Origin of the sequence: Nonomuraea sp. KM90, from assembly GCF_052246675.1 — a bacterium.
Classification (GTDB): domain Bacteria; phylum Actinomycetota; class Actinomycetes; order Streptosporangiales; family Streptosporangiaceae; genus Nonomuraea.
Window position 1 is genome coordinate 110,440 of record NZ_JBQQCB010000015.1, and the last position, 54,027, is coordinate 164,466.

Here is a 54,027-nt window from a genome sequence, read left to right on the forward strand (position 1 = left end):
ACTGAAGAGGATTCCAGGCGACTCGCCGAGCTCGGCTACAAGCAGGAGCTGGCCCGCACCTGGAGCGGTTTCTCGAACTTCGCCATCTCCTTCTCGATCATCTCCATCCTCGCCGGCTGCTTCACCACCTTCGGACAAGCCTGGAACAACGGCGGCCCCATCGCCATCTCCTGGGGCTGGCCGCTGATCTCCCTGTTCATCCTGATCATCGGTTTCTGCATGTCGGAGCTGGTGTCGGCGTATCCGACGGCGGGCGGCATCTACTGGTGGGCCGCCAAGCTGGGCAAGCCGATCCACGGCTGGTTCACCGGCTGGCTCAACCTGATCGGCCTCATCGCCGTCACCGCGTCCGTCGACTACGGCTGCGCGACCTTCCTCAACATCACCCTCAACCGGCTGACCGGCGGCGCGTGGGAGGCCACTCTCCCGCAGGCGTTCCTGCTGTTCGTGATCATCCTGGCGCTGCACGCCCTGATCAACATCTACAGCCACAAGCTGATCTCGCTGCTGCAGAACATCTCGGTCTGGTGGCACGTGGCCGGCGCCGCGATCGTGGTCGCCATCCTGATCTTCGCCCCGGAGAACCACCAGTCCGCGAGCTTCGTCTTCTTCGGCACCAACAACAACTCCGGCTTCGGCGACGGCTCGGACGGGCTGCCCTTCTGGCTGTACGTGCTGCCGCTCGGCTTCCTGCTCACCCAGTACACGATCACCGGCTTCGACGCCTGTGCCCACGTGTCGGAGGAGACGCAGGGCGCGGCGAAGAGCGCGGCGCGCGGCCTGTGGCAGTCGATCTTCTACTCGGCCATCGGCGGATGGATCCTGCTGCTGGCCTTCCTGTTCGCCGCCACGAACGTGGACGAGATCAACAAACAGGGCGGATTCGTCGGCGCCATCTTCGAGACCGCGCTTTCGTCCCCGCTGGCCACGGCGATCTTCGCGATCTCCACGATCGGCCAGTTCTTCTGCGGGATGAGCTGCGTGACGTCGATGTCGCGGATGACGTACGCGTTCTCGCGCGACGGGGCGGTGCCCGGCTGGCGGCTCTGGTCCAGGGTGGACCGCAACCGCACCCCGGTGAACGCGATCATCGCCGGCTGCGTCGCGGCCGCGCTGATCACCCTGCCCGCGCTCTACGCCCCTCCCGGCCTGACCACGCCGGTCGCGTTCTACGCCGTCGTGTCGATCGCGGTCATCGGGCTCTACCTGGCGTTCCTCATCCCGATCTGGCTCCGGCTGCGCATGGGCGACGCGTTCCAGCCCGGCCCGTGGACGCTCGGGAAGAAGTACAAGGCCCTGTGCTGGATCGCCTGCGTCGAGATCGTGATCGTGTCGATCTACTTCATCATGCCGTTCTCGCCGGCCGGCGTGCCGGGCAACGCGGACTTCGCCTGGACGTCGGTCAACTACGCGCCCATCGCGGTGGGTGTGGTGCTGATCGGGATCGCCCTGTGGTGGGCCCTGTCGGCCCGGCACTGGTTCACGGGTCCCCGCCGCACGATCGACGAGGTCCCCGCCAAGTAGGAGCCGTCAAGTGGAAAGCCGTGGGTACGGCCCGGGCGGGCCGTACCCACGAGCAGGTCAGGCCGGAACGCCCCAGCTGAGCCGGTCCGTCGGCCACGTGCGCTGCGGCTGGCGCTTGAGCAGGCTCTCCTCAGGCGTGCCCACGGCGCAGCGGGTGCCGTGCGGGGGCACCTTCAGCGAGATGAGGTACTCGTCGATGATGTCCGTCTGGCACTTGTCCTTGCCGTAGATGCGGTGCCCCCAGCCCTCGTACGTGAGCAGCACCGCCTTGGAGCCGAGCTGGCGGGCCGCGTTGGCCGACCAGATCCACGGCGTGGCGGGGTCGTGCAGCGAGTTCCCGAGCAGCAGCGGGGCGTCGCCGGTGTACTTCAGCGAGTGCGGGGGGTTGGTGGTCGGGTAGTTCATGCAGATCGGCAGGTCGTCGATCGGGTACGGGTGGTACCGCGTGTCGGGCGCGAGCCGGTTGGAGACGTGCATGAGCGCGGCGTACTCCGTGTAGTTGCGCAACCGGAGGTTGTAGTCCTGGCAGAGGATCGCGGTCGGCAGGTACGCGACGTCCCCCTCCACCGGGCCACGACCGGGCAGCGGCGGCACCCAGTCCGGCGGCTCCCCGCCGGCCAGCCAGTTGATCGTCTGGCTCAGCGTGTGCCAGTCGGGCCCCTCGTTGCCCAGCGCGGCGTTGTAGATGACCTGCAGCTCGGTCATCTTCTGGCCCGTGCTCGGGTAGGTCAGCTCACCGCGCCGGGCCTTGTCCAGCAGGTCCTTCCAGATCGCGCGGATGTCGCGGCCGTGCAGGACACAGCTCGGGTCCTGGTCGCACCAGCCGACGAACTGGTCGAACGCGTCCTCGACGGCGAGCGCCTCCGTGGCGAGGAAGCCCTCGACACCGAGGCTGTGGTCCATGTTGCTGTCGAGCGCGAGTGCCCGGACGCGGCGCGGGAACAGCTCGGCGTACATCTGCCCGATCAGGGTGCCGTACGAGATCCCGTAGAACGTGAGCTTCTCCTCGCCGAGGGCGGCGCGGAGGGCGTCCATGTCACGTGCGACGTCGACGGAGTCGACGTGGTCGTACAGGGCACCGGTACGGGCCCGGCAGTCCGCGTGCAGCTTCTTCGTGAAGGCGTTCCAGGCGTCGAAGTCGGCCTGGCTCTTCATGACGGTGTGCGGCATCTGGTTGTAGACGGACGCCGAGCAGATCACCGGATTGCTGCGACCGACACCCCGGGGGTCGAAGCCGACGATGTCGAAGCGCCGCTGGAGCTCCTCGGTGTAGGAGCCGGGGGCGCCGTAGACGGCCTCCACCCCGGACCCGCCCGGCCCCCCGGGGTTGATCACCAGAGATCCGACCCGCGCCGCGGGGTCGGTGGCCTTGCGCCGGGCCACGGCGATGTCGACCTTCGGCCCGTCCGGCTTGGACCAGTCGATCGGGACGGTCAGCTTGCCGCACTCGGCGCTGGGCTCCTCCTCACAGGGCGCCCAGGCGATGCTCTCCGTGCTCTCCGTGCTCTCCGTGGTCGTGCCGGTGGCCGCATTGGCCGCCGAAATCGGTAACGCTGTCGCCAGCGCCAGGAGAGCGGCGGCGAGCATGGAAACTCTTCTTCGCACAATGCTCCAATCTTCAGTCGATCCCCCCGTCGGGGCGTGTGACCAAAGCGGATCATTGCGTATTTCGGCGGATGGGCAGGAAGGAATGACAATATTTCCTCCCTGAGGATGACCTCGGCCGTCAGGTCGCCTCGAACGCCTCCGCGGCGGCGGCCCGCACGTCGTCCATGGTGACAGCGCCCATGGTGGCGGCGTCGGTGGCGGCGTCCTGCGTGGCGGCGGTGGCGCCCAGCTCGCGCTTGAGCGAGGTCATGTCCACGTCCGGCATCCCGCAGGCGACGGCCCAGTCCCACGGCGTCAGGTCGCCGTCGACGTTGAGCGCGAACCCGTGGCTGGTGACGCCCCGGCTCTGCCGCATCCCGATCGAGACGATCTTGCGCCCGGTCTCGGCCGTCCAGACGCCGGTCAGCAACTCGGACCCCGGCGGCGTGTCGCGGCGCTCGGCCGGCAGGCCCAGCTTGCCCAGCGCCGCCACCAGCCGCAGCTCCACCTCGCGCACGTAGTCGACGATGCCCTCGCCCTCGTCGAGCTTGACGATGAGGTAGCCGACGAGCTGGCCGGGCCCGTGGTAGGTGAGCTGGCCGCCGCGACCGGTCTCGACGACGGGGATGCCGCGGCCCGGGTCGGGCAGGTGGGAGACCGGGGTGCGGCGCCCGATCGTGTAGACGGACGGGTGGCTCAGCAGCCAGAGCGTGTCCGGCCGCTCGTCCCGTTGGCGCTGCCCGACCATGTCGGTCATGCGCTCCATCGCCTTGTCGTAGTCGACGAGCTCATCCTGGATGAGCGTCAGCGGCCTAGCCCTCATGCCTTGAGGATATGCCGGGTCCCGGACCCGGGAGCACGGCCCCGGACCCTCGGTGGCCTCAGTAGGTGGAGACCTCGATGAGGTTGCCGTCGGGGTCGCGGAAGTAGACCGACGTGATCGTGCCCTGCGCCCCCGTACGCGGGACCGGGCCCTCCTCGACCGGTACGCCGCAGGTCTCGAGGTGCCGCACGACCTCCTCGATCGGGACGGCGCTGATCAGGCAGAGATCGGCGGATCCGGGCGTGGGACGGGCCGCCTTCGGGTCGATCTCCGCGCCCGCCCGATGCAGGTTGATCTTCTGGACGCCGAAGCGCAGGGCGTGGCGGCCGCCCTCGAACACCACCGGCTCCATGCCGAGGACCCGGCTGTAGAAGGCCATGGTGCCGTCGATGTCGGTCACGGTGAGGACCAGGTGGTCGAGATGGTCGATCCGAATCACCCGCCCAATCTACGAGCCCGGGGCGACGGCCGCGCCGGAAGTCGGGGCGGGAGGAGTGAACCGACAGGCGGGCGAATGGCGTCCAAGGCGGTGTGAGACCCACGGCTGGGTGCCGGCCCCGTCCGGCCTCGACGGCGCCGCTGACTCGCTGGTGCCCGGCAGCCCGGTCAGCGCGCTGATCTGCGCATATCCGGGAAACACCCGGTCGGGCGGGCTGGCCGGATCGCGGACCCTGACCGGCCAGGCCAGGGCGATGGCCCATGACCTGGGCTACCTTCCGGTCGGCACCGAGGGCGCCGAGATCGCGTGCACGCTGATGGCCGGACCGGCGACGAACTACCTCGTCCGGTTCGCCTACCCCGACGGCCGGGGGTTGTGGCTGGGCAGCGCCGAGGAGGTGAACTCCTGCGTGACGACCACGAACGGCACGGCACTCAGCCACGTGTACGTCGGCGACAGCCTCACCGCCGCCTACCGTACGGGGACGTGGCGCCTCGACCAGCCCGAGCGGCCCTGCCCGGGCTCGCTCGGCCGGCGCGGGCAGGACGCGCGGATGGTGCCCGAAGGACCGGTCAAGGTCGTGGCGTGCCGGATCCGCCGCCGGGCCGAGCCGGAACGCCTGCCACCCGCTCCGCGGGGTGGGCGGCGGCCGGTTCGAGGTGCTCTTCGGCTATGCGGACGGCCCCCCGGCCTCCGTCCGCGTCACCACCGCCTGCCGGCCCTCCGCGAACAACGGGCTGCTCGAAGGCCATCTGGACGACACCGTCCGCGACCGGGTGGTACAGCTCGCGCCACCATGACAATGGCGCGCCCGCGGAAATCCGCGAACACGCCATCATTCACCGCCGGAGCTTTCTACGCCCTGCCCCATTTACGTTCGGAGCAGCGGTCCAGACCCCGGTAGGCGACGCAGACCTTGATTCCGATGTAGGTCTTCTCCGGCGGGTCGAAGGTGTGGAACCAGCGCGTCCCGCACGACTTGTTCCAGTAGTGCCGCACCTTGCCGTATCCGTAGACGTGCAGGACCACGGCCCGCCGGTCGTTGCAGCTCTTGTCCCAGAGCTGGAAACGGTCCCCGTTGTGGTGGAAGGCGCCATAAGCGCCCCCGACCTCCGCGCTGACGTTCTTTCCGGCCGACTCGGCGGCCCAGGCGGGCCCGGCCGCGGCCGTCAGCGGCATCGCGCTCGCCGCCAGTACGGCCAGGCTCATCGTCATTCTTCTGGCGATTCTCCTGGACATTTCCTCTCCTGTCCCCGTTTGCTGGTACAGAAGAGCTTTGTCCAATGAGGCCGGAACGTCATTGATGACCCGTGCACATGGGTTTGCGACCGGTGCACGGACCATTCCCCCCAGCGATTATGCGGCCGTCCGGTAGCCCTTCGGCTCTTCCGGGATGAGGATCCACATCACGACGTAGACCACCCAGAGCGGCCCCGGAATGAGCGACAGCAGCAACCAGAGGATCCGTACGAGGGTGGGCGGCAGCCCCATCTTGTCGGCGAGACCGCCGCAGACGCCGGCCAGGATCCTGTGCTCTCGTGAGCGGTACATGCTGTTCCTCCGTGTGGTTTTTCGACCTGTCTGGAGAACGGATGGCCGGCTCCAGGGACTCCCGTCAGGAACCCTGAGAAAACCCTGTAAGGGTCAGCCACTCATGTGCCATGCCCAGATGTCGGCTGGTCAGTCCATGCCTGGGGTCCACATGGATGAGCAGGAAATCGTCGAGCCCCTGATGCACCCTGAGGTATTCCTCGTCCTCCGCCCACACCTGGTCGTCGAACCAGACGAACGGCCGCCGCCCCGCGTACTCCGCCACGTGCCGCGTCTTGAACATCTCCCCGTGCTCGCTCGGCGTGTCCGGGCTCATGGAGATCACGGGAAGCGAGGGCAGGCCGATCCTGGGCGCGATCCAGTCGTTGGCGTGGTGCTCCCAGGTGGTGGCCCAGACCAGCTCTGAGCCGGTGGTCAGGGCCAGGTCGAGCAGCCGGCGGCCGTGCCGGGGGTTCAGGTGCACGGTGTAGACGTCGGTGCCGACCGTGCACCTGTACCGCCGGAAGTCCGGGGTCGGCCGGCCCATCGGGTTGAGCACGCCGTCCACGTCGAGCAGGAGCAGGGGTTTCACCTGACGGCTCCGACGCCCCGATACTCCTGCGGGCTGATGCCCCGTACCCGCTTGAAGGCCGCGCTGAGCGCGAACGGGCTGCCGTAGCCGACCTTCCTGGCCACGGAACCGATCGTGGCGTCGGGCTCGCGCAGCAGGTCGGCGGCCAGCGCCAGCCGCCAGTCGGTGAGGAAGGCCATCGGCGGCTCGCCCACCAGCTCGGTGAAGCGCCTGGCCAGCGAGGCCCTGGACACGCCCACCTCGGCGGCCAGCGTGGCGACCGTCCACGGGTGGGCGGGGTTGTTGTGCAGCATGCGCATGGCCTTGCCCACCACGGGGTCGCTCATCGCGCGATACCAGGCGGGCGCCTCGTGCGTGGCGAAGTGCGCCCGCAGCACCGCGATGAGCAGCAGGTCCAGCAGCCGGTCGAGGACCGCCTCCTGGCCCGGCTCATCCTTGACGATCTCCGCGCCGAGCAGCGAGATGATCGGGTCGCCCGGCTGCACGATCAGCTGGGGCAGCGCTTCGAGCAGCCGCCTGCTGACCTCGCCCTCCAGGTTGTAGGTGCCGGTGAGCAGCACGGTGCCGCCCTCCGGGTCATTGCCCCAGGTCCGCACGCCCAGGTCCATGGCCTGGTAGAGGGACACGCCGTCGAGCGTGGTGCAGTGCTGGCCGGGGTGGATGACGATCTGCGGCTCGGTGCGGGGGTCGTCGGCCACGGTGTACGGCTCCGGCCCCCGCGCGATCGCCACCTGGCCCGGCTCCAGGTGCACGGGCTCGCCCCCGTCGAACGTGATCCACGACTCGCCCCGGACCTGCGCCATCACCGACAGCGGGGCCTCGTCCTGGATGCGCAACGACCAGGGCGGATCCAGGATCGAGCGGAGCAGGAAGGCGCCGCGCGCTCTCGGGCCGTCGAGTAGCGCCGCGAGCTGGTCCATGGGCTAGACGATCGCATATGGGATTGCGCTTCTCAACCATGGAGAGTCTTATCGGTATGGGGACTTACTAGATGCATGACGATTTTGGTGCTCGGCGGCACCGGTAAGACCGGCCGCCGCATAGCTGACCGGCTCACCGCGCTCGACCTGCCCGTACGGATCGGGTCCCGCTCCGGCACGCCGGCCTTCGAGTGGCAGGACCGCTCCACCTGGCCCGCCGCTCTCGACGGCGTCACGAGCGTCTACCTGTCCTACTACCCCGACCTCGCCTTCCCCGGCGCGTACGACGACGTCAAGGCATTCACGGAGCTCGCCGTGCGCACCGGCACGCGGCGGCTGGTCCTGCTGTCCGGGCGGGGCGAGCCGGAGGCGCAGGCCAGCGAGCGGACCGTCCAGGAGTCGGGCGCCGAGTGGACGGTGCTGCGCTGCAGCTGGTTCATGCAGAACTTCAGCGAGGACTTCCTGCTCGGCGCGGTCCTCGACGGCGTCATCGCGCTGCCCGCCACGGACGTCCCCGAGCCGTTCCTGGACGTCGAGGACATCGTCGACATCGCCGTGGCGGCGCTCGCCCAGGAGGGGCACGCGGGCCGGGTGTACGAGCTGACGGGGCCACGGCTGCTGACGTTCGCGCAGGTGGCCGCCGAGCTGTCCGCGGCCACCGGCAGGGAGATCACGTTCGTCCCCGTCACGACCGACGAGTACATCGCCTCGGCGGTGTCGCACGGGGTCACGCCCGAAGAGGCGGCGGGCCTGAGCCATCTGTTCACCGAGATTTTGGACGGCCGCAACGCGAGCATCACCGACGGCGTGCACCAGGCGCTCGGCCGCCCGGCCCGCGACTTCGCCGACTTCGCCCGGGCCAACGCCCAGGTCTGGAAGCGCTAGCCCCTGGCCCCGCGAGAACACCTGCGGGGCCGCCGATTCCGCTAACCTCACCCTCGTCACTCCCGCGTGCTCGAAAGGTGTAGTCGTGATCGGCTGGCTTGAAGCGGTGGTTCTGGGGTTGATCCAGGGGCTCACGGAGTTCCTGCCGATCTCCTCCAGCGCCCACATCCGTGTGGTCTCCGCTTTCGCCGGCTGGCAGGACCCGGGGGCGGCGTTCACGGCGGTCATCCAGCTCGGCACGGAGACCGCCGTGCTGATCTATTTCCGCCAGGAGATCTGGGAGATCGTCTCCACCTGGACGCGCTCCCTGTTCAACAAGGAGCTGCGCGGTCACTGGGCAGCGCGCATGGGCTGGTTCATCATCGTCGGCACGCTGCCCATCGGCATCCTCGGCCTGACGCTGAAGGACCAGATCGAGACGAGCTTCCGCGACCTGCGCCTGGTGGGCACCACGCTGATCGTCTTCGCCCTCATCCTGTGGTTCGCCGACCGCACCGCCCGCAACAAGCTCACGCTGGAGAAGCACCTCAGCTTCACCCACGCCGTCATCTACGGCTTCGCGCAGTCGCTGGCCCTGATCCCGGGCGTCTCCCGCTCCGGCGGCACCGTGACCGCCGGTCTGCTGCTCGACTACCGCCGCGAGGACGCCGCGAAATACTCCTTCCTGCTGGCCATCCCGGCCGTGCTGGCCTCCGGCCTGTTCGAGCTGAAGGACATCGGCGAGGGCCCGGCCCCCGAGTGGGGGCCGACGATCCTCGCCACCGTCATCTCGTTCATCGTCGGCTACGCGGCGGTGGCCTGGTTCCTGCGCTACATCAGCACCCACCGCTTCACCATCTTCGTGATCTACCGGATCATCCTCGGCTTCTTCGTGATCCTCGCCGTCACCGCAGGCTGGATTCCGGCGCAGGGCTGACGCGCGCCGCCGCCGGATAGTACGCCGCCCACGCCTCGTCGCCCATGCGCAGGATCTTCAGCCCGGTCCAGCCCAGCCCGGCGACGGGGACGACCCAGAACGGCACGGTCAGCGGCCCATACGGCACCAGGAACCCGCCGAGATATCCGGCGGCCACCACCAGCGGCACCCACCACCCGACGAACCCGGCCCGCCACACCGCCACGCACAGCAGCGGCAGGCCGATGAACCCGAAGAACATCCACGGCATCTGGAACCCGAACACCACTCCGGGCAGGTTGAGCATCTCGTCGAGGATGCGCTGCGTCTCCTCCGGCGAGTAGTGCTGCCCCAGCCACCACTCCACGGGATCGCTGAGCAGCAGGCCGGACAGCTGCAGATAGCCGAGCACCGTGAGCACCCCGCTCACGTGGCCCAGCCGCGTGGCCTCGCGCCTGGTCAGATGCACCAGGCCGAGCACGGCCACGGCCATGAGCATCCAGCTCCAGTGGTAGAGGACGGACTGGGTCTGGGCGAGCGCGGGGTTCGCGCCGTAGCTGACCGACTCCCGGTCGTCGCCCCAGGTGCCGGGATCGACGACGACGGCGACGGCCTGGAGCAGCGGGGCCACGATCAGCAGGACGCCTGCCGTGACGCGGCGAAAGGTCACCTGGTCCTTGAACATGCCGCCGACCGTAGGCTCGCCCGCCCCGGGACGTCGTCCGCCTGTGGGGCGACCGGCCATCCCCTGGAAGGCGGAGAAGATCAGAGCGAACGGGGATAGCGGCTGCACAGCGCGAAGACGACGGCGAAGAGTGTCCAGGCGGTGACGTACGCGACCGGGTGGGCCCAGGTGTCGCCCATGAGGTCGGCCAGCGCCTGGCGGCCCTCGAAATAGATCGCCAGCCCCGCCACCGCCCCCGGGACGGCGCCCCACCACCGCTGCCACCACACCTCGTACGCGACGACCTCGAACACCACGAGCGCGACCGGCCCGAGCAGCAGGAACTTCAGCCCGGGCGGGTGGGACAGGAGCGCGGCCAGCACCATGACGGCCACCGCCGAGCCGCCTGTCAGCAGGACGACGGCGGCGAAGGGCGCGGGCTCGTTGCGCGGATCCTCGACGGGCGAGGAGTCGGGAACGCCGGGTGCGGGATCGTCGCGCGGTTCACGGTCATCTGGCACAACCGGCATTGTGGCCGACAGCACCGCGCGACGAACCCCTACCAAAGGAGGTCACACAGCTACCGGAGTACGTGGCGCCACGGGGCGGCCCGGGTCGGCGACACAAGCCCACCTGGTCGCGCCCGACGTCCGGCGCTACCTGGCCGGCACGCTCACCTTGGCGGAGATCGCCACCCCCCGGTAGGTGACCAGCGTGAACAGCAGCGCGACCAGGGCCAGCCCCGTGGCCAGCACGACCACGCCGATCCGGCCGTAGGTCTCCAGCGCCGCCCCGCCGGCCAGCCCCGCCACGAACAGCCCGAAGTACTGCGCCGACGACAGCAGCCCCAGCCCGATCGGCACGCTGCCCGGCACCGCGGTGACGGTCCTGAACTGCTGGGCCGGCGCGACCATCCAGCCGACCGCGCCCCACAGGAACCCCCACGCCATCGCGACGGGCAGCGCCACGTTGGCGACGGGGATGAGCGCCAGGAACACCACGGACGCGCTCAGGCCGAACAGGATCATCCGGCGCGGCCCGTACGCGTCGGTGAGCCGCCCGCCGAGCATGTTCCCCACGATGCCGCCCAGCCCCCACGCCCACAACAGCGCGGGCAGCGGCAGGTCGAACATCGACCCGATGTACGTGTACGCGCTGAACCCCGCCGCGAACATCAGCAACTGCGTGACCATCACCGCCAGCACCCGCCGGTCCCGCAACGGCTCGAACCGCTCCCGCAACCGCCCCGACGCCGGGATGTGCACCTCGGGCACCAGGGCCGCGACCCCGACGAGCCCGAGCACCCCGAGCCCGGCGACCATCCACAACGTGGCCCGCCAGCCCGCGGCCTCCCCCAGCCACGTGCCGAGCGGCACCCCGATGGCCGATGACACGCTCAATCCGCCCATCACCAGCGCCAGCGCGCGCCCGCGCCGCTCGGGAGCGGTCAGCGCGTTCGCCACGGCCGACGACGTGGGCGTGAACATCGCCGCCCCCGCCGCCGCGATCACCCGGGTCAGCATGACCAGCGGGTACGTCGGGGCCAGCGCGGTCAGCGTGTTCCCCGCCACGAACACGCTGAGGGCCACCAGCAACAGGGTCCTGCGCGACATGCGTACGGTCAGGGCGGCCAGCAAAGGCGACAGCACCGCGTACGCCAGCGCGAACACGGTCATGAGCTGCCCCGCGGCGGACCGGGAAACCCCCAGGTCCGCGGAGATGGGCGGCAGCAGCCCGGCCGTCACGAACATGCCCGTACCGATCGCGAAATTACCGGCGGCCATCGGATAGAGCCGTGAACTCATGAACCCTCCAGCAAAAAGTTGGACGCACATCAAACTGTCTTATAGTTGGATTGTTGTCAAACAATGGGACGGAGGTAGGCTTCAGCCATGCGCCTGCTACCTCATCCAGCCACGGAGAACATCGAGCTCACAGAGGTCCTGCGGGCGCTCTCGGATCCCGTACGCCTGGAGATCGCCGTCCGCCTCGACGCCGCCGGGGAGATGACGTGCACGGTGGCCGGGGACGATCTCGGCGTGCACAAGTCGACCGCCTCGCACCACTACCGCACGCTGCGCGAGTCCGGCGTGGTCCTAACCAAGCAGGAGGGCCGGCTGAAATACATGAGCCTGCGCCGCGACGACCTGGAGGCCCGCTTCCCCGGGCTGCTCGACACGGTCCTGTCCGCCGCCCGCAGGGTTCCCGTCGCGGCCCATGCGGGTCGCTGACGCGGCCGCGGGGCTGCCCATCCGGCACGTCCTGCCCGAGCTGCTGGCCACGCTCGACCGGCACGGCAGCGCGGTGCTGACCGCCCCGCCCGGCACCGGCAAGACCACCGTGGTCCCGCTCGCCCTGGCCGAGACGGGCCTGCGCGTCCTGGTGGCCGAGCCGCGCCGGCTGGCCGTCCGCGCGGCGGCCCGCCGCATGGGCGTCAGCCACACGATCAGGGGCGAGCGGCACGTGGGCGCGAACCCCATGGTCGAGGTGGTCACCACCGGCGTGCTGCTGCAACGCCTGCAGCGGGACCAGGAGCTGGCCGGGGTGGACGCGGTCATGCTCGACGAGTGCCACGAGCGCCACCTCGACGCCGACACGGCGCTGGCCTTCCTCCTCGACGTACGCGACACGCTCCGCCCCGACCTGCGCCTGCTGGCCACCTCCGCCACCGCCGACGCCGCGCCGTGGGCCGAGCTCATCGGCGGGCCCGTCGTCGCGGCCACCGGCGACGCCCACCCCATCGAGACGATCTGGGCCCCGCCGTCCCGCCCGGTCGCCCCGCCGCACGGCCTGCGCGTCGATCCCGCGTTCCTGTCCCACGTGGCCTCGGTCGTCCGCCGGGCGCTGGCCGAACGGGACGGCGACGTGCTGTGCTTCCTGCCCGGCGTGGGCGAGATCGCCAGGGTGGCCGGGATGCTGGCCGGTGAGGTGGAGCAGCTCCTCCAGGTGCACGGCCAGGCCCCGCCGCACGTCCAGGACGCCGTGCTGTCGCCCGGGACGGGCCGCCGGGTGGTGCTGGCCACGTCGGTCGCCGAGTCGAGCCTGACCGTGCCCGGCGTGCGGGTGGTGGTGGACTCGGGGCTGGCCCGCGAACCGCGTACCGACCACGCCCGCGGCCTCGGCTCCCTCACCACGGTCCGGGTCTCGAAGGCGTCCGCCACCCAGCGCGCGGGGCGGGCCGGCCGCGAGGCGCCCGGGACGGTCTACCGCTGCTGGTCTGCGGCCGACCACGCGCGCCTCGCCGAGCACGCCCGGCCGGAGATCGCGCTCGCGGACCTGACGGGGTTCGCCCTCCAGGCCGCCTGCTGGGGCGCTCCCGGCACCACGGGCCTGTCCCTGCTCGACCCGCCCCCGCCCGCCGCCCTGTCCGCCGCGACCCGCACCCTGACGGCCCTCGGCGCCCTCACCCCCGCTCCCTCCCGTACGCCCCTCCCCGCCGCCCCCGCCCCGCCCGACGGCGGGCCCGGGATCGACGGCCCCGGGGAGCCGGAGAGCGCGGCCGGACCCGTCCAGGTGACGGACAGGGGCCGCCGGATGGTGCTGGCCGGGGTGCACCCGCGCCTGGCCAGAGCCCTGCTCGACCTCGGCCCGGACGCCGCCGAGGTGGTGGCCCTGCTGTCGGAGCAGCTGCCCCGCGACGCGCCCGACGACCTGGTGGAGGTCTGGCGGCTGGCCCGCCGCGGCGGCACCGGTTTCGCGTCCCGCTGGCGCCAGGAGACCAGCCGCCTGCGCCGCGCCCTGCCCCGTTCCCGGCACAGCGGTGGCGGGAACGGTGACGCGGTGGCCGGGATGGCCGTGGCGCTGGCGTTTCCGGAGCGGGTGGCGCGCCGGCGCGGCGGCGGCTACCTCATGGCGTCCGGCACCCAGGCCCAGCCGGCCGAGGGCTCCAGGCTCCAGACCGCCGAATGGCTGGCCATCGCGATCGCCGACCGCCCCACCGGCTCGGCCTCCGCCCGGATCAGGCAGGCCGTCGTCATCGACGAGGCCACCGCCAGGCTCGCGGTCGGCACCACGGTCGAGGACGAGGTCAGCTGGCGCGTCCCGCCGGGCGGGCGCCGCGGCGACGTGTCCGCCCGCAGGGTCGAACGCCTGGGCGCGATCGAGCTGTCCGCCACCCCGCTCAAGGACGCCGACGTGCGCGAGGCCATCCTGTACGGCCTGCGCACCGAGGACGTGCTCACCTGGACCGGGCAGGCCAGGAACCTGCGCGACCGCCTGGCGTTCTGCCACCGCGCGATCGGCGCCCCCTGGCCCCCGATGGACGCCCTCGCCGACCTGGCCGACCAGTGGCTGGAGCCCGAGCTGTCCAGGGCCCGCCGCCGCGCCGACCTGGAACGCATCGACGTCGCGGGCGCGCTGAAGCGCCTGATCCCGTGGAGCGAGCGCCTGGACCAGGTCGCCCCGGAGCGCATCGAGGTCCCGACCGGCTCCAACATCCGCGTGGACTACTCGGGCGAGCAGCCGGTGCTGGCGGTGAAGCTGCAGGAGCTGTTCGGCCTGCAGGAGACGCCGCGGATCGCGGGCGTGCCGGTGCTCGTCCACCTGCTCTCCCCCGCGGGCCGCCCGCTGGCGGTCACGGCGGACCTGGCCTCGTTCTGGCGTGACGGCTACCGCCACGTACGAGCGGAGATGCGCGGCCGCTACCCCAAGCACCCCTGGCCGGAGGACCCGCTGACCGCGCCGCCCACCCGCCGGACGAAGGGACGCTCATGACGGGCCGGGGCGCCGGCTTCACCATGGTCGGCGCCCCTCCGCGTCTGAGTCAGACCCTGAGGCTCACGGCACGAGGCCGTCCAGCGTCGGGTTCTCGACGACGGGATAGCGCTCGCTCCCGACACCCACGTCCTTGAACCCGCTGGAGGTGGCGACGCAGACGACGGGCCCGTCGAAGTCGCGCCGCAGCCTGCGGTGCCCGGCCAGCCCGGCCGCCCCCGACAGCTCCTGCCACATCCCCTGCCGGGCCAGGTCGTGCTGCGCCCGCCGCATCTCCTCGTCGGTCACGAGCACCGCCTCGCCGCCGCTGTCGCGCACGGCCGCCACGCCCCGGTGCCCGCCGACCGGCCCCGCCAGGCTGTAGGCCTCGGTGGGCCCCAGCTCGACGATCGCGGCGGGCGCCCCGGTGGCCAGCGCCTTGGCATGGGGCCCGCCGGCGGCCGACTCGCAGGAGAACATCCGCGGCGCCTTCTCCGCCAGCCCGAGCAGCCGCAGCTCCACGAACCCCTTCCAGATGCCGTACAGCAGCTCGGCGTATCCGGTGGGCACGAAGACCGCCGCGGGTACCTCCCCGAGCTGCAGGAACAGCTCGTACGCGATCGTCTTGTAGCCCTCGGGCCCGAACGGGTGCCCGGTGTGCGTCACGGTCTGGTTGCTGACCGGGTGGTAGCCGAGCCGGTCGACGACCTCCCGCAGCAGCGGCCAGCGCGCCTCGACGGGGACGGACACGACCTTGGCCCCGTACGCCCGCGCGAACGCCTGCACGGCCGGCGGCGACTCCGCCGAGGCCAGCACGATCGCGGGCAGCCCGGCCCGGGCCGCGTAGGCGGCGGCGGAGGCCCCGTGGTTGCCGGAGGAGGCCACGACCACGCCCGGCGCGCCGCACGCGACGGCGGCGCTGACCGTGACGCGGTTGAGCCGGTCCTTGTGCGACCACGTCGGGTTGCGCGACTCGTCCTTGATGTAGACGTCACCGAGCCGAACCAGCGGCGTGCCGCCCTCGCCCAGCGTGGGCGCCTCCAGCGGCGGCAGCAGCGGCGCCCACCGCGCGAGGTCGGGGCCCGGCTCCTGGCCGAACAGGCCCCGATCCACCTTCGCGTAGTCGTAGACGACCTCCAGCGGATAGGCCAGCTCGGCGGTGCTGGTCTTGGGGCAGCCCCGCGTCAGTGGCGGGAACAGCGGGAACTCGGCCGAGGGGTCGCCCAGCGAGCGCTGGCGGAGGGCAAGCGAAGGTTGGTTCACGTGGATCGACCCTATCGAGCCTCGCAACCTAGAGTGAAAAGCTGCACACTCTAGTCATGTTGTGGGCAGGCAGGTCCGCCATCGAGATCGCGAGGGCCGTCCGGCACGGGGATGTCAAGGCCGCCACCGTCGTCGAGGAGCACCTTCACGCCATCTCGGAGCGGGATTCCAGAGTAGGGGCGTTCCGGCTGGTCAGGGAGCAGGCCGTGGACGAGGCGCGGCTGCTGCAGAAGCGGCGCGACCTGACCGACCTGCCGCTGGCCGGCGTGCCGGTGGCGGTCAAGGACAATCTCGAGGTGGCCGGGGAGGCCACGCGCGGCGGGTCAGCCGCCACCTCCGACGCGCCGGCGCCCGAGGACCACGCGACCGTGGCCCGCCTGCGGGCGGCCGGCGCCGTGGTCGTCGGACTGACGAACCTGCCGGAGCTGGGGCTCGTGGCGTTCGGCGACAGCGCGTACGGCATCGTGCGCAACCCCTGGAACCCCTCCCGCACGGCCGGCGGCTCGTCGGCGGGCAGCGCGGCGGCCGTGGCGGCGGGCATGGTGCCGCTCGCGCTCGGCAACGACGGCATGGGCTCGCTGCGCATCCCGGCGGCCTGCTGCGGCGTGCTGGCCATCAAGCCGGGCACCGGCCTGGTGCCGCCGCCGGCGAACGACTGGGAGCGGCTCACCGAGAACGGCCCGCTGGCCACGACCGTCCCGGACCTGGCGCTCGCGCTGTCCGTGCTGGCCGCGGACCCGTCGCTGGCGGAGGCGTGGCGCGGCGGCCGTCGGGTCGAGCCCCCGCCGCGCATGCTGCGCTCGGTCTGGGCGGACGACGACGAGGTGTGGGAGCCGCAACCGCCGCCGGCCAGCCCTGAGCCGTTCGACCTGCGGGTGGCCTACGCTCCCCAGCCGCTGCCGCCCGGCCTGCCGATGGACAAGGAGTTCCGGGCCGCGGTGCGCGGGGCGGCCGAGACGCTGCGGCTGGCCGGCCACACGGTGGTCGAGCACGAGCGCAGGCTGCCGGCCTGGCTCGGCCCGGCCACGATCGCGACCTGGCTGGTCAGGGCCGCCGAGGCCGCCGAGGGCCTGGAACGCGGGCGGCTGGAGCGCCGCACGCGGGGGCTCGCCCGCGCGGGCCGGGTGCTCGGCGCGCTCAAGCTGGACGGCGTACGCGGGCGGGAGCGCTGGAGCGGCTACGGCGCCGACCAGTGGTTCGGCGACGCGGACGCGCTGATCACGCCCGCCCTGGCCGCCATCCCGCCGAAGGCCGAGCGCTGGGGCGAGCGCGGCTTCCTGCGCAACGCGGGGAGCAACGTCCGGTACGCCCCCGCCACCGGCGCCTGGAACATGTGCGGCTGGCCCGCCATCACCGTCCCCCTCGCCACTCATTCCAGCGCGCTGCCCATCGGCGTGCAGCTCATCGCCCCGCCCGGCGGCGAGCCCCACCTGCTGGGCCTGGCCGCCCAGCTCCAGGCGGCCCACCCGCCGCTCCGACCGCCCGGCTTCTCGTTCTGATCCATAACAATCGCTTCTGACGATCAGAAGATCTATCTCTTGGACTTATAGGTTTCGCCTCGGCACCCTGGAAAGGAGACGTAAAGAGGGATTAATCATGCGATCTGTGCTGCACCGGAACGACTCCGGATACGACGCCGAACGAACCGGCTTCCACCTCCTCTCCTCCCACCGGCCCGACCTGATCGTCCCCGCCGCCACCCCCGAAGAGGTACGGCAGGCGGTGGCCCGCGCCGCGGCCGAGAGCCTGCCCGTCGCCGTCCAGGCCACCGGGCACGGCGTGCCCCTCCCCGCCTCCGGCGGCCTGCTCATCACCACCGGCCGGATGAACGCCGTCACCGTCGACCCGGCCACCGCCACCGCGCGGATCGAGGCCGGCGTGCGCTGGGACCAGGTCATCGCGGAGGCGGCCCGCCACGGCCTGGCCCCGCTGTCCGGCTCGTCCCCGGTCGTGGGCGCGGTCTCCTACACGCTGGGCGGTGGCCTCGGCCTGCTGGCCAGGCGCTACGGCTACGCCGCCGACCAGGTGCGGGCCGTGGACGTCGTCACGGCCGACGCCGAGCACCACCACGTCACCCCCGACAGCGACCCCGACCTGTTCTGGGCGCTGGTGGGCGGCCGGGGCAACTTCGGCGTGGCGACCGCGCTGGAGATCGGCCTGGTGCCGGTCGAGCGGTTGTACGGGGGCGCGCTCTATTTCGGGACCGACCTGGTCGAGACCGCCCTGCACACCTGGCGGGACTGGACCGGGTCGCTGCCGGACGAGATGACCTCGTCGATCGCCGTCATCCCCTTCCCCGACGTCGAGCAGGTGCCGGCGCCCTTCCGCGGCCGGACCGTGGCCCACGTCCGCATCGCGTACACCGGGGACGTAGCGGAGGGCGAGGAACTCGTCCGTCCCCTGCGGGCGATCGGCCCCCGGCTGGTGGATACGGTGGGCGAGCTGCCGTACACCGCGTCGGCCGCCATCCACAACGACCCCACCGAACCGGCCGGCTACTTCGCCACGCACTCCCTGCTGCGCGAGCTCCCGCCGGAGTCCCTGGACGCGCTGCTCGGCGTGCGCGGCGTGATCGAGGTGCGCCACCTCGGCGGCGCGCTGGCCAAGCCCCAGGGCGCGCCCAACTCGGTGGGCCACCGGGACGCGGCCTACTTCGCCGCCGTCCTGTCCCCCGGCCTCGCCCCCGGCACGGACCCGCGGGCCCTGCGCCCGGTCCACGAGGCCATCAGGGAGGCGCTGTCACCGTGGGCGACGGGCGGCCGGGTGCTGAACTTCCTGTACGGCGAGAACGCCGGCCCCGACGAGGTGCGCAGGGCGTACGAGCCGGCCGACTACGAGCGCCTGACCGAGCTGAAGTCCCGCTGGGACCCGGCGAACCTGTTCCGCCTGAACCACAACATCCCCCCGGCCTGAGCGGGCCGGAGGGACGCTGTGGTCAGATGCTGGTCAGATGTTGATCAGATGCCGACCGGGTGCCAGACGGTCTTCGTCTCCAGGAACCGCGTCATGCGGCCGATCCCCGGATCGGCCGCCCAGTCCTCCTGGACGGGCCGCAGGACCCGCTTGAGGTTCTCCGCCGCCGCCTGCTCGCAGCGCACCGCCAGGTCGGCGTCGGCGACCCCGGTCAGGTCGAGCCCGTTGACGTCCATGTGCGCCGCCAGCCACGGGGCCAGCTCGGCCTGCTGCCCGGTGAGGATGTTGACGACCCCGCCGGGCAGGTCGGAGGTGGCCAGGACCTCGGCCAGGGTGATCGAGGCGAGCGGCGAGGGCTCGGAGGCGACCACCACGCAGGTGTTGCCGGTCACGATCACCGGCGCGACCACCGAGACCAGCCCGAGCAGCGGGTCGGCGGGCGCCACGACGGCCACCACGCCGGTCGGCTCGGGCGAGGACAGGTTGAAGTAGGGCCCGGCCACCGGGTTCGCCGCCCCGTGCACCGAGGCGATCTTGTCGGACCACCCCGCGTACCAGACCAGCCGGTCCACGGCCGCGTCCACCTGCTCCAGCGAGGCCCGCTTGCCGCCGCCCACCTCCTCGGCGAGCTGCGCGCGCCGCCCCTCCAGCATCTCGGCGACGCGGTAGAGGATCTGCCCCCTGTTGTACGGGGTCGCGCCCGACCAGCCCGGGAACGCCTTGCGCGCGGCCACCACGGCGTCGCGGGCGTCCTTGCGCGAGGCCCGCGAGGCGTTGGCGAGGAAGTCTCCCTTGGCCGAGGTCACGGGGTAGGACCTTCCACTCTCAGAGCGCGGGAACGCCCCTCCGATGTACAGCTTGTAGGTCTTTCTGACGGACAACCTACTCATCGCCCCGACCCCTCCACGTGGACTCATGCGACATCTGGACCGGCGCGAAGACCTGCCCGCACCGGCTCACGCCGCAGCGGTGGGCGTACCAGCCGGTGCGTACGGGCCGGCCGGCCCGGGCGAAGGCGTGCCCCCTGGTGGCCTGGGCCCGCCGTTTCCCGCGACCGGCGCGGCGGTGGTCACACATCAAGGTAGGCCTCCAGCCCGTGGCGCCCGCCCTCGCGGCCGAAGCCCGACTCCTTGTAGCCGCCGAAGGGCGAGGCCGGGTCGAACTTGTTGAACGTGTTGGCCCAGACCACGCCGGCCCGCAGCCGGTCGGCCATCCACAGGATGCGCGAGCCCTTCTCGGTCCACACCCCCGCCGACAGCCCGTACGGCGTGTTGTTGGCCTTCTCCACCGCCTCGGCCGGCGTGCGGAAGCTCAGCACCGACAGCACCGGCCCGAAGATCTCCTCGCGGGCGATGCTGTGCGACTGCGCCACCCCGGTGAACAGCGTCGGCGGGAACCAGAAGCCCTTGCCGGGCAGCTCGCAGGCGGGCGACCAGCGCTCGGCCCCCTCCGACTCGCCGAGCTCGCTGAGCCGGCGGATCTTGGCGAGCTGCTCGGCCGAGTTGATCGCGCCGATGTCGGTGTTCTTGTCCAGCGGGTCGCCCAGCCGCAGCGTGCCCAGCCGGCGCTTGAGCGCGGCCAGCAGCTCCTCCTGGACCGACTCCTGCACCAGCAGCCGCGACCCGGCGCAGCACACGTGGCCCTGGTTGAAGAAGATCCCGTTGACGATCCCCTCCACGGCCTGGTCGATGGCGGCGTCCTCGAACACGATGTTCGCGGCCTTGCCGCCCAGCTCCAGGGTGAGCTTCTTGCCGGTGCCCGCGACGGTCCTGGCGATGATCCGGCCGACCTCGGTGGAGCCGGTGAAGGCCACCTTGTTCACGTCGGGGTGCGCCACCACGGCCGCGCCGGTCTCGCCCGCGCCGGTGACGATGTTCACCACGCCGGGCGGCAGGTCGGCCTGGCGGCAGATGTCGGCGAACAGCAGCGCGGTCAGCGGCGTCGTCTCGGCCGGCTTGAGCACCACCGTGTTGCCGCAGGCCAGCGCCGGCGCGATCTTCCAGGCCAGCATCAGCAGCGGGAAGTTCCACGGGATCACCTGCCCGGCGACGCCGAGCGGCTTCGTGCCGAACCCCCCGTATTCCAGCTTGTCGGCCCAGCCCGCGTAGTAGAAGAAGTGGGCCGCCACGAGCGGCAGGTCCATGTCGCGGGACTCGCGGATCGGCTTGCCGTTGTCGAGCGTCTCCAGGACGGCCAGCTCCCTGGCCCGCTCCTGGATGATCCGCGCGATGCGGAAGAGGTATTTCGCGCGCTCGGCGCCCGGCAGCGCGCTCCAGACGCCGAACGCCTTGCGCGCGGCCTGGACGGCGCGGTCCACGTCGTCGGAGGAGGCCGTGGCCACCTCGGCCAGCGTCTCCTCGGTGGCGGGATTGACGGTCTTGAAGGAGGGGCCGGAGCCGTCGACGAACTCACCGTTGATGAACAGCCCGTAGGAGGACTTCAGGTCAACGACGTCGCGCGACTCGGGGGCCGGTGCATATTCGAACATCGTCTAGTCCAGGGTGAAGTAGTCGGGACCCGCGTAGCGGCCGGTGGCCAGCTTCTGGCGCTGCATCAGCAGGTCGTTCAGCAGCGAGGAGGCGCCCAGCCGGAACCAGTCGGGGGTGAGCCAGTCGTCGCCGACCGTCTCGTTGACCAGCACCAGGTTCTTGATGGCGTCTTTGGTGGTGCGGATGCCGCCCGCCGGCTTCACGCCGACCTGGCGGCCGGTCGCGTCGCGGAAGTCGCGCACCGCCTCCAGCATGATCAGGGTCACCGGCGGCGTCGCGGCCGGGGCCACCTTGCCGGTGGAGGTCTTGATGAAGTCGCCGCCGGCCAGCATCGCCAGCCAGGACGCCCGGCGCACGTTGTCGTAGGTGGCCAGCTCGCCGGTCTCCAGGATCACCTTCAGGTGGGCCGGCCCGCAGGCCGCCTTCACCGCGACGATCTGCTCGTAGACCTTCATGTACTGCCCGGACAGGAACGCGCCGCGGTCGATCACCATGTCGATCTCGTCGGCGCCCGCCGCCACCGCCAGCGCGGTGTCGCTCACCTTGACCTCCAGCGAGGTGCGCCCGCTGGGGAACGCGGTGGCCACCGAGGCCACCTTGACGCCCGTACCCTTCAGCGCCTCTACGGCCACCGCCACCAGGTCGGGATAGACGCAGACGGCCGCCACCGAGGGCGCGTCGCCGCCGGGCCGCACGGCCTTGGCGCACATCGCGCGCACCTTGCCGGCCGTGTCGGCCCCTTCCAGGGTCGTCAGGTCCACCATGGAGATCGCCAGGTCGATGGCCTGCGCCTTGGCCGTGGTCTTGATCGAACGGGTGCCGAGCATCGCCGCCCGCTGGTCCGCGCCGACCCGGTCAACCCCGGGCAGGCCGTGCAGGAATGCTCGCAGCGCCGCGTCGGACGAGGCGACGTCCGCGAGCGAGGTAGTCACAGTTGACACCTAGACAGCATCGCCGACCAGGGCCTCTACCTCCAAACCGGACCACCTTAGGGCGCTCCTAGGGCATTGGAGCCCAGGTCCTAGGTATGCCGTAGGCGTTCGGGCCCGTGAAAGGCCCCGGAGATAAGGCATCCACCCGATGCGCCGGGCCGGGCCTTAGCCCGAGTCTTAAAGGTGTCAGGAAGAAGCACGAAATCGCAGGAGAAAAAGATGCATCCCGAGATCGAATACGAGCTCATGAAGAACCAGGCGAGCGAACTGCGCAAGGCCGCCGCCGAGCACCGCCGCGTACGGGAGGCCCAGAAGGGGAACAAGGCCGAGCGCCGCTCCTTCTTCGGCAAGCGCCGTTCCTCATGACCGCCCCAAGAGAGCCCGGCCACAATCTCCTTCGTGGCCGGGCCTCAATACCCCCATAAATCCGTCGTAAGCATCGGATGTGGCATGACATGCTGGATGACATGCGGGGACGATCTGTCAGTCCCGTCTTCGTCGGGCGGGAAGAGGAGCTGGCGGCTCTCTCTGAAAGTTTCGACGAGGCCCGAAAAGGCACGGTGACGGCCGTCCTGCTCGGAGGCGAGGCAGGAGTCGGCAAGACCCGGCTCGTCCAGCGCTTCGCCGAGCACTGTACGGCCGGCGGCGCCCACGTGCTGTTCGGGGGCTGCGTGGAGCTGTCGACCGAGGGCCTGGCGTACGCGCCGTTCACCGCCGCGCTCCGGCAGCTCGTCAGGGAGCACGGCCCGGCCGCCATCGCCGGGCTGCTGCCCGACGGCGCCGAGCGCGACCTCGCGCGGCTGCTGCCCGAGTTCGGCGAGCCCAGCGGCGACGGCGAGACCGACACCGGCCGCGCCCGCCTCTTCGAGCAGTTCCTCACCCTGCTGGAACGCCTCGCGGACAGCCGCCCCACCATCCTCGTCATCGAGGACATCCACTGGGCCGACCGCTCCAGCCGCGACCTCATCGCCTTCCTCAGCCGCAACCTGCACGCCCCGCAGGTGCTGATCGTCATGACCTACCGCTCCGACGACCTGCACCGCCAGCACCCGCTCAGGCCGGTGCTGGCCGAGCTGGGCCGGGTCCACGGCGTGCACCGGCTCGACCTGCCCCGCCTGTCGCGGGACGAGGTCGCCCAGCAGATGACCGCGATCCTCGGCAAGACCCCCGAATACGCCAAGGTCGAGAAGGTCTACGAGCGCAGCGAGGGCATCCCGCTCTTCGTCGAGGCCATGCTGGACAGCGGCGACGAGTGCACGTTCCCCGAGTCCATGCAGGACCTGATCCTCAGCTCCGTCGAGCGGCTGCCCGAGGAGACCCAGCGCGTGCTGCGCGTGGCCGCCGCCGGTGGCATCCGGGTGGGCCACGCGCTCCTGGCCGCCGTTAGCGGCCTGTCCGACGTCGAGCTGGAGACCGCGCTGCGCCCGGCCATCGCCGGCAACGTGCTGCAGATCGCCGACAACCGGGCCTACGTCTTCAGGCACTCCCTCATCCGCGAGGCCGTCCACGACGAGCTCCTGCCGGGCGAGCACCAGCGCCTGCACGCCAGGTTCGCCGAGGAGATCTCCAAGGACCGCGAGCTCGTCCCGCCCGGCCGCGCCGCCGTCGAGCTGGCACACCACTGGTACGGCGCCCGCGACGACCGCTGGGCCCTGATCTCCGCCTGGGAGGCGGCGCGCAAGTCGTACAAGGCGTTCGCGTACACCGAGGCCCTCCCGCTGCTCGAACGCGTGCTCATGCTCTGGGACCGGGTGCCCGACGCCGCCGAGCTCATCGGCACCGACCACACCGGCGTGCTGGAGCGGGCCTCCGAGGCCGCCAACGCCGGCGGTGACGTGGACAAGGGCGTCAAGTTCGTCAAGGCGGCCCTGTCCGAGCTGGACGAGGCCCAGGAGCCGGCGCGGGTGGCCCAGCTCATCGCGCGCCGGGCGGCGTTCAAGAACTCCAAGGGCCAGATCGGCGTCATCGACGACCTCAGGCACGCGCTGCGGCTCGTGCCCGACGACAGCCTCGACTGGGCCGAGGTCGTCATGCCGCTGAGCCGCCACCTGATGCTGAGAGGCGAGATCGACGAGGCCGGCGAGCTCATCGCCGAGGGCCTGCGCTGGGTCAGGGAGCACGGCGAGCGCTGCCTCGAAGGCGACCTGCTGCTGAACCTGGCACTCGGACACTCGCTCAACGGGCGGCTCGAGACCACGATCGCCATCAACGAGCAGGCGCTGGAGATCGGCCGGAGCGAGGGGTCCGGCCGCCTGACCACCCGGGCCATGGGCAACACCATCGACGTGCTCATCGACATGGGCCGCGCGGACGAGGCGCTGCGCATGGCGGAGGACGGCTGGCGGATCGCCAAGCAGTACGGCCGGTTGCGCGGCAGCGGCCTGTTCATCCTGAACAACTGGGCCGAGGTGCTCGACGCGCTCGGCCGCTGGGACGAGGCCATCGAGGTCGTCGACATGGCGCTCAGCCACGGCCCCGTCCTGCGCACCAGGTACTCCCTGCTGCGCGTCCGCGCCGACATCGCGCTGGCCAGGGGCGAGCTGCAGCTGGTCGAGGCCATCCTGGCCGAGATCGGGGTGTTCAAGGAACGCCCCCAGGAGTTCGTCCAGGACATCATCAGCAACGCCCGCCTGCGCATCGGCTGGTACCTGACCAGGGGCGAGCCGGGAGCGGCGCTGGGCGAGGCCGAACGCGTGCTCTCCTACCCCAAGCAGTCGAGCAAGGCCATGCTCGGCTGGCGGCTGCTCTCCCTGCTCCGCACGGTCTGCGACGCCGCCGAGGACGTCGAGCCGGAGCGGACCGCGGCGGTGCGCGGGCACGCCGCGGAGGTGGCCGCCGAGCTGTCGGTCATCGGGCCGGTCGTGGAGGCGTACCGGCTGTCGTACTCCGGCGACTTCGACGCCGCGGCGGCGGCCTGGGAGCGGCTCAGGCGCCCGCACAACCAGGCCAAGGCCCTGCTGCGGGCGGCCACGGCCGCCGCGCGGTGCGGCGATCGGGAGGGCGCGGCGACCCGGCTGAAGGCGGCGCTCCCGCTGGCGCGGGCGCTGCGCGCGACCCCGCTGGTGGAGGAGATCGAGGTTCTGTCGCGCCGGGTGGGCGGCCTCCAACCGGCGCAGGAGCCGTCGGAGCTGCTGACGCCGCGCGAGCTGGAGGTGCTGCGACTGGTGACGCAGGGACGTACCAACCGGGACATCGCGGCCGAGCTGTTCATCTCGGCGAAGACGGTGAGCGTCCACGTGTCCAACATCCTGGCCAAGCTGGGCGTCACCACGCGGGGCGAGGCGGCCGCGGCCGCCCACCGCCTGTCGCTGCTGTCCTAGTCGCTGCTGTCCTAGAGGAGGGCCTCACCCAGCAGCACCACACCGAAGATGGCGAATCCGGCCGCGGCGCCGTACTTGATGATCCGCTCGGGGAGGTGCCGGCCCAGCAGCCGCCCGACCAGGATGGCCAGCGCGTCTGCCGCCACCATGCCGACCGTGGAGCCGATCCAGGTGCCCACCCAGCCGTGCTGGGTGGCCAGCGTGATGGTGGCCAGCATGGTCTTGTCGCCCAGCTCGCTCAGGAAGAACGCCACGGTCACCGCGATCAGGGCGTTTCTGGTCGTGCGCTGGGCCTTGCGCGACTCCTCCTCGGTCAGCTCGTCACCGCGGAGCGTCCACGCGGCGAAGCCGATGAAGGCGAGGCCGGCCACGACGGAGATCGCCGTCGTCGGGAGCGCGTCGCCGATCAGGCCGCCCACCGCGACGCTGAGCAGGTGCACGACCGTCGTCGCGATCGTGATGCCCAGAATCACGGTCCAGGTCTTGAAACGGGTGGCGAACGTCATCGCCATGAGCTGGCTCTTGTCGCCGAGCTCCGCCACGAAGATGGCGACAAGGCTGATCCAGAACGCTTCCAAAGGGGGTCCTCTTCCGCGCGACCAGGCCGGAAGCAGGCACCCGGGGAGTTTTTCGGGCACGACTTCGGCCCGGCAGCGTCTTTGTCACATGACTGCCAGGCCGAAGGTCTCGTCCGCCCGTATGAGGCCCGCGCGACCGGGCGCCGAAGCGCCAGTGTGTCGATCACGCGATTGGGACTACTCCCCTTCGGTAATTCCAGAACACCATAACAGCCCCAGCAGGGTGCCTATTCCCCAAGGGTGCAGCCCACCAGCACCGGCTCGTTGACCAGCGTGACCCCGAACTTCTCGCGCACCCCGTCACGCACCTCCCTGGCCAGGGCCAGCAGGTCGCCGGTGGTGGCGCGCTCGGCCGGGTTGGTGAGGGCGAGGGTGTGCTTGGTCGAGATGCGTACGGGGCCGCGCTCGTAGCCCTTCGGGTAGCCCGCCTGCTCGATCAGCCACGCCGCGGGCACCTTGACCATCCCGCCGGGCAGCTCCCAGCGCGGATGCCCGGGAGCGCGGACGGCCAGCTCCTCGGCCTCCGCCGGCGTGAGGACCGGGTTGGTGAAGAACGAGCCCGCGCTGCGGGTGTCGGGATCGGCCGGGTCGAGCACCATGCCCTTGCCCCGCCGCAGCCCCAGGACGGCCTCCCGGGCCCGGTCGAGCGGCACCCGGCCGCCCGCCTCGGTGCCCAGCCGCCTGGCCAGCTCGTCGTAGACCACCGGACCGGACAGCTCCGAGATGTCCAGCGCGTACGTCACCGCCAGCACTACATATCGCGCCAGGTCGCGCTTGAAGACGCTGTCGCGGTAGGAGAACCCGCACTGCCGCGCCTCCAGGTCCACCACGTGCCTGGTGAGCCGGTCGTAGGCCCGCACGCACCTGATGGTCTGGGACACCTCCTGCCCGTAGGCGCCGACGTTCTGGATCGGCGTCGAGCCCACCAGACCCGGCACGCCGGACATGCACTCGATGCCCGACCAGCCCTCGGCCACCGCGCGGACCACCAGCCGGTCCCAGTCCTCACCCGCCTCGACCGTCACGACGGCCTGCTCGCCGTCGCGCGAGACGGCCAGGCCCTCGGTGGCGACCCTGATGACCAGCCCGTCGAACCCCTCGTCGGACACGACCACGTTGCTGCCCCCGCCGAGCACCAGCGTGGGCACGGCCTTCCGGTCGGCCTCGGCGATCAGGGACACGAGCTGCTCCGCCGAGGTCGCCTCGGCGAAGTCGCGGGCGGGCCCGCCCAGGCGCAACGTGGTGTACGGCGCGAGCATCTCCATGAGCAACTAGCTTATGAGGCGCGCAGCATGCGCAGCACCCCGTCATAGTTGCGCCGGGACTCCCGGTCCGAGTAGGCGGAGGAGACGTCGTGCCGGCCCAGCAGCGCCACGGGCAGCGGCTCGTGGGGCACGACCAGGTCGCCGGGCAGGGCCAGCGAGAGCTCCAGATCTGCGTACCGGCCGTAGCAGGCGTCCTCGGGCAACGCGCCGATCGCCTGTGCCCTGCGTACGGCGATGAGCTCCCCGACCAGCGCCAGCACCTTCCCGGGGCCCGCCGTCCGCCACTCGGGCCCCGTGCCGCCGGGCCCTTCCCGCCACTCCGGAATCACGCCCACACTGGTCCGCGCCGCGCCGCCGTCGGCCGCCTCCACGCCCTTCCAGCCGGCCGCCATCGCGCCCTCCACCACCGCCGCGACCAGCGGGGTCAGGGCGTCGCCACGCAGGACCACGTTCGTCTCCATCAGCACGTGCACCTCGGCCTCGTCCAGCCGCAGCAGCTTGCCCCGGCTCTCGCCCCAGGTCGCCGTGCCGCCCCGCCAGTGCGGCGCCTCGGCCACGTGCCAGCCGGCGATCCGCTCCGGGTGCCGCTCGCACAGCTCGTCCAGCACCTCGCCGGCCCCGTCCACGTTGCCCAGGTCGAGGGCGAGCACCCGCGCCCCGGTGTGGTCGATCACCGACTGCAGGCACGCCCTGACGTCCTCCGGCCAGCCGTCCACGAGCAGGCCCACGCTGACCGTGACGTCCTTGGTCTCCACGCGCTGCCGCTCGGTGTTGACGCCCAGGTCGTCGAGGCGGTTGGTGGCCAGCGTGCCGTCCCAGACGCGCTGGGCGTGCAGCATGCCGTACCCCGGGTCGCCGTGCTGCCCAGGGTCGCCGGAGAAGCCCAGCTCGGCGGCGGGGTTCAAGCTGGCGTGCGCTCCGCCGGCGCGGGTGCCACGTGACCGGGCCCCGGCCGTGCCGACCCCGGTCGCCGGGCCACCCGCCGGGGCGCCCGTCCCGGCGACCGGCGGGCCGCCCGTCGTGTCGCGCCCGGTGCCCGAGCCACCCGCCACCTGCTCGGCCCGCGCGGGCCGCAGCCGCCCCGGGGGCTTGCCATCGGTCACGGCGGAGACGGGGATCGATCGAACCGTGGGCCAGACCCTGCGCGCAGCATCACTCATACGGACACGCGCTACCCGCGAGCCGCCCGCCATATCATCCGGCTCAGGAGAGCTGGACCACCGCCCTGGCCTTCGACAGCACGCGCGCGTCGCCCGACCTGGCGGTGAGCCCGATGACCACCCTCTTGTCCTCGAGCTTCTCCTCCACCACCCCGCTGACCGAGATCGTGGCGCCCTGATCGTCGTCGGGCACGACCACCATCGACGAGAACCGCACCCCGAAGTCCACCACCGCGCCGGGGTCGCCCGCCCAGTCGGTGACGAACCGCCCGGCCTGCGCCATCGTGTACATGCCGTGCGCGATCACGTCGGGCAGCCCGACCATCCTGGCGAAACGCTCGTTCCAGTGGATCTGGTTGAAATCCCCCGAGGCTCCGGCGTACATCACCAGGTTGAGCCTGCGCACGTCGTAGTCCACGGCCGGGATCTCCTGCCCGACCTCGACCTGGTCGTACTTCACCGTGGCGGTCATCTCAGCCGGCCCCTCCACGCTCGACGATCGTGTTGTACGTGACGCACACCGGCTCGCCCTCGACCGTGGACACGTCACTCCTGACGGTCAGCAGCTCGTTGCGGCCGGCGGTGCGGATGTCGGTGATCGTGGCGGTCGCGACCAGCTCGTCACCGGCGTGGATGGGGCGGGCGTACTCGAAACGCTGCTCGCCGTGGACCACCATGGCGAGGTTCAGCCCCAGGTCGGGGTCGACCAGCGCCTCGCCACCGGCCTGCAGGCTGAACACGATGGGGAACGTGGGCGGCGCGATCACGTCGGGGTAGCCGGCCGCCTGGGCGGCCTCCCTGTCGCGGTAGAGCGGGTTGTGGTCGCCGATCGCGGCGGCGAACTCCCTGATCTTCACCCGGCTCACCTCGTAAGGAGAACTCGGCGGGTAGGTTCTGCCCACGAAGTCACGGTTCAAGGCCATCAATGCTCCCTCGCGTCCGTCCCAGCGCTGCTGAGGCCGACGCTAACAGAACAAGGTTCGGCTGTCGCCGGTCATGGCGTGCTCTTTGCCAGGGCGCGGATCAGGCCCCCGTCCGCCGGGCCCGGCAGGGGGACAGACACGACGAACCGGCGCCCTGCGTGGGGACGCCGGTTGTGCGATATGGAGGATGTGGGGCAGAAGCCCTGCCCGGAGAACCTAGCGGGTCTCGCGGTGCGCGCGGTGGCAGCGGCAGTTGGGGCAGTACTTCTTCAGCTCAAGCCGATCCGGGTCGTTGCGCCGGTTCTTCCGCGTGATGTAGTTGCGGTGCTTGCACTCCTGGCAGGCCAGCGTGATCTTCGGCCTAACGTCTGTGGCAGCCACTTGGGAGTGCCTTTCTACGTTCGGGACATGGACACGCCCGTACCCAGGCCGGTGGACCTGGGATTGGGCAGTAGCGGAGGCCGGACTTGAACCGGCGACACAACGATTATGAGCCGTTTGCTCTGCCTGACTGAGCTACTCCGCCTTTGAGCCGGAACGACCCGGCCCGTAGAGGATACCCGACACCGTGAGCACATTCGTAACTCACCCGATCGGGTGGGGTGCTCCCAGTATGCCTCAGGAACCCCCGACAACCGAAATCAATAAGCGACAGCCCCGTCTGCCGCCTCCATGCGGGACATCAGCGTAGCAGCGGGCAACATCCACCGCGAACCCCCACACAGCCGCCCGCAACAGCGAACGCCCGGCTCCAAGACTCTTGGACCGGGCGTCTTCTCTGCAGGATGCGAGCCCCCAAACGGAATCGAACCGTTGACCTTCTCCTTACCATGGAGACGCTCTGCCGACTGAGCTATAGGGGCCTGTCCGGCGCTGCGGACAGGTGTAACCATACACGGCACTCAGCGATGATGCGAACTCGTTCTGGCCCCCGGCGGCACCTCCGCCGGCCGCCGCGCGGGAAGATCGATCACCTCGCACAGATCGGCCAGATCGACGTGCCTGGCCACCTCCGCCACAGAGGTGCAGTCGGCGACCAGCCACCCGTTCCTGCGCACCCGCAGCACCTGCCGCCCGGCCCGCACGGCGCCCACGACCTCGTAGCCGTCGAGACCGACCCATCGCCTGTCCATAGCGGCACAGATTAGCCGTGGGGTCTCTCAATTTCTGCCACGCCACACGCGTTACAGGCATACCGAATCGGTACGAGTCGGAACCTCAGTACCGGTAGAACCCCGCGAAACCCTTCTTCCCCGCGATGTCGTCGATGCGCACGACGGCCCCGGTCTCGGGCGCGTTCATCATCTTCCCCGCGCCCAGGTAGATGCCCACGTGGTGGGTCCTGACGGACCTCTTCGTGACCTTCCCGAAGAACACCAGGTCCCCGGGCCTGGCCGAGGAGACCCGGCGCATCTTCCGCACGTGGTCGTCGGTGTTCCCGGGCCCCAGCACGTCCTCGCCGTGCGCCAGCGCGTACACCCACCGCGCGAACCCCGAGCAGTCCAGCCCGCGCGTCCTGGCGGCCGGGCAGGGCCTGATCTTCCCCCTGTAGCCCCTGCACGTCCCCTTGGACGGGCCGGGGTCCGAGCTGTGGCCGCCGCCCCACGAGTACACGATCCCGCGCTGCTCGATCTCGTACGCGAGCCGCACGATCAGGGGCGGCGCCGGCAGGCCCAGGGGCACGGAAGCCGTGGCGGTCAGCAGGAGCAGCGCTACTGCCACGGTTAACCGGCGCTTCATCCCGCACCCCCTCAAAGCTCGGGCCCCTGGGATTCATCCTGCCTTATCCCGCTTTGAGGGTGAGTTTCACCGAACCGACCGTCACATACATGCCCACGGTGCCCTTCGTCTTCCTGGGCTTGGTGGTGAACGTGAACGTCACCTTCTCCCCGCGCGGCAGCTCCCCGATCCGGCACGACACCGCCGTGCCGCTGTACTTGCACCCCGGCGCCCGCACCACGCGCTGCCCGCCGAACGCCCGTCCCGACACCTTGACGTCCTTGACCGGGTGCGGCCCGGTGTTGGAGATCGTGACGGTGTAGGCCTTCCTGCTCCTGGCCGCGCCGGACACCTTCACCTCGGCGGGCGGGTTGGCCAGCGACTTGAGCTGGGACTCCGAGCCGTTAAACGCGTTCCCGCCGCCGACCAGCGGGCCCTTCTCGGCCGACTGCCAGAACGTGTGCTTCTTCCAGCTCTTCGGCAGCTCGCCCGGCTCGGTGCCCCAGCGGGCCAGCCAGAGCGGGTTGGACCTGAACTTGGTGGAGTCGCCCGTGCAGGTCTGCCACCAGCTCGTCGTGGTGTAGATGATCGCGTGCCGGCCGGTCGCCGCCCGGTACTTCTTGGTGAAGTCCTGGAGCCAGGTGACCATGTCCCCGACGGACAGGCCGTAACAGTTGTTCTTTCCGTTCTTGTCCTTGTACGGGTTGTCCTCGATATCGAGCACACCCGGCAGCGTTTGGCCGTCGCTGACCCAGTTGCCGCCGTTCTGGAGGAAATAGTCGGCCTGAGTTGTCCCATCGGATTCGTGCGGTTGCGCAAAGTGATACGCGCCGCGGATCAGGCCGGCCGCGGCGGCACCGCCATACTGGGCTTCGAAACGGGGGTTGCGGTAGTTCGTCCCCTCGGTGGCGTGCACGAACGCGAACTTCCCGCCCCCGGAGGCCACGCCCTGCCAGTCGATGTCGCCGGTCCAGTTGCTGACGTCCACCCCGGGTACTCCATCGGCCGCCTCGGCGACCCCGGTCATACCGACCATAGCAATTACCGCAAATAACAACAGACGTTTCACGCCGGAGATCATTGCGGAGTTACGCACAATTCCGCAAGCCCAGAAATATCCACCGCTTTTGACGTATCAACCCAATAGACCGGTCCGAGCCCCAGCGGCCGTCCCCAGCCGCCGGCTCCACTCGCGCCCGTCCACGCCGTCCGGCCTTTCGAGCACGTCGGCCAGCGTCTCCTCGATCGCGTCCTTGCTGAAGACGGGCGGGCCGAGCGCCTCCCCCAGCGCCCGCGCCGGCGTCGTCTCGGCACATGCTGGGGATGCTGGCAGAGCCATGTGTGGAAGTCGTGCGGAAATCGTGCGGACGTGGCAAAGAAACCGCACTTCAGGGGCCGGAAACTCGCCACGTCAGAGGCGGCGTCCCCGACGGTGTTTCCGCAGGTGGGGGCGGTATATGAACGTAACATTCGCGTTTGCCAAACCGGGTTAGTCCTGCCCAAACTGGATTCGATCCTCGACTGCGGCCCCGACCAGGGGTTTCTTCGCCATGCCCGGAGGAGACCGACCATGATCCATGCCCGGGGACTGACCCGAGTGTTCAAAGTGAAGAAGAAGGAGACCGTAGAAGCCGTACGCGGGATAGACCTCGACGTGGAGGCCGGCCAGCTCGTGGCGTTCCTGGGGCCGAACGGCGCCGGCAAGTCCACCACGCTGCGCATGCTCACCACCCTCCTGCCGCCCACGTCCGGCACCGCCTCCGTGGCCGGCCACGACGTGGCCACGGACCCGGCGGCCGTGCGGGCCCGCATCGGGTACGTGGGGCAGCGCAACAGCGCGGGAGAGGACTTCCTCGTCCGCGACGAGCTCGTCACCCAGGGCCGCTGCTACGGCCTGCGCCCCAAAGAGGCGGCCACCCGCGCCGACGAGCTGCTCGACCTGCTGGACCTGACACCGCTGGCCAAGCGGGTGCCCGGCACGCTGTCAGGGGGCCAGCGCCGCCGCCTGGACATCGCCCTGGGCCTCATCCACCGCCCCGACCTGCTCTTCCTCGACGAGCCCTCGACCGGGCTCGACCCGAAGAGCCGCGCGGAGATCTGGGAGCACATCCTGCGCCTGCGCGAGACGTACGGGACGACCTTGTTCCTGACCACCCACTACCTGGAGGAGGCCGACAACATGGCCGAACGGGTGGTGATCATCGACGGCGGGCGGATCATCGCGGACGGCACCGCGGGACAGCTCAAGAACGACCTGGCCGGGGACCACATCACCATCACCACCAGCACCCCGCAGGAGGCGGAGCAGGCCGCCCGGATCGGCGACGGGACCGCGGACGGCACCACCGTGCGCCTCAAGGTCGCCCAGGCCACCGCCGCGCTGCCCGACTACCTGCGCACCCTCGATGCCGCCGGCATCAAGGTCACCACCGCCGAGACCACCCGCCCCACCCTCGACGACGTGTTCCTGCGCCTTACCGGGAGAAGCCTCACCGATGACGACATTCCTGCGTGACACCACCACCATCTTCTCCCGCGAGTTCAAGCCGAGCCTGCGCAACCCCGCCGCGCTGCTGTTCGAAATGGGACAGCCGCTGCTGTTCCTGTTCCTGTTCGGGTCGCTGCTGGGCGGGGCGGTCGGCTCGTCCTGGCAGTGGTTCGTGCCCGGGATCCTCGTCATGATGTGCCTGACGGGGCCCATGAGCGCCGGCTACACGCTGCTGGTGGAGCTGATCGGGGGCGCGATGGAGCGGCTGATGGTCACGCCGCTGAACCGGACCGCGATGCTGGTCGGCAAGAGCATGAAGGCCATGCTCGTCCTCCTCGTGCAGGCGGTGCTGATCATCGTCCTGGCGCTCCCCCTGGGCTTCGAGCTGCACACGGCGGGCGTGCTGGCGGGGCTGGCCCAGCTCGTGGTGTTCGGGGTTGGCCTTGGGGCGCTCTCCTTCGTCCTGGCCATCAAGTCGGCGCCGGGCGGGACCCTGTTCTACATCGTCAGCCAGTCGATCCTCTTCCCGCTGCTGCTGCTCTCGGGCGTGCTGCTGCCGCTGGAAAGCGCTCCCGGGTGGCTGCGGGTGATGGGGCAGGTCAACCCGGTCACGTACATCGTGGACGCCCAGCGGGCGCTCTTCGCCGGCAACCTGACCGACCCTTCGGTCCTGTACGGTACCGTCGCCGCCTGCGCCATCGCCGCGGTCGGCCTCTATCTGGGCAACCGCAGTCTGCGCCGGGGAGTCTGAGCCTCGCTTTGACATCCGATTCGGATGGCGATGACAGTGAGGAACTATGACTCACACGGTGAAGGCGACGACCACGGTGCCCTGGATCCCGGTGGCGCATCGCCTGGACCTGATCCTCACTGACACCCTCCCGCCCGCCGGCGCGACCACGTCGGCGTTCGCGTTCGTCTCGGACGAGGCCGGCCGGACCCTCATGACGTACGTGGACCGGGAGGGCCGCGGGTGGGACATCCCGGGCGGCCACCTCGATCCTGGCGAGGGCGCCACCGAGGCGGCGGCCCGGGAGCTCTACGAGGAGACGGGCCTTCACCTGCCGCCCTCCGCCCTGTCGATCTTCGCCTGGCAGCGCATCGAGCTCCTGGAGCCGCCTCCGGCGGGCTACCGCTACCCGGCGCTGGCGTACATGGCGATGTTCCGGGCCACGCTGCCGGGGCCGGGCTCCCCGACCCGGCCGCCCGAGGGCTCGGAGAGCACCCGTGCCGACTGGCTCCCCCGGGCCGACATCGAGCGCCTCTGCGGCCGGCGCACGTGGCTGGTCCTGCTGGACGGTTCGGCCCCGCTCTAGGCGGTGCGGGCGCGCTCCAGGTCGCCGTCGGGGCGGTAGAGCCGTTCGGGGATCCGGGCGAGCGTGGAGTGGTGCACCTGGGGGGTCAGCCCGTACAACTTCTGGAAGCTCATGATCAGCGGCCGCCACGCGTCGGGGTCGACGTGGTCGTCCGTGCCCGCCAGGCGGATCTCGTCGTGCACCCAGACGCGCTGCACCCGTACCTCGAACGCCACCACGCCTCCGTCGTCCCCCACGGGGTGGTGGCGCTCGACCACGGCCTCCATCGCGACCGGGCACTCGGCCACCCGCGGCGGGGTCACCGTCTCGGAGGCCACGGGCGTGAGCCCGGCCCGCCCGAACTTGTCCGGCACGAACCGGTACCCCCGCTGCTCCTTCCGCGCGGGGACGGGGTCGGAGCCGGTGGTGAGCGCCAGCCGGTCGACCGCGGCCGCGAGCGCGTCGGACGGCAGGTTCAGCACGCACTCACCGGTCCTGAGCAGGTTCTGGGCCGTCTTGGCCCGGACCCCCAGCCCCAGCACGGCCCGCCACCCCAGCCAGAACGCCGACGACATGGGGGCCAGGTTGGGCGTCCCGTCCTCGTTCGAGGACGAGATCAGGACCACGGGGGTGCCGAAGTAGAGGATGTTCGGTTCGATAGCGGTGTGCGTGGCGACAACAGTGCTCATGCCCTCCACTGTCGCGCCGGGCCCGCCCCGGACGCTGGCGACCTTCGGACGTCTCGTTCGAGCCGGTGCATGATGGTCGAATGAGCTGGCGCGCGCCGCAAGTCACCCGGATGGGCCAACAGTTCTCGGTCATGGAGGCGGGCGAGCGCGCGGTCGCGGACGCCTGGCTCGACGCCCACCGCGAGACCCTGCTCTGGAAATGCGCGGGCCTGACCGCCGAGCAGCTCAGACGGCGCTGGGTCGAGCCGTCGAACCTGTCGCTGCTCGGCCTGGTCCGCCACATGGCCGAGGTGGAGCGCGACTGGTTCCGTGCCAGGTTCGCCGGGGAGCGGGTCCCCTACCTCTACTGCACCGACGACAACCTGAACGCGGAGTTCGACGGGGTGGACACGGCCGACGCGGAGTCGGCGTACGCGACCTACCTCGACGAGATCGCCCAGGTCCGCCGGACCCTCGCCGGCCGCTCCCTGGACGAGACCTTCACCGACCCGAGACGCAGGATCACCATGTCGCTCCGCTGGGTCTACTCGGTCATGATCCAGGAGTACGCCCGCCACAACGGCCACGCCGACCTCCTCCGCGAGCGCATAGACGGCGCCACCGGCCACTGAACCGCCGGTCACCGAACCGCCGGACCGGGCGCCGGAGCTGTGCCAGGGTCGCCGGGGGGGAGCACAATGGCGCGATGGCGGCACGATACGAGGACACCGACGCGTTCCGGGGCGCGAACTTCACCGACGCCGACCTCTCCGGCGCGACGTTCCGCTCCTGCGACCTGCGCGGGATCAGGATCGTCGACTCCTGGCTCGTGGACGTCAACCTGTCCGGCGAGGTGCGGAACCTCATCGTCAACGACGTGGACGTCACCCCCTACGTCGAGGCCGAGCTCGACCGGCGGCACCCCGAGCGCGTGCGGCTGCGCGCGATGCGGACGGCCGACGACTTCCGCGCGATGTGGCGCACGATCGAACAACTCTGGTCGGAGACGATCGTCCGCGCCGAGAGGCTGCCGGAACCCGCCCGCCACGAACGGGTCGACGGCGAGTGGTCCCTCGCCGAGACGCTGCGCCACCTGGTCTTCGCCACCGACGCCTGGGCCGCCCGGACGATCCTCGACCGGCCGAGCCCCTTCCACCGCCTCGGCCTGACCCACACCAGCTACCCGCCCTCCGACGCGGCGGCCCTGGGCATGGACCTCGAGGCGCGCCCGTCGTACGCGGAGGTGCTGGAGGCGCGGGCCGGCCGGGTGGCGCTGGTGCGCGGGATCGTCGAGGACCTCACCGACGCCGAGCTCGAACGCCCCTGCACGCGCCCGCCCGCCCCCGGCTACCCCGAGGAGCCGCGCACCGTGGGCGCCTGCCTGCGGGTGGTCATGGGCGAGGAGTGCGAGCACCGCCGCTACGTGTTGCGCGACCTGGCGGTCCTGGAGTCCCGCTGAGCCGGGATTTTTTCGCATCGCCGTACGCTGCGCGTTCTCCGCCCGGCTGACGGCCCCGGCAAGAACAAGACTGTTTCTCTCGAAGTCCTCCCAGCATCCTGACGCGGCCGGATCGAACGACGGGAGAACCCTTCAGATGACGACCGCGCACAACCCCGGCCCGCCCCTCCACCTGGCGGGCAACAACGCACCGGTCACCGAGGAGGTGACGGTGGAGCCGTCCGAGGTGATCGGGTCCGTCCCCGAGGAACTGCACGGGACCTACCTCCGCAACGGTCCCAACCCGCGGACCGGCTGGTCGCCGCACTACTTCGCGGGCGACGGCATGGTCCACGCCGTGGTCCTGGACGGCGGGCGGGCCCGCTGGTACCGCAACCGGTACGTACGGACCCCGCTGTACGAGCACCCCGGCGAGTCCCGCCTGGCCCTGGCCTTCGACCCGGCCACCGGGCACGTGGACCACCGGGTCTCCACCGCCAACACCCACCTGGTTCACCACGCGGGCCGGCTGCTCGCCCTGGAGGAGGGAGGCTTCCCGTACGAGATCACCCCCGAGCTGGACACGGTGGGGCCGTTCACCTTCGGCGGGGCGCTGCGCACGCCCATGACCGCGCATCCCAAGATCTGCCCGGAGACCGGCGAGCTGGTGTTCTTCGGCTCCCGCCTGCGCCCGCCGTACCTGACCTACTACCGCGCCGCCCCGACCGGCGAGCTGCTCCAGGCGCAGGTGGTCGAGGTCCGGCGGGCGACGATGATGCACGACTTCGCCGTCACCCGCGACCACGCGATCTTCATGGACCTGCCCGTCGTCTTCGACCCGGCCATGGCCGCCGCCGGCGGGATGACGTGGCGGTGGGACGACGCGCACGGCGCCCGGTTCGGCGTGATGCGCCGCGACGGCGGGCCGGTGCGCTGGTTCGAGGTCGAGCCGTGCTACGTGTGGCACACCATGAACGCCTCAGAGGCGGACGGCGCGATCACGGTCACCGGCTGCCGGGTGCCGACGCTGTGGCGCGACGGCCCCCAGGACGTCGGCGGCGGCCTGCCGAACCTGCACGAATGGCGGCTGGACCTCGCCACCGGCACGGTCGCCGAGCGCCGGCTGGACGACGCGGCGATCGAGTATCCGCGGGTCGCCGACGCCGAGGTCGGGCGGCGCAACCGCTTCGGGTACGTCACCAGCTTCTCGCTGGAGGCCGAGCCGGAACGCTCCGAGATCCACAAGTACGACTTCGCCGCGGGCGCGGCCCGGCAGACGCACCGGCTGCCCGCCGGGCACACCTGCGGCGAGGCGGTCTTCGTCCCGCGGCGCGGGGCGTCGGGGGACGACGACGGGTACCTGATGACCTTCGCCCACGACCGCTCCCGTGGCACCGGCTACCTGGCGATCCTGGACGCGGCCGACCTGGCGGCCCGGCCGGTGGCGGAGATACGCCTGCCGGTCCGCGTCCCCACCGGCTTCCACGGCAACTGGCTCCCTGCTGGGGTCGACACGGCACAGACCTGAGCGCCGTGTCCCGCGCGGCGCGACTTCGCGCGCCGTGGCCCGCGCTCAGCGGCGTGGCGGCGACCATACCGTTCTCGGCTCGGCGTTCACGTGGTCAGCCGCCCGGCTCCTCGGCTCGTCTGACGCGTCGGTTCCGCCAGGCGGACGCGGCGACCGCAACGGCCGCGCAGAGCGCGGACACCGCCGCCGTCCAGGGTGGCGCGGCGAGCGGCACGGGCAGCACGTAGGTCGCCGCCGAGATGGCCAGCCAGCCCACCGCACCGCCGGCGGCCGCGAGGGCGGCGTGGCCCGCGACGGCCGGTCGGCCTGCGACGGGTCCCGGCGAGTACCGGTACGCGACGGTGGGCAGGCACAGGGCCAGCGCGGCCAGCGTCGCGATCAGCGGCGGCTGGATCGGCCCGGGCAACGGGAGCTTGTACGTCAGGGCCTGGATCGCCGCCAGCCCCATCACCAGCGCGCCGAGGAAGGAGGTCTGCAGGAGGGTCAGCCACTCGTGCCGCCGCCGGGCCTCCTCCTCGCGCTCCTGGAGCCGCTGCTGGATGAGGAGCCCGATGACGCGGCCGATCTCGGCGGCGCGTTCCGTGGTGGCCTGGAGGTAGTGGCGGTCGTCGTCGAGCTCGGCCCGGAACCAGTCGATCACCCGGCCGTCGTCGAACAGCACCCGGGGAGACCGGCCGTCCGGCGACAACCCGTCCAGCTCGGAGGCGAGCACCGCCGCCATGTTGGCCTCGGCGATCTCCACCGAACGGCTCATCTCGCCGATCGCGATCGCGGTGAGGTGCAGGCCCGACGAGTCCGCCTGCACCTGGGTCAGCTCCCGCCGGGCGGCGAGCAGCCGGTCGAGGGGAACCGGCTCGTCGGGTACGCCGAGCGCCGCCAGCCGCGCCGCGGCGCCGTCGACGCGGGCACCCAGGTCGCGGAACGACACTTCCGCGGCGTGCACGCGCAGCTGGTAACGCACCTTGGCCATGTGCATGAGGTAGCGGGGCAGCCAGGGGATCCCGGCGGGGTCACCCGACCACACCCAGCGGGCCAGCAGCGCCTGCCGATCGGCGGCGGCCGTGACGACCAGCCGCCTGAGCGCCCGGGCGTCGTCGCCGTCCGGCAGCTCCCAGGCGTCGACCCCGGTCAGCAGGCGCCGCCCGTCCGGTCCCACCGGGGCGCCGTCCTGGCGTACGGCGTCGCGCAGGGCCGCGGGCGGACGTCCCCGGCCACGGCCGGCGGTGTGGGTGGCGAGCAGCAGGCGTACCTCACCGAGCAGGGGCGCCGGGCCGCCCGAGACCTCCAACCAGGCGCGTTCCAGCGCGCTCCAGCCCATGGCCTCGTCGCGGGCGGGCGCCAGCATGACGCCCAGGCAGAGGACGTCGTGCTCGGACCGCAGCACCAGCTCCCACACCCCCTTCCCCGGGCGTTCCGCCGCGGCCAGCAACGGGGGAAGCGCGCCGGGCAGGTCGTCGGGAGCGCGGCCCGTCAGTCGTGGGGAAGGCGCAACGGTCAGGTCGTCGGGAGGTGCCGCGGGAACGCCCAGCCGTGGAACGGCACGGGTCATGCCGAACGTGTCCGCGCACCGCCGCCAGATGTCGAGAAGGCGCCGCCGGCCCGCGTCCGCCGCCGGCCCGGTCAGCGGGGAGAACAGGTAGAGGGCCAGCGCGTGATCCCGGAGCAGCGGTCGCCGCCTCACTCCTCCCCACCCTCCGGCGGACCGGACGGCGCAGGCTCGTCCCGCGAAAGGTACGGGGCCAGCGCGTGCACCAGCTTGTTGACCCGCAGGCGTACCCGCTTCGGCGCCTCGCCCTCGGCCCGTCCGTCACCCTCGCCGAGCTTCATCCACTCGCCCCGGGGTGTCAGCCAGTCGATCGCCGTGACGACCGCCAGGAGCGCCTGATCGTCGCCCAGCGCGACGGCCTGGTCGGCCTCGTCGAGCAGCCCGGCCAGCCGGTCCCATTCCGAGGCCGTACGGGGGACCGTGAGAAGCCCTTCCAGTACGTCGTGGGCCTCCCGGGCGGTGGCCGGCTCGATCATGCGCCCATCGTCCACAAAGGCTCCCAATTCCGCCGAAGGCCCCCGTCCTGCCCGCACCTTACGTTGTTCCGGCCCGGGTCGGCACGTCTTCCGGCGCCCGCTCAGGTCGACTGTTCGCCGGCCTGGCCACGGTCGATGAGGTCCAGCACCGCGTCCCGGAGCTCGCGGAAGACGGCGACGACCTCCTCGGCGGCCGCGGCGACGGCCGCCTCACCAGGAGGGACAGGCGGGTCGACCAGCAGGTTCACCGTGTCGGCGAGGAGCGCGTCCGGGTCGTCGACGCCGGGCGGGGCCGAGGCCGGGTCGGAGACGGCGGCGGAGAACCCGGTGAGCACGGCGTGCAGGGCGTAGGTCTGGCCGGCCAAGGGGCGGTCGTCGCGGACCAGGCCGTGGCGGCGCAGGATCGGCAGGACCGCGCCGGCCATGGCGGCGGGGTTGGTGCGGGCGTACAGCTCGCGGTCGCCGGCTTCCTGGGTGAGCAGCCGTACCAGCTCGGGGTCGCTCCTGTGCAGGATCCGCGCCAGCGGGAGCCGGTGCGCGGTGCGGACGATGAACGGGGCCAGGCGGCTGGGCCGGACGTTGGCGGGGTCGGCGGTGATGTGGCCGATGGCCGCTTCCAGGGCGGTCAGCTGGTCGCGGGCGAACAGGCCGCGGATGAGGTCTTCCTTGCTGGGCCAGTAGAGGTAGACGGTGCCCTTGCCGACCCCGGCCGCGCGGCTGATCTCCGACACGGTGACCTTGCCCGCGCCGTGGTCGAGCACCAGCTCGCGCGCGCTGTCCAGGATGCGGGCGGCCTTGCGCGAATGGAGTTCGACCAACTGGCTCACCGGTGTTGTCTCCTCTTTCCTCAGGCCGCGGCGACGTCGACGTTCCTGGCCTGCATGTCCTTGGCCATTATCTTGCCCATCGCCCTGCCGATGCCCGGGGCGCGCATCAGGCGCAACATCCCGGTACGCAGGATCTGCTCCTTGCGGTCGTCGGGGGTGAAGAGCCGGCGCATGGACAGGATGTTGTCCTGCTGGTACTGGATGAACGGCCGCATCCGCGCCTCCCAGGCCCGCAGCGCCCCGGGCAGATCGTGCCGCTGGAGCATGCTGCCCAGCAGCTCGCCGCCGGCGATGCCGCTGGAGGCGCCCATGCCGGAGTACAGGGTCAGGCACCAGGCGGCGTCCCCCATCAGCACGACCCGGCCGCGGTGCCAGCGCGGCATCTTGACCTGGTGCACGGAGTCGAACAGGAACTCCGGGGCCCGCTCGAAGCGGACCAGCAGGTCCTCCAGGAGCGGCCCGGCGGGCTCGGGCCCGAACGCGGCCCGGACGGACTCGATCGGCGGGCGGCTGAACTCGGCGTCGATGTCACCCGTGCGATAGGAGAACAGCAGCCCCGGGGCATGGTCGGAGAAGGGGAAGGTCCACACCGACCGGCCCGGCTCGGCCAGCACCAGCCCCTCGTTCTGGCGGAAGCCCTCGACCGGTCCGTCCAGAACGGTGGCGCCGATCATGTAGTCCAGCGGGTGCAGGTACTCCTCGGGGCCGAAGGCCAGCCGGCGCACCGTAGAGCGCATCCCGTCGGCCCCCACCACCAGGTCGAACCGCTCGGTGACGGTGGTGCCGGCCGCGGTGTCGTGCAGCGTCACCGCCACCCCGGAGTCGTCCTGGACGATGCGGGTGGGCACCGTGGAGTAGCGGATCTCCGCGTCGTCCGGCAGCGCCGAGAACAGCCCCTGCTCCACGTCCCCGCGCAGCACCTGGCGGGGCCCTCCGGGCAGGGCGGCCGGGCTCATCCCCGGACGACGGCGCCCGGCCCGATCGACCTCGTACATCGCGAGGTCCGCGGGCCCGCGGTTGCCGATCGCGTCCAGCACCCCCAGCCGCCCGGCGGAGACGACGCCGGTGCCGAACAGCATGATGAAGTACCCGTTCGAGCGGCGCCCGGCCGCCCGCTCCACCAGCACCGGCTCCCATCCGACCTGCCGCAGCCGCACCGCGGTGGCGATCCCCGCGATCCCCAGCCCCACCACCAGCGCCCGGCCACCCTTGCGCGTGCCTGCCATGACGGCTCCTTTCATCGGTTCGCCCCACCAGGCTACGAGACAAACTGACCAAATTGGTTCTGTGGGTCAATTCGTTGTAGGCGGAGCCGGAGATCGGCAACCTGGAGCACTTCCTGCCCGAGCTGTTCGAGGAACGGGCCGGCCACGAGCCGTGAGCCGAATCTCCCTCTGGCGCACGCGGTGCGGAGGAGGTTGATTCAATGTCATGGAAACGAGTCACCCTCATTCGACCCGTCGTACGTTCCTGACCGCATCGGCCGCCGGCGCCCTGGCCGTACCTCTCGTCGCGGAGCCCGCATCCGCCACCGGGCAGTCCACCACCGGCCAGTCCGCCACCGGCCAGGACGGCCCAGGCCGTCCGACCCGGCCCCAGCGCCCCGACCGGGAACTACGCGCCCTGTTACGCGAGGTCGACCCCGCCCGGATCAAGGCGGACGTGCTGAAGATGGTCGCCTTCGGCACCCGGCACACCCTGTCCACCCAGACCGACCCGGTCCGCGGCATCGGCGCCGCCGTGGAGTGGGTCCATGCCCGGTTCCAGGAGATCGCGGCCACCTCGGGCGGCCGGATGACCGTCGAGAGGCAGTCGTTCGTCCAGCCGGTCAGCCCGCGCATCCCCCAGCCGACGACCGTCACCAACGTCATCGGCACGCTGCGCGGTGACGCCTCGCCGGCGCGCCTGTACGTCGTCACCGGCCACCTCGACTCCCGCGTCACCGACGTCATGAACGCCACCGCCGACGCCCCCGGTGCCGACGACGACGCGTCCGGCGTGGCCGTGGTGCTCGAACTGGCCCGGCTCTTCGCCACCCGCCGTACCGAGGGCACGCTGGTGTTCGCCGCCGTCAGCGCCGAGGAGCAGGGCCTGTACGGCTCGGCGCACATGGCCGCGCGGCTGAAGGAGGCCGGCGCGGACGTGCAGGCGATGTTCAGCAACGACATCGTGGGCGCCAGCTCCGGCTGGGACGGCACCCGCCCCGAACCGCACACGGTACGCCTCTTCGTGGAGGGCGTGCCGACCACCGAGACCCCCGCCGAGGCGTCCACCCGGCAGTCCGTCGGCGGCGAGAACGACGGCCCGTCGCGGCAGCTCGGCCGCTTCGTCAAGGACGTGGCCGAGAACGACGAGACCGGCATGAAGATCCGGGTGATCTGGCGGCGCGACCGCTACCTGCGCGGCAGCGACCACATCTCCTTCATCCGGCAGGGCTACCCGGCCGCCCGCTTCACCGAGCCGCGCGAGAACTACGACCACGAGCACCAGGACGTACGGGTGGAGGACGGCGTCCAGTTCGGCGACCTGCCGGAGTTCGTCGACTACGCCTACACCGCCCGGGTCGCCAAGGTGAACGCCGCGACGCTGTGGTCCCTGGCCCAGGCCCCCGGCACGCCGAAGAACGTCCGGATCAACGCGACGAGCCTGACCAACGACACCACGCTCACCTGGGACCGCGGCACCGATCCCGACCTGGCCGGCTACGAGATCGTGTGGCGGGAGACCACCTCGCCGGAGTGGACCCACGCCATCGACGTCGGCGACGTCACCACGGCCACCGTCGACCTGGCCAAGGACAACGTGCAGTTCGGGCTGCGCGCCGTGGACCGCGACGGCCACCGCAGCCCGGTCGCCTTCCCCCGGGTCTAGGCCCGGCGGGGCCGGTAGGAGCAGCGCGCGCCGATGTGGACGGTGGCGCGCAACTCCTCGGCGATCACCGGGTCGGCGATGCGGGTGAGGGTGCGCTGGATGGCCTGGCCGACCGCGATCCCGACCCTGACCCCGACCGAACGGACGGTCGCCGAGTACGCCGTGCAAGGGCTGTCCAACCCCGAGATCGCCGCCCGCCTCTTCGTCAGCCGAGGCACCGTCAAGACGCACCTGGCGCACGTCTACGCCAAGCTCCACGTCGCCAACCGCACCGAACTCGCCGGCCAGGCCGCCGACCGGCTCGACACCCTGGAGCGGCGGGAGCTCCCCTGATCGACGGCTCCATTCCGGTGAGCCACCGCCTGGTCAGGACCTCAGTCCCAGCGCAGCCGGTGCTCCAGCAGCTCCTGCTGGGCCGGGTTGACGGTCAGCTCCAGGGCCCGCTCGTCGGCCCGCCGCGCCTCGTCGCGGCGGCCCAGGTCCCGCAGCAACTCGGCTCGGGTGGCATGGAACAGCGCGTAGCGCTCCAGCGCCGGGCCGAGCTCCGCCAGCTCGGCCAGCGCCGCCCGCGGCCCCTGGCCGTAGCGCACCGCGATCGCCCGGTGCAACCGGGTCACCGGCGAGGGCGCCAGGCACAGCAGCATGTCGTACAGCACCAGGATCTGTGCCCAGTCGGTGTCGGCGAAGGTCTCGGCCTCGGCGTGACAGGCCACGATCGCCGCCTGCAGCTGATACGGGCCCGGCCGGTGGTGGGCGCGGGCGGCCCGGATCAGCAGGGCGCTCGCCTCCTCGATCGCCTTCCGGTCCCACAGGCCGCGGTCCTGGTCGGCCAGCAGCACCAGGCGCCCCCCGGCGTCGAAGCGGGCCGCGCCGCGCGCCCGATGCAGCCGGATCAGCGCCAGCAGCCCGGCCACCTCGGGCTCCTTCGGCATCAGGTTGGCCAGCAGCCCGGCCAGCCATTCGGCCTCCTCGACCAGGTCGCGCGCCTGGGCCCGCTCGGCCGTGCTGGACAGGTAACCCTCGTTGAACAGCAGGTAGACGACCGCCAGCACCTCGCCCAGCCGCTCCGGCAGTTCCTCCTGCGACGGGACGCGGTACGGGATCCCGGCCTCGCCGATCTTCCGCTTCGCGCGGGTGATCCGCTGCGCCACCGTGGCCTCCGGCACGACGAACGCCGCGGCGATCTGTGCCGTGCTGAGCCCGCACACGACCCGCAGGGTGAGCGCGATCTGTGCCGGACGCGACAGCGCCGGGTGGCAGCAGGTGAACATCAGCCGCAGCCGGTCGTCGCGCGCGGCGGGCTCCGGCCAGGTGAGCTGAGCGAGCTTGGCACGGTAGTTCGACTCGCGCCGCAGCACGTCCAGGCCGCGCCGCCGGGCCACGGTGAACAACCAGGCGTCCGGCCGGTCCGGCACGCCTTCCTCGGGCCAGCGGCGCAGCGCGGTCTCGACGGCGTCCTGGACCAGGTCCTCGGCGGCGGAGAAGTCGCCCAGCAGCGACACCAGGGAGGCGGCCAGCCGGCCCGCGTGCTCGCGTACCGTGCCGGCCAGCACCTCCTCGTGCACCGGCTCCCTCATGTGACGGGGCGGATCTCCACGACCGGGCAGGCCGGCCACGAACGGGCCAGCCGCAGCGCCTCGTCCAGGTCGGCCACCTCGACCTCGGCGAATCCGCTGACCACCTCCTTGCCCTCCACGAACGGCCCGTCGGTGACCACCGGCTCCTGCGCATCCAGCCGCACCGTGGTCGCCGTGTGCACCGGCGCCAGGTGCACGTGATGGGTGATCTTGTCAGCGTGCTCGGCGAACCACCGGCCCACCGCCTCATAGGCGGCCTGCTGCTCCAGCTCGCCCATCGCCTCCAGCTGCTTGGCGAACTGCTCGGTCTCGACGAACATCAGCACGTACTTCATACCGGCCTCCTCGATCCTGCGGTGGTGTCAGCTTGCGGGGAGCGTGGCGTACAGATCCACGCCGTTGCCGTCCGGATCGGCCACGGTGGCGTACCGCATCCCCCAGAACGCGTCGAACGGCCCGGCGATCCCGCGGCAGCCCGCCTCGACGAGCTCGGCGTACTCGCCGTCCACCCCGGCCGGGTTGTCGAACTCGAAGCACAGCAGGCCGGACGGCAGGTCGCAGCCGGCGTGCTCGGGCGAGTGCTCATCGATCTCGAACTCCAGGCCCAGCCCGGGCGTAGAAGGCGATCGAGGCGTCTATGTCGGACACCACGATGTCGATGATGTTCAGCGTCGGTTTCATGTCCGTCTCCACGGTGCGATCGGCCGGTGCTCTGCTACCCGGCCTTTGACTGGAAGACGATCGGCGAAGCCCCCGGCACGACATGGGCGCGGAGAATCTCGGACGCGTCCACGGTAAATCTCGGACGCGTCCACGGTTCACGAGCGTCGGGCGGGCAGCACGTGGGTGCGGTGGTCTGCCGCCCGGCACGCCGGACGCGGGCGCCCCTCCTCGGGACGCCCGCGCCACACGCCTCACAGCGTCAGAAGTCGTCGGCGGTGCGGATCCGGTCACGGACCCAGACACCGGCCTCCTTGAGGTTGCCCGTCCCGGCGAACGGGCCGTTCGGGCAGGTTCCGGTGGTGAAGACGGCGCCCGTACGGAAGTCGTCGGAGAAGTTCCAGTTCACCCAGCTGATCTTCTTCTGGGCCAGCAGGTCGAGGTACTGCTGCGACCTGGCGAAGTTGTTGGCTCCGTCGCCGGACGCGGTCTGGGTGCCGAACTCGGTCACGAAGATCGGCAGCTGGTCGGCGGCCCGGGACAGCGTGTTCAGGTATTCGGTGCCGTGGGAGGCCGCGTAGAAGTGGAACGTGTACATGATGTTGGCCGCGTTGACCGGGTTGTTGACGATCTCGGTCTCGTTGCCGCCGCCGGAGACGCCGAGCGACGACCACGCGCGGGTGCCGACCAGCACCGGGGCGTCGGGGTCGTACTGCCGGATCACCGGGATGAGCTGGTGCGCGTAGTCGCGGATGACGGACCAGGTGACGGCGTCGCCGTTCGGCTCGTTGGCGATCTCGTACAGGACGTTCTTCTTGCCGTTGTGCCGCTGGGCGATCTCGGTGAAGAACGTCCTGGCCCGGCTGAGGTTGTACATCGGGTCACCGGGGGTGAGCATGTGCCAGTCCACGATCGCGTACATCCCGCGGGCGGTGGCCATCTCGATCAGGGAGTGCACGCGGTCGGTGAACAGCCGGGGGTTGGTCTCGTAGCCGCCCTCCTGGATGTACATCGAGATGCGCAGGACGTCGGCCTTCCAGTCGTTCGCCAGCGCGTCGAGCGAGGCGTCGTTGAGGCACTGGTTGTACCACTGGATGCCGTGGCTGCTCATGCCGCGCAACTGGATCTGCTTGCCGTTCTCGTTGCAGAGCTTGATCCCGCAGACCCGCAGCTGCCCGTTGGCCTGAACCGGAGTGCCGCCCCCGCCGCCCGTGGGAGCGCCGTAGACCTCCATCTCCCACAGGGAGTAGCCGTAGGGGGTGCCGCGTTGCGTGCCGTAGACCCGCACGTACCGGCCGCTGCCGCTGATCGTCAGGTCGTCGGTCGCTCCGTCGCCGGCGGTGGTGGAGTAGACGTCGCTCCAGGTGGACCCGTCGGGCGAGGTCTGCACCCGGTACGCCCTGGCGTAGGCGACCTCCCAGGTCAACCGCACCCGGGAGACGGTGTGCGTGGAGCCGAGGTCCACCCGGATCCACTGCGGGTCCACCCCCTCGGCGCTGGCCCACCGCGTGGTCGCGCTGCCGTCCACCGCCTTGCCCGGCTCCAGGCCGGCGGCCTCGACCGAGGAGGCCGTCGCGCTCTTGCCCTGTGACACCAGTGGGTCGGCCGCCGCCGCCCGCGCTCCGGCCGCGCTCGCGCCGGACGGCACTACCAGCGGCACCACCAGCGCGGCCACGACCGCGAAGATCCTCGCACCTGCACTTCGCCTCACGAACGGCTCCGATCTTTCGGGGGTCGCTCAACACCGGGCACGCCGTCTCCGGCGACCCGGTTAGGAAAGTTTCTTAACTTGCGGCGCAGCTTAAATTGACACCGGGCCTTACACAAGGCCCAAAATTCCAGGAAGGTTCGTCGATTTCGATGAGTTCGCGGCCGCCCACGGGTCCAAGTTCGTACCGGCGAACGAGCCGGGACACGAAGGAGAAGGACACCATGGGCACGATCCACATCGACCTGTTCGCGACGCTCGACCTGGTCGGCCAGGCGCCGGGCGATCCCGAGGAGGACCCCGACGGCTTCCCGTTCGGGGGATGGCAGGCTCCCCTGTTCGACGAGACGGTCGGCCGGCACGTCGGTGCCGGGATGGCGGGCATGGACGCCCTGCTGCTGGGCCGCAGGACGTACGACATCTTCGCCGCGTACTGGCCGGACCAGGCCGACGGCGTCGACGGCGGGATCGCCACGCTGTTCAACAGCATCCCGAAGTACGTCGCCTCGCGGGGCAACCCCGACCTGAGCTGGGCAGGCTCGACGCAGCTGGGGCCCGACCTGGTGGGCGCCGTGCGCGAGCTACGTGACAGGCACGAGCACGTCCACGTGATCGGAAGCCTGAACCTGGTGCAGACCCTCCTGCACGAGCGCCTCTTCGACCGGCTCAACCTGTGGATCTTCCCTGTCGTGCTGGGCGTCGGCAAGAAGGTGTTCGACGGCGGTGAGGTGCCGGCCAACCTGGTGCTCCTCGAACCGCCCGTCACCTCGTCCACGGGCGCCGTGCTCCTGCGTTACGGCCAGGGAGCGGGGACCCCCGGGAGCGGGGACATGCGACGCGAAGACCGCGGCGTCGCCTCGGGCTGACGCCTGCACCGTCTGCGGCACGTACCGACTCGCTGAGATCGGCTGGAGGCATGGGGCCAGTCCGCACCTGCCGGTGGAGAGGAGGCTCACGTGTTGTTCGCCCGCCTCCGCGCGGGGGTGGTGGCCGGCATGGTGCGGGCAACGAAGGAGTCGAGCCATGGTCGACGATCGCCCATTCGGTGTGGCTCGTCGGTTTCGTGCTGCTGGCCATCGCCTGCGTCGAACTGTTCCGCCGGGTACGCAGCCGCGGTGCCGGGCAGATCCTCGCCAGGGTGAGTCTGGCAGTGGCGCTGATCAGCCTCACCGCCTCGATCGCCGAGATGCTCGTCGACCTGTACGTCCTGTTCGCCACCGACGATCACGCGCAGTTGAAGGCCCTTGACCAGCAGATCCGAAGCATCCCGGCCGCCGACCCGATCACGCCGTAGGGTCCGCGCCCCGCCCCTCCTCCCCCGCCGGACAAGAAGGTTAGATTTTCTTGAGAGCAGGTGTCGATCCGGGTGGAGCCCGTTCGTAGTCAGGTGACCGGGCGGACGGATCCGCCCCTGGGAGAGGAACACCGCCATGCCGCACTACATGTTGTCCGTGCACAGCGTCGAGGGCCAGGTTCGCGAGCCGATGTCCGAGGAGGAGATGCGGCGCTCCCACGAGCGGCTCGGCAGCATCGAGCAGGAGATGAAGTCGTCCGGGACGTGGGTCTTCTCCGGTCGCCTGCACGACGCCGACACCGCCACCGTCGTACGCGCCGCCGGCGGGCAGATCGTGACCACAGACGGCCCCTTCGCCGAGTCCAAGGAGCGCCTCGGCGGCTTCTACCTCATCCAGGCCGCTGACCTCGACGCCGCGTTGGCCCTGGCCGCGAAGGTCACCGCGGCCATCGACACGCCGATAGAGGTACGCCCGTTCGCCGCCGCGTCCGAAGAATGACCGGTGCAGGCCAGGACCTGATCGGCCGGGTCTTCCGCGAGGAGTACGGCCGGTCGCTGGCCATGCTGATCGGCCTGCTCGGCGACATCGACGTGGCCGAGGACGCGCTCCAGGAGGCGTACACGCTGGCGCTGGACAGGTGGCCGGCCGACGGGCTGCCGCCCAACCCCGGCGGCTGGATCACCACCACCGCCCGCAACCGCGCGATCGACCGCCTGCGCCGCCGGACGCGCGAACGACGTCTCCTGGGCGAGGCGGCGCTGCTGATCCCCGACGGCGCACCGCCCCCGGAAGGAGGGGCCGTGCCCGACGACCGGCTCAGACTGATCTTCACCTGCTGCCATCCAGCCCTGGCGGCCGAGACGCAGGTCGCGCTCACCCTGCGGCTGCTCGGCGGCCTGTCCACCATCGAGGTGGCCCGCTCCTTCCTGGTGACCGAACCGGCCATGGCACAACGCCTGGTCCGGGCCAAACGCAAGATCAGGGCCGCCCGCATCCCGTACCGGATCCCCGCCGACCACGAGCTGCCCGACCGGCTGCCCCCGGTGCTGGCCGTGATCTACCTCATCTACACCACCGGCCAGCCCGACCCGGGCGAGCGGGGCCTGTGCGGTGAGGCGATCCGGCTGGCCCGCCTGCTGGCCGCGCTGATGCCCGACGAGCCTGAGGTCGCCGGCCTGCTGGCCCTGCTCCTGCTCATCGAGTCCCGCCGAGCCGCGCGCACCCGGCCGGACGGCAGCCTCGTCCTGCTCGGCGAGCAGGACCGTGGCCGGTGGGACCGCGGCCTGATCGAGGAGGGACACGCGATCGTCCGCCGCTGCCTGGCCCGCGACCGTCCCGGCCCGTACCAGCTCCAGGCCGCCGTCAACGCGGTCCACGCCGACGCCCCGACCGCCGCCGACACCGACTGGCCACAGATCATCGCCCTCTACGACCACCTGTACGCCCTCACCCCCACCCCCGTCGTCGCGCTCAACCGCGCCATCGCCGTCGGCGAGACCCACGGCCCCGCCACCGCCCTGGCCCTGATCGACCGGCTCGACCTGGACCAGTACTACCCCTTCCACGCCACCCGAGCCGACCTGCTGCGGCGCCTGAACCGCCACGGCGAGGCAGCCGCCGCCTACCAGCGCGCCGCCGCCCTGGCACCTCCCGGCGCCGAGCGGGACTTCCTCCACCACGGCGGCCGCACACCGCCACCATGAACCGCCGTCACCCCATGTGACCTGGGTCGGGACCGGTGCCGGGCGCGCTGCCGGGGTTCCGGTCCAGGTCGCGGAAGAAGCGCTCCGCGGACGCGTCCTGCGGATAGGTCAGCTCGATGCGCAGCTCGTCCAGGGTGACCTCGGCGGGCGCGTCGAAGCGGGCGACCATCCCGATCGTACGCACCACCTGCCCGCCCGCCCGGAACCACGGGCACACCACCAGCTCGGAGGGCGGCGCCGCCGGGCGGGCGAGACCGCAGACCGCCGATTGGGCGAGGTCGACGAGTTCGCGCAGTTCCTCGTCGAAGGGCGCCTGGGCGAGCTGGTGACGCAGCCGGGCCAGCTCCGGCCGTCGAGGGCGCCCCGGTCGCGGGCCGGGTCTGCACCACCGGCGTACGGCTGGTACCCCGGGTTACCGAGCTGATCGTCGCCTACGACGACGGCGCCCGCACCTTGACCTATGAGGCGACAGGGGCACCGGCGTTCGTCACCCTCGCCCGCAACCGCTGGCACATCACGCCGATCGACGCCGACAGTGCGCGCGCCACCTACGAAGGGCGGTTCGAGACCCGCGGTGCGCTCGGCGGGCTGGCCCGCTGGTGGATCCTCGCCCAGGTCAACCGCACCGGCCGCCACCTGCTCGACGACCTCAAGCACTACGTCGAGCGCGGCACGCCGTCGCCGCGTAAACCGCGTCAACTGGGCAGGCGGACGACCGTCTGAACACGTGGCAGCACCCCTGTCCGGCTGCGTGTCGTGTTCGCAGGGCACCTGGCCCTGGCGCCACCGTCATCGGGATCCACCGCCGCAGCCGGGCAGGCCGGCACCGCGTGATCGTCCGGACACTCCAGACTCCGAGCAGAGCCCACAGCGCGGAACTCGCGTTCAGCAGCCGCCCGTCGAGATCCCAGTGGTCGCGATGGGCCGGGTCCAGGCCCAGCGTCCGCCCACCGCCCACGAGGACCAGAGCAGGCCCAGCCCGGCGGCCACGGCCATCCCGGCGAAACCGATGGTGAGGAAGACCGTCTCCCCTTGCGAGGCGGAGCCGTCGCCGCCATCACCACGGAGACCGCGTTCAGCAGCACCCAGTCGGCGGTGCCGTACCCGTCCAGGCCATGCCGAGCAACCCCGCGCCGACCCAGAAGACCTTGACCGCCACGTACAGCGAGATGCTGAGCGCCGCGCCACAACCCGCGAACCTAAGCACCGCGCTCCATCGCGCGCTCACCCCCACTTCGGCGGCAAATCCACCAGTACCTTGCGTCATTTGACCCCCGAATCCCCAAGCGTGCTGATCTAGACGCGCCCTGAGTGTCGCGGGGTGTCGATCGGACGGGATCCCTCGAGGTGTGAAAAGCGCAGACGCTTCTCCCCTGTCCGGGGAAAGGGCCGTGATGCGTGCCGAAGGGCACCTCTGCCGGCCGCAGGAGGTGCCGAACGGCATCTGGTCCACCGGCCGGCCCGGCCGGAAGGCTTGACGCATGAAATCCTTCACTTCCGGCCGGTACGGCTACGCGGCCGCGCTCTGGGCGCTGCTCTACGGTGCGCTCGGCGCCGGATGGGCGCTGGGGATGCCGGGCTTCCCCTGGGGCGCCGAGGACCCCGACCCCGACGGGCAACTGTCGATCCTGGCCTGGACGACCCCGGGCTTCGGCTGGTGGATCGTCGCCTTCTCGGTGATCACCGCGGTGACGGCGCTGGCGCTGAACCGCAGGAGCGCCAACCGGGCGCCGTTGTTCCTGGCCTGGCCGATCGCCGCGCTCCTGATCCTGGTGATTCCCGACTTCCGGGTGATGATGGGTGTCGCCTACACGCCGCTGCTGCTGGTCGCCCCCGCCTTCGGCTGGGACCTGGGCGGCGCCACGCTGGCCGGCGCCTGGACCTGGCCGGTGCTCAACCAGCTCGTGTGCGCGCTCGGCGGTCTGCTGCTGGCCGCCGCGGCCCTGGCCGCCACCCGCGACCGGGAGCGCGAGAGCTGGTTCACCCCGGAGCGCGGGCGCATCGCGGTGTACGTGGCGGTCGCGGTGCCGTTGTTCTACTGCGCCACCCGGTGGGCGTGGGTGCTGGGCATCCCCCTCGGCGTCAGCGAGGGTTTCCTGGCCGACGCCCCGCAGGGCATGTGGCTGGCGGGCGCCTACCTGGCCACCTTCGGCGCGTGCGGCGGCGTGCTCACCCTGGGGCTGACCCAGGGGTGGGGAGTGATCTTCCCGCGCTGGATGATCGGAGTGCGCGGCAGGCGAGTGCCGCCGCTGCTGGCGGTCATCCCCGCCGGGTTCGTCTCGATCATCGTCACCGTGGCGGGGATCACCTACATCAGGTCGATGATCGCCGGCCGGTTCTCCTGGGCTGAGTGGGGAGCCTGGCTGCCGGAGTGCTTCTGGCCGATCTGGGGCGCCGCCCTGGCCATCGCCACCGTCTGCTACCACCGGCGCCGGAAGTCGGACCCGCGGCAGGCGGGGGCCGCCCGCGCGGTCCTGGCCGGAGATGGCGCCGGACGCTGAACCGCACGCTCCCGCACGCTCCCGCACCGCGGTACGGGAGCTGTGGCCCGCGGTCAGGGCTCGGCGCGGCCGGTCGCCCATGCCCAGGCCGCGATGGCGACGCGGTTCCTGGTGCCGGTCTTGCGCTGGACGGCCGCGACGTGGTTCTTCACCGTGCCTGGGGAGAGGAAGAGTTCCGCGGCGATCTCGGCGTTGGTCCTGCCGTGCGCGAGCAGCGCCACGACCTCGTCCTCCCGTTCGGTGAGGACGACGTTCGGCGTACGGTGCGGCAGGTCGTCGTGGCGGCGCAGCAGCCGGACGGTGAGCTGCGGGCTGATCAGCATGTCGCCGTTC

The 54,027-nt window shown here is 71.4% G+C and carries 61 protein-coding genes and 2 tRNA genes (2 of these 63 cut by a window edge); 24 read left to right on the forward strand and 39 right to left on the reverse strand.

Going from position 1 to position 54,027, the window contains the following annotated elements; all coding sequences use genetic code 11:
* Positions 1-1,524, forward strand: the 3' portion of a protein-coding gene (locus tag ACTWPW_RS18855) for an amino acid permease (RefSeq protein WP_375114821.1). Its footprint begins 6 nt before the window's first position; 1,524 of the gene's 1,530 nt are visible here — the last part of the coding sequence; its start codon lies off the left edge, out of view; the stop codon is at positions 1,522-1,524.
* Between the two features lie 57 nt (positions 1,525-1,581).
* Here ACTWPW_RS18855 and ACTWPW_RS18860 read toward each other — a convergent pair whose 3' ends face one another.
* The 3 genes from ACTWPW_RS18860 to ACTWPW_RS18870 all read right to left on the reverse strand — a co-directional run bounded on the left by ACTWPW_RS18860 (position 1,582) and on the right by ACTWPW_RS18870 (position 4,373).
* Positions 1,582-3,111, reverse strand: coding sequence for an alpha/beta fold hydrolase (locus ACTWPW_RS18860; protein WP_443169430.1), 1,530 nt, complete (start codon positions 3,109-3,111; stop codon positions 1,582-1,584).
* A 139-nt stretch (positions 3,112-3,250) separates the two neighbouring features.
* A complete protein-coding gene (gene lipB, locus ACTWPW_RS18865; protein WP_375114819.1) occupies positions 3,251-3,934 on the reverse strand; it encodes a lipoyl(octanoyl) transferase LipB in 684 nt (227 codons plus the stop codon).
* A 58-nt stretch (positions 3,935-3,992) separates the two neighbouring features.
* Entirely contained in the window at positions 3,993-4,373 is a 381-nt protein-coding gene (locus ACTWPW_RS18870) for a VOC family protein (RefSeq protein ID WP_443169431.1), read from the reverse strand.
* Between the two features lie 638 nt (positions 4,374-5,011).
* On the opposite strand from ACTWPW_RS18870, the gene ACTWPW_RS18875 reads away from it, so the two are divergent.
* The gene (locus ACTWPW_RS18875; RefSeq protein ID WP_443169432.1) at positions 5,012-5,173 is read left to right on the forward strand and encodes a hypothetical protein; all 162 of its coding nucleotides are present in this window, start codon (positions 5,012-5,014) and stop codon (positions 5,171-5,173) included.
* A gap of 55 nt (positions 5,174-5,228) precedes the next feature.
* On the opposite strand, the gene ACTWPW_RS18880 is transcribed toward ACTWPW_RS18875, so the two are convergent.
* The 4 genes from ACTWPW_RS18880 to ACTWPW_RS18895 form a co-directional block, all read right to left on the reverse strand.
* On the reverse strand, positions 5,229-5,612 hold the full coding sequence (locus tag ACTWPW_RS18880; RefSeq protein ID WP_443169433.1) for a hypothetical protein: 384 nt from the start codon (positions 5,610-5,612) through the stop codon (positions 5,229-5,231).
* Positions 5,613-5,729: 117 nt separating this feature from the next.
* Positions 5,730-5,924: a PspC domain-containing protein gene (locus tag ACTWPW_RS18885; protein WP_375114816.1), complete on the reverse strand. Its 195-nt coding sequence runs from the start codon at positions 5,922-5,924 to the stop codon at positions 5,730-5,732.
* 64 nt (positions 5,925-5,988) lie between these two features.
* Positions 5,989-6,495: an HAD domain-containing protein gene (locus ACTWPW_RS18890; protein WP_375114815.1), complete on the reverse strand. Its 507-nt coding sequence runs from the start codon at positions 6,493-6,495 to the stop codon at positions 5,989-5,991.
* Positions 6,492-7,415, reverse strand: a complete 924-nt coding sequence (locus ACTWPW_RS18895; RefSeq protein ID WP_375114814.1) for an AraC family transcriptional regulator — start codon at positions 7,413-7,415, stop codon at positions 6,492-6,494. The genes ACTWPW_RS18890 and ACTWPW_RS18895 overlap by 4 nt, the downstream gene beginning before the upstream one ends.
* A 75-nt stretch (positions 7,416-7,490) precedes the next feature.
* On the opposite strand from ACTWPW_RS18895, the gene ACTWPW_RS18900 reads away from it, so the two are divergent.
* Both ACTWPW_RS18900 and ACTWPW_RS18905 read left to right on the forward strand, forming a co-directional pair.
* A complete protein-coding gene (locus tag ACTWPW_RS18900; RefSeq protein WP_443169434.1) occupies positions 7,491-8,300 on the forward strand; it encodes an NmrA family transcriptional regulator in 810 nt (269 codons plus the stop codon).
* An 85-nt stretch (positions 8,301-8,385) separates the two neighbouring features.
* Positions 8,386-9,216: an undecaprenyl-diphosphate phosphatase gene (locus ACTWPW_RS18905; protein ID WP_375114812.1), complete on the forward strand. Its 831-nt coding sequence runs from the start codon at positions 8,386-8,388 to the stop codon at positions 9,214-9,216.
* Here ACTWPW_RS18905 and ACTWPW_RS18910 read toward each other — a convergent pair.
* The 3 genes from ACTWPW_RS18910 to ACTWPW_RS18920 form a co-directional block, all read right to left on the reverse strand.
* Entirely contained in the window at positions 9,185-9,880 is a 696-nt protein-coding gene (locus ACTWPW_RS18910; protein ID WP_443169435.1) for a hypothetical protein, read from the reverse strand. The genes ACTWPW_RS18905 and ACTWPW_RS18910 overlap by 32 nt on opposite strands.
* Positions 9,881-9,960: 80 nt before the next feature.
* The gene (locus tag ACTWPW_RS18915) at positions 9,961-10,380 is read right to left on the reverse strand and encodes a hypothetical protein (protein ID WP_375114810.1); all 420 of its coding nucleotides are present in this window, start codon (positions 10,378-10,380) and stop codon (positions 9,961-9,963) included.
* Between the two features lie 135 nt (positions 10,381-10,515).
* Positions 10,516-11,664, reverse strand: a complete 1,149-nt coding sequence (locus ACTWPW_RS18920; protein WP_443169436.1) for an MFS transporter — start codon at positions 11,662-11,664, stop codon at positions 10,516-10,518.
* Between the two features lie 87 nt (positions 11,665-11,751).
* Here ACTWPW_RS18920 and ACTWPW_RS18925 point away from each other — a divergent pair, with 87 nt between their 5' ends.
* Both ACTWPW_RS18925 and ACTWPW_RS18930 read left to right on the forward strand, forming a co-directional pair.
* Positions 11,752-12,090, forward strand: coding sequence for an ArsR/SmtB family transcription factor (locus tag ACTWPW_RS18925; RefSeq protein WP_375114808.1), 339 nt, complete (start codon positions 11,752-11,754; stop codon positions 12,088-12,090).
* Positions 12,077-14,572, forward strand: coding sequence for an ATP-dependent RNA helicase (locus tag ACTWPW_RS18930; protein WP_443169437.1), 2,496 nt, complete (start codon positions 12,077-12,079; stop codon positions 14,570-14,572). The genes ACTWPW_RS18925 and ACTWPW_RS18930 overlap by 14 nt, the downstream gene beginning before the upstream one ends.
* 63 nt (positions 14,573-14,635) lie before the next feature.
* Here the strand turns inward: ACTWPW_RS18930 and ACTWPW_RS18935 are convergent, their stop codons facing one another.
* Positions 14,636-15,814: a threonine synthase gene (locus ACTWPW_RS18935; RefSeq protein ID WP_375114806.1), complete on the reverse strand. Its 1,179-nt coding sequence runs from the start codon at positions 15,812-15,814 to the stop codon at positions 14,636-14,638.
* Positions 15,815-15,870: 56 nt separating this feature from the next.
* On the opposite strand from ACTWPW_RS18935, the gene ACTWPW_RS18940 reads away from it, so the two are divergent.
* Both ACTWPW_RS18940 and ACTWPW_RS18945 read left to right on the forward strand, forming a co-directional pair.
* Complete coding sequence (locus ACTWPW_RS18940) at positions 15,871-17,313, forward strand: amidase (protein WP_443169438.1); 1,443 nt, start codon at positions 15,871-15,873, stop codon at positions 17,311-17,313.
* A 97-nt stretch (positions 17,314-17,410) separates the two neighbouring features.
* Positions 17,411-18,727 (forward strand): FAD-binding oxidoreductase, encoded by a 1,317-nt coding sequence (locus tag ACTWPW_RS18945; protein ID WP_443169439.1) that lies wholly within the window; start codon positions 17,411-17,413, stop codon positions 18,725-18,727.
* 44 nt (positions 18,728-18,771) lie between these two features.
* On the opposite strand, the gene ACTWPW_RS18950 is transcribed toward ACTWPW_RS18945, so the two are convergent.
* From ACTWPW_RS18950 to deoC, 3 genes are all read right to left on the reverse strand, one after another.
* The gene (locus tag ACTWPW_RS18950; protein ID WP_443169440.1) at positions 18,772-19,644 is read right to left on the reverse strand and encodes an aldehyde dehydrogenase family protein; all 873 of its coding nucleotides are present in this window, start codon (positions 19,642-19,644) and stop codon (positions 18,772-18,774) included.
* 152 nt (positions 19,645-19,796) lie between these two features.
* The gene (locus tag ACTWPW_RS18955; protein WP_443169441.1) at positions 19,797-21,215 is read right to left on the reverse strand and encodes an aldehyde dehydrogenase family protein; all 1,419 of its coding nucleotides are present in this window, start codon (positions 21,213-21,215) and stop codon (positions 19,797-19,799) included.
* A gap of 3 nt (positions 21,216-21,218) precedes the next feature.
* The gene (deoC, locus tag ACTWPW_RS18960; protein ID WP_375114801.1) at positions 21,219-22,148 is read right to left on the reverse strand and encodes a deoxyribose-phosphate aldolase; all 930 of its coding nucleotides are present in this window, start codon (positions 22,146-22,148) and stop codon (positions 21,219-21,221) included.
* A 219-nt stretch (positions 22,149-22,367) separates the two neighbouring features.
* On the opposite strand from deoC, the gene ACTWPW_RS18965 reads away from it, so the two are divergent.
* Positions 22,368-22,514, forward strand: a complete 147-nt coding sequence (locus ACTWPW_RS18965; protein WP_375114800.1) for a hypothetical protein — start codon at positions 22,368-22,370, stop codon at positions 22,512-22,514.
* A 101-nt stretch (positions 22,515-22,615) separates the two neighbouring features.
* Entirely contained in the window at positions 22,616-25,468 is a 2,853-nt protein-coding gene (locus ACTWPW_RS18970) for an ATP-binding protein (RefSeq protein WP_443169442.1), read from the forward strand.
* 11 nt (positions 25,469-25,479) lie between these two features.
* Here ACTWPW_RS18970 and ACTWPW_RS18975 read toward each other — a convergent pair whose 3' ends face one another.
* The 12 genes from ACTWPW_RS18975 to ACTWPW_RS19030 all read right to left on the reverse strand — a co-directional run bounded on the left by ACTWPW_RS18975 (position 25,480) and on the right by ACTWPW_RS19030 (position 32,452).
* Positions 25,480-26,046 carry a TMEM165/GDT1 family protein gene (locus ACTWPW_RS18975; RefSeq protein ID WP_375114798.1) on the reverse strand — a complete coding sequence of 189 codons (567 nt, stop codon included), beginning with the start codon at positions 26,044-26,046 and terminating at the stop codon, positions 25,480-25,482.
* A 227-nt stretch (positions 26,047-26,273) separates the two neighbouring features.
* A complete protein-coding gene (locus ACTWPW_RS18980; protein ID WP_375114797.1) occupies positions 26,274-27,311 on the reverse strand; it encodes a UDP-N-acetylmuramate dehydrogenase in 1,038 nt (345 codons plus the stop codon).
* Between the two features lie 11 nt (positions 27,312-27,322).
* Positions 27,323-28,414 carry a hypothetical protein gene (locus tag ACTWPW_RS18985; RefSeq protein ID WP_443169443.1) on the reverse strand — a complete coding sequence of 364 codons (1,092 nt, stop codon included), beginning with the start codon at positions 28,412-28,414 and terminating at the stop codon, positions 27,323-27,325.
* 100 nt (positions 28,415-28,514) lie between these two features.
* A complete protein-coding gene (locus ACTWPW_RS18990) occupies positions 28,515-28,943 on the reverse strand; it encodes a MaoC family dehydratase (RefSeq protein ID WP_364127570.1) in 429 nt (142 codons plus the stop codon).
* 1 nt (position 28,944) lies between these two features.
* Positions 28,945-29,394, reverse strand: coding sequence for a MaoC family dehydratase N-terminal domain-containing protein (locus ACTWPW_RS18995; RefSeq protein ID WP_364127572.1), 450 nt, complete (start codon positions 29,392-29,394; stop codon positions 28,945-28,947).
* Positions 29,395-29,610: 216 nt separating this feature from the next.
* A complete protein-coding gene (gene rpmG / locus ACTWPW_RS19000) occupies positions 29,611-29,775 on the reverse strand; it encodes a 50S ribosomal protein L33 (RefSeq protein ID WP_019632658.1) in 165 nt (54 codons plus the stop codon).
* A gap of 71 nt (positions 29,776-29,846) precedes the next feature.
* Positions 29,847-29,920 (reverse strand) — tRNA-Met (locus ACTWPW_RS19005).
* A 264-nt stretch (positions 29,921-30,184) separates the two neighbouring features.
* A tRNA-Thr gene (locus tag ACTWPW_RS19010) sits at positions 30,185-30,257 on the reverse strand.
* Positions 30,258-30,296: 39 nt separating this feature from the next.
* Complete coding sequence (locus ACTWPW_RS19015; protein WP_364127574.1) at positions 30,297-30,527, reverse strand: transposase; 231 nt, start codon at positions 30,525-30,527, stop codon at positions 30,297-30,299.
* An 85-nt stretch (positions 30,528-30,612) separates the two neighbouring features.
* Positions 30,613-31,134 (reverse strand): C40 family peptidase, encoded by a 522-nt coding sequence (locus tag ACTWPW_RS19020; RefSeq protein WP_443169444.1) that lies wholly within the window; start codon positions 31,132-31,134, stop codon positions 30,613-30,615.
* 43 nt (positions 31,135-31,177) lie between these two features.
* A complete protein-coding gene (locus tag ACTWPW_RS19025) occupies positions 31,178-32,140 on the reverse strand; it encodes a GH25 family lysozyme (RefSeq protein WP_375114678.1) in 963 nt (320 codons plus the stop codon).
* 108 nt (positions 32,141-32,248) lie between these two features.
* Complete coding sequence (locus tag ACTWPW_RS19030) at positions 32,249-32,452, reverse strand: hypothetical protein (protein WP_443169445.1); 204 nt, start codon at positions 32,450-32,452, stop codon at positions 32,249-32,251.
* Between the two features lie 231 nt (positions 32,453-32,683).
* On the opposite strand from ACTWPW_RS19030, the gene ACTWPW_RS19035 reads away from it, so the two are divergent.
* The 3 genes from ACTWPW_RS19035 to ACTWPW_RS19045 are packed head-to-tail and all read left to right on the forward strand — an operon-like array spanning position 32,684 to position 34,917.
* Entirely contained in the window at positions 32,684-33,628 is a 945-nt protein-coding gene (locus ACTWPW_RS19035) for an ATP-binding cassette domain-containing protein (RefSeq protein ID WP_375114676.1), read from the forward strand.
* On the forward strand, positions 33,609-34,352 hold the full coding sequence (locus ACTWPW_RS19040) for an ABC transporter permease (protein ID WP_375114675.1): 744 nt from the start codon (positions 33,609-33,611) through the stop codon (positions 34,350-34,352). The genes ACTWPW_RS19035 and ACTWPW_RS19040 overlap by 20 nt, the downstream gene beginning before the upstream one ends.
* 46 nt (positions 34,353-34,398) lie before the next feature.
* Complete coding sequence (locus ACTWPW_RS19045) at positions 34,399-34,917, forward strand: NUDIX hydrolase (RefSeq protein ID WP_375114674.1); 519 nt, start codon at positions 34,399-34,401, stop codon at positions 34,915-34,917.
* Here ACTWPW_RS19045 and ACTWPW_RS19050 read toward each other — a convergent pair.
* On the reverse strand, positions 34,914-35,585 hold the full coding sequence (locus ACTWPW_RS19050; protein ID WP_443169446.1) for a flavin reductase family protein: 672 nt from the start codon (positions 35,583-35,585) through the stop codon (positions 34,914-34,916). The genes ACTWPW_RS19045 and ACTWPW_RS19050 overlap by 4 nt on opposite strands.
* A gap of 80 nt (positions 35,586-35,665) precedes the next feature.
* Here ACTWPW_RS19050 and ACTWPW_RS19055 point away from each other — a divergent pair, with 80 nt between their 5' ends.
* The 3 genes from ACTWPW_RS19055 to ACTWPW_RS19065 all read left to right on the forward strand — a co-directional run bounded on the left by ACTWPW_RS19055 (position 35,666) and on the right by ACTWPW_RS19065 (position 38,530).
* A complete protein-coding gene (locus ACTWPW_RS19055; protein ID WP_443169447.1) occupies positions 35,666-36,196 on the forward strand; it encodes a DinB family protein in 531 nt (176 codons plus the stop codon).
* A gap of 74 nt (positions 36,197-36,270) precedes the next feature.
* Positions 36,271-37,023 (forward strand): DinB family protein, encoded by a 753-nt coding sequence (locus ACTWPW_RS19060; protein ID WP_443169448.1) that lies wholly within the window; start codon positions 36,271-36,273, stop codon positions 37,021-37,023.
* A gap of 136 nt (positions 37,024-37,159) precedes the next feature.
* Complete coding sequence (locus ACTWPW_RS19065) at positions 37,160-38,530, forward strand: carotenoid oxygenase family protein (RefSeq protein ID WP_443169449.1); 1,371 nt, start codon at positions 37,160-37,162, stop codon at positions 38,528-38,530.
* A 94-nt stretch (positions 38,531-38,624) separates the two neighbouring features.
* On the opposite strand, the gene ACTWPW_RS19070 is transcribed toward ACTWPW_RS19065, so the two are convergent.
* The 4 genes from ACTWPW_RS19070 to ACTWPW_RS19085 form a co-directional block, all read right to left on the reverse strand.
* On the reverse strand, positions 38,625-40,211 hold the full coding sequence (locus ACTWPW_RS19070; protein ID WP_443169450.1) for a CATRA conflict system CASPASE/TPR repeat-associated protein: 1,587 nt from the start codon (positions 40,209-40,211) through the stop codon (positions 38,625-38,627).
* Entirely contained in the window at positions 40,208-40,552 is a 345-nt protein-coding gene (locus ACTWPW_RS19075) for a CATRA system-associated protein (RefSeq protein ID WP_375114668.1), read from the reverse strand. Before ACTWPW_RS19075 ends, ACTWPW_RS19070 begins: the two co-directional genes overlap by 4 nt.
* A gap of 101 nt (positions 40,553-40,653) precedes the next feature.
* The gene (locus tag ACTWPW_RS19080) at positions 40,654-41,379 is read right to left on the reverse strand and encodes a TetR/AcrR family transcriptional regulator (protein ID WP_443169451.1); all 726 of its coding nucleotides are present in this window, start codon (positions 41,377-41,379) and stop codon (positions 40,654-40,656) included.
* Positions 41,380-41,399: 20 nt separating this feature from the next.
* Positions 41,400-42,605 (reverse strand): FAD-dependent monooxygenase, encoded by a 1,206-nt coding sequence (locus tag ACTWPW_RS19085; RefSeq protein WP_443169452.1) that lies wholly within the window; start codon positions 42,603-42,605, stop codon positions 41,400-41,402.
* Positions 42,606-42,810: 205 nt separating this feature from the next.
* On the opposite strand from ACTWPW_RS19085, the gene ACTWPW_RS19090 reads away from it, so the two are divergent.
* The gene (locus ACTWPW_RS19090) at positions 42,811-44,250 is read left to right on the forward strand and encodes a M20/M25/M40 family metallo-hydrolase (protein WP_443169453.1); all 1,440 of its coding nucleotides are present in this window, start codon (positions 42,811-42,813) and stop codon (positions 44,248-44,250) included.
* A 33-nt stretch (positions 44,251-44,283) separates the two neighbouring features.
* Entirely contained in the window at positions 44,284-44,583 is a 300-nt protein-coding gene (locus ACTWPW_RS19095) for a response regulator transcription factor (RefSeq protein ID WP_375114664.1), read from the forward strand.
* Between the two features lie 41 nt (positions 44,584-44,624).
* Here the strand turns inward: ACTWPW_RS19095 and ACTWPW_RS19100 are convergent, their stop codons facing one another.
* From ACTWPW_RS19100 to ACTWPW_RS19120, 5 genes are all read right to left on the reverse strand, one after another.
* The gene (locus ACTWPW_RS19100; RefSeq protein ID WP_443169454.1) at positions 44,625-45,827 is read right to left on the reverse strand and encodes an RNA polymerase sigma factor; all 1,203 of its coding nucleotides are present in this window, start codon (positions 45,825-45,827) and stop codon (positions 44,625-44,627) included.
* Positions 45,824-46,162 (reverse strand): YciI family protein, encoded by a 339-nt coding sequence (locus ACTWPW_RS19105; RefSeq protein WP_375114662.1) that lies wholly within the window; start codon positions 46,160-46,162, stop codon positions 45,824-45,826. The genes ACTWPW_RS19100 and ACTWPW_RS19105 overlap by 4 nt, the downstream gene beginning before the upstream one ends.
* Before the next feature lie 27 nt (positions 46,163-46,189).
* Positions 46,190-46,336: a VOC family protein gene (locus ACTWPW_RS19110; protein ID WP_375114661.1), complete on the reverse strand. Its 147-nt coding sequence runs from the start codon at positions 46,334-46,336 to the stop codon at positions 46,190-46,192.
* A gap of 73 nt (positions 46,337-46,409) precedes the next feature.
* On the reverse strand, positions 46,410-46,508 hold the full coding sequence (locus tag ACTWPW_RS19115; RefSeq protein ID WP_443169455.1) for a VOC family protein: 99 nt from the start codon (positions 46,506-46,508) through the stop codon (positions 46,410-46,412).
* A 241-nt stretch (positions 46,509-46,749) separates the two neighbouring features.
* A complete protein-coding gene (locus ACTWPW_RS19120; protein WP_443169456.1) occupies positions 46,750-48,198 on the reverse strand; it encodes a cellulase family glycosylhydrolase in 1,449 nt (482 codons plus the stop codon).
* Positions 48,199-48,419: 221 nt separating this feature from the next.
* Here ACTWPW_RS19120 and ACTWPW_RS19125 point away from each other — a divergent pair, with 221 nt between their 5' ends.
* The 4 genes from ACTWPW_RS19125 (at position 48,420) to ACTWPW_RS19140 (ending at position 51,193) form a co-directional block, all read left to right on the forward strand.
* Positions 48,420-49,061 (forward strand): dihydrofolate reductase family protein, encoded by a 642-nt coding sequence (locus ACTWPW_RS19125; protein WP_443169457.1) that lies wholly within the window; start codon positions 48,420-48,422, stop codon positions 49,059-49,061.
* 197 nt (positions 49,062-49,258) lie between these two features.
* Positions 49,259-49,489: a hypothetical protein gene (locus ACTWPW_RS19130; RefSeq protein WP_375114658.1), complete on the forward strand. Its 231-nt coding sequence runs from the start codon at positions 49,259-49,261 to the stop codon at positions 49,487-49,489.
* A 136-nt stretch (positions 49,490-49,625) separates the two neighbouring features.
* Entirely contained in the window at positions 49,626-49,988 is a 363-nt protein-coding gene (locus ACTWPW_RS19135) for a YciI family protein (RefSeq protein ID WP_375114657.1), read from the forward strand.
* Entirely contained in the window at positions 49,985-51,193 is a 1,209-nt protein-coding gene (locus ACTWPW_RS19140) for an RNA polymerase sigma factor (RefSeq protein ID WP_443169458.1), read from the forward strand. The genes ACTWPW_RS19135 and ACTWPW_RS19140 overlap by 4 nt, the downstream gene beginning before the upstream one ends.
* 7 nt (positions 51,194-51,200) lie before the next feature.
* Here ACTWPW_RS19140 and ACTWPW_RS19145 read toward each other — a convergent pair whose 3' ends face one another.
* The gene (locus tag ACTWPW_RS19145; protein ID WP_443169459.1) at positions 51,201-51,377 is read right to left on the reverse strand and encodes a hypothetical protein; all 177 of its coding nucleotides are present in this window, start codon (positions 51,375-51,377) and stop codon (positions 51,201-51,203) included.
* A gap of 269 nt (positions 51,378-51,646) precedes the next feature.
* Between ACTWPW_RS19145 and ACTWPW_RS19150 the strand changes: the two genes are divergently transcribed.
* Complete coding sequence (locus ACTWPW_RS19150) at positions 51,647-51,916, forward strand: hypothetical protein (RefSeq protein WP_443169460.1); 270 nt, start codon at positions 51,647-51,649, stop codon at positions 51,914-51,916.
* A gap of 352 nt (positions 51,917-52,268) precedes the next feature.
* On the opposite strand, the gene ACTWPW_RS19155 is transcribed toward ACTWPW_RS19150, so the two are convergent.
* Positions 52,269-52,400 (reverse strand): hypothetical protein, encoded by a 132-nt coding sequence (locus ACTWPW_RS19155; protein WP_443169461.1) that lies wholly within the window; start codon positions 52,398-52,400, stop codon positions 52,269-52,271.
* A 274-nt stretch (positions 52,401-52,674) separates the two neighbouring features.
* Here ACTWPW_RS19155 and ACTWPW_RS19160 point away from each other — a divergent pair, with 274 nt between their 5' ends.
* Positions 52,675-53,694 (forward strand): hypothetical protein, encoded by a 1,020-nt coding sequence (locus ACTWPW_RS19160; protein WP_443169462.1) that lies wholly within the window; start codon positions 52,675-52,677, stop codon positions 53,692-53,694.
* A 53-nt stretch (positions 53,695-53,747) separates the two neighbouring features.
* Here ACTWPW_RS19160 and ACTWPW_RS19165 read toward each other — a convergent pair whose 3' ends face one another.
* Positions 53,748-54,027 carry the 3' portion of a response regulator gene (locus tag ACTWPW_RS19165; protein ID WP_375114652.1) on the reverse strand. Its footprint extends 353 nt past the window's final position, so 280 of the gene's 633 nt are visible here — the last part of the coding sequence; the start codon falls outside the window, past its right edge — the gene reads right to left on this strand; the stop codon is at positions 53,748-53,750.

Bases quoted from the DNA above. Each gene is read 5' to 3' on its own strand.
- ACTWPW_RS18860 (WP_443169430.1), bottom strand. From the start codon at position 3,111: ATGCTCGCCGCCGCTCTCCTGGCGCTGGCGACAGCGTTACCGATTTCG.
- lipB (WP_375114819.1), bottom strand. From the start codon at position 3,934: ATGAGGGCTAGGCCGCTGACGCTCATCCAGGATGAGCTCGTCGACTAC.
- ACTWPW_RS18880 (WP_443169433.1), bottom strand. From the start codon at position 5,612: ATGTCCAGGAGAATCGCCAGAAGAATGACGATGAGCCTGGCCGTACTG.
- ACTWPW_RS18885 (WP_375114816.1), bottom strand. From the start codon at position 5,924: ATGTACCGCTCACGAGAGCACAGGATCCTGGCCGGCGTCTGCGGCGGT.
- ACTWPW_RS18895 (WP_375114814.1), bottom strand. From the start codon at position 7,415: ATGGACCAGCTCGCGGCGCTACTCGACGGCCCGAGAGCGCGCGGCGCC.
- ACTWPW_RS18900 (WP_443169434.1), top strand. From the start codon at position 7,491: ATGACGATTTTGGTGCTCGGCGGCACCGGTAAGACCGGCCGCCGCATA.
- ACTWPW_RS18910 (WP_443169435.1), bottom strand. From the start codon at position 9,880: ATGTTCAAGGACCAGGTGACCTTTCGCCGCGTCACGGCAGGCGTCCTG.
- ACTWPW_RS18920 (WP_443169436.1), bottom strand. From the start codon at position 11,664: ATGAGTTCACGGCTCTATCCGATGGCCGCCGGTAATTTCGCGATCGGT.
- ACTWPW_RS18925 (WP_375114808.1), top strand. From the start codon at position 11,752: ATGCGCCTGCTACCTCATCCAGCCACGGAGAACATCGAGCTCACAGAG.
- ACTWPW_RS18930 (WP_443169437.1), top strand. From the start codon at position 12,077: ATGCGGGTCGCTGACGCGGCCGCGGGGCTGCCCATCCGGCACGTCCTG.
- ACTWPW_RS18940 (WP_443169438.1), top strand. From the start codon at position 15,871: ATGTTGTGGGCAGGCAGGTCCGCCATCGAGATCGCGAGGGCCGTCCGG.
- ACTWPW_RS18945 (WP_443169439.1), top strand. From the start codon at position 17,411: ATGCGATCTGTGCTGCACCGGAACGACTCCGGATACGACGCCGAACGA.
- ACTWPW_RS18950 (WP_443169440.1), bottom strand. From the start codon at position 19,644: ATGAGTCCACGTGGAGGGGTCGGGGCGATGAGTAGGTTGTCCGTCAGA.
- ACTWPW_RS18955 (WP_443169441.1), bottom strand. From the start codon at position 21,215: ATGTTCGAATATGCACCGGCCCCCGAGTCGCGCGACGTCGTTGACCTG.
- ACTWPW_RS18965 (WP_375114800.1), top strand. From the start codon at position 22,368: ATGCATCCCGAGATCGAATACGAGCTCATGAAGAACCAGGCGAGCGAA.
- ACTWPW_RS18970 (WP_443169442.1), top strand. From the start codon at position 22,616: ATGCGGGGACGATCTGTCAGTCCCGTCTTCGTCGGGCGGGAAGAGGAG.
- ACTWPW_RS18980 (WP_375114797.1), bottom strand. From the start codon at position 27,311: ATGGAGATGCTCGCGCCGTACACCACGTTGCGCCTGGGCGGGCCCGCC.
- ACTWPW_RS18990 (WP_364127570.1), bottom strand. From the start codon at position 28,943: ATGACCGCCACGGTGAAGTACGACCAGGTCGAGGTCGGGCAGGAGATC.
- ACTWPW_RS18995 (WP_364127572.1), bottom strand. From the start codon at position 29,394: ATGGCCTTGAACCGTGACTTCGTGGGCAGAACCTACCCGCCGAGTTCT.
- ACTWPW_RS19015 (WP_364127574.1), bottom strand. From the start codon at position 30,527: ATGGACAGGCGATGGGTCGGTCTCGACGGCTACGAGGTCGTGGGCGCC.
- ACTWPW_RS19020 (WP_443169444.1), bottom strand. From the start codon at position 31,134: ATGAAGCGCCGGTTAACCGTGGCAGTAGCGCTGCTCCTGCTGACCGCC.
- ACTWPW_RS19025 (WP_375114678.1), bottom strand. From the start codon at position 32,140: ATGACCGGGGTCGCCGAGGCGGCCGATGGAGTACCCGGGGTGGACGTC.
- ACTWPW_RS19030 (WP_443169445.1), bottom strand. From the start codon at position 32,452: ATGGCTCTGCCAGCATCCCCAGCATGTGCCGAGACGACGCCGGCGCGG.
- ACTWPW_RS19035 (WP_375114676.1), top strand. From the start codon at position 32,684: ATGATCCATGCCCGGGGACTGACCCGAGTGTTCAAAGTGAAGAAGAAG.
- ACTWPW_RS19040 (WP_375114675.1), top strand. From the start codon at position 33,609: ATGACGACATTCCTGCGTGACACCACCACCATCTTCTCCCGCGAGTTC.
- ACTWPW_RS19045 (WP_375114674.1), top strand. From the start codon at position 34,399: ATGACTCACACGGTGAAGGCGACGACCACGGTGCCCTGGATCCCGGTG.
- ACTWPW_RS19050 (WP_443169446.1), bottom strand. From the start codon at position 35,585: ATGAGCACTGTTGTCGCCACGCACACCGCTATCGAACCGAACATCCTC.
- ACTWPW_RS19055 (WP_443169447.1), top strand. From the start codon at position 35,666: ATGAGCTGGCGCGCGCCGCAAGTCACCCGGATGGGCCAACAGTTCTCG.
- ACTWPW_RS19060 (WP_443169448.1), top strand. From the start codon at position 36,271: ATGGCGGCACGATACGAGGACACCGACGCGTTCCGGGGCGCGAACTTC.
- ACTWPW_RS19065 (WP_443169449.1), top strand. From the start codon at position 37,160: ATGACGACCGCGCACAACCCCGGCCCGCCCCTCCACCTGGCGGGCAAC.
- ACTWPW_RS19075 (WP_375114668.1), bottom strand. From the start codon at position 40,552: ATGATCGAGCCGGCCACCGCCCGGGAGGCCCACGACGTACTGGAAGGG.
- ACTWPW_RS19085 (WP_443169452.1), bottom strand. From the start codon at position 42,605: ATGGCAGGCACGCGCAAGGGTGGCCGGGCGCTGGTGGTGGGGCTGGGG.
- ACTWPW_RS19090 (WP_443169453.1), top strand. From the start codon at position 42,811: ATGGAAACGAGTCACCCTCATTCGACCCGTCGTACGTTCCTGACCGCA.
- ACTWPW_RS19095 (WP_375114664.1), top strand. From the start codon at position 44,284: ATGTGGACGGTGGCGCGCAACTCCTCGGCGATCACCGGGTCGGCGATG.
- ACTWPW_RS19100 (WP_443169454.1), bottom strand. From the start codon at position 45,827: ATGAGGGAGCCGGTGCACGAGGAGGTGCTGGCCGGCACGGTACGCGAG.
- ACTWPW_RS19105 (WP_375114662.1), bottom strand. From the start codon at position 46,162: ATGAAGTACGTGCTGATGTTCGTCGAGACCGAGCAGTTCGCCAAGCAG.
- ACTWPW_RS19115 (WP_443169455.1), bottom strand. From the start codon at position 46,508: ATGAAACCGACGCTGAACATCATCGACATCGTGGTGTCCGACATAGAC.
- ACTWPW_RS19125 (WP_443169457.1), top strand. From the start codon at position 48,420: ATGGGCACGATCCACATCGACCTGTTCGCGACGCTCGACCTGGTCGGC.
- ACTWPW_RS19135 (WP_375114657.1), top strand. From the start codon at position 49,626: ATGCCGCACTACATGTTGTCCGTGCACAGCGTCGAGGGCCAGGTTCGC.
- ACTWPW_RS19140 (WP_443169458.1), top strand. From the start codon at position 49,985: ATGACCGGTGCAGGCCAGGACCTGATCGGCCGGGTCTTCCGCGAGGAG.
- ACTWPW_RS19160 (WP_443169462.1), top strand. From the start codon at position 52,675: ATGAAATCCTTCACTTCCGGCCGGTACGGCTACGCGGCCGCGCTCTGG.